The 55,618-nt window shown below is 64.5% G+C and carries 57 protein-coding genes (1 of these 57 cut by a window edge); 15 read left to right on the top strand and 42 right to left on the bottom strand.

The genetic code is table 11. The annotated features are described in order from the left end of the window. The 8 genes from ABU113_RS11720 to ABU113_RS11755 form a co-directional block, all read left to right on the top strand. Positions 1–301: hypothetical protein (locus ABU113_RS11720; RefSeq protein ID WP_454559758.1), on the top strand; the 301-nt coding region annotated here is incomplete at its 5' end. Beyond that, positions 226–618: a restriction endonuclease gene (locus tag ABU113_RS11725; protein WP_454559754.1), complete on the top strand. Its 393-nt coding sequence runs from the start codon at positions 226–228 to the stop codon at positions 616–618. The genes ABU113_RS11720 and ABU113_RS11725, both read left to right, overlap by 76 nt. A gap of 471 nt (positions 619–1,089) precedes the next feature. Then, positions 1,090–1,323 carry a helix-turn-helix transcriptional regulator gene (locus tag ABU113_RS11730; protein WP_454559689.1) on the top strand — a complete coding sequence of 78 codons (234 nt, stop codon included), beginning with the start codon at positions 1,090–1,092 and terminating at the stop codon, positions 1,321–1,323. Positions 1,324–1,568: 245 nt separating this feature from the next. After that, positions 1,569–1,766 carry a hypothetical protein gene (locus ABU113_RS11735; protein ID WP_454559690.1) on the top strand — a complete coding sequence of 66 codons (198 nt, stop codon included), beginning with the start codon at positions 1,569–1,571 and terminating at the stop codon, positions 1,764–1,766. Further along, positions 1,763–4,885: an anti-phage-associated DUF499 domain-containing protein gene (locus ABU113_RS11740; RefSeq protein ID WP_454559691.1), complete on the top strand. Its 3,123-nt coding sequence runs from the start codon at positions 1,763–1,765 to the stop codon at positions 4,883–4,885. Before ABU113_RS11735 ends, ABU113_RS11740 begins: the two co-directional genes overlap by 4 nt. Before the next feature lie 3 nt (positions 4,886–4,888). Next, on the top strand, positions 4,889–5,521 hold the full coding sequence (locus ABU113_RS11745; protein WP_454559692.1) for an anti-phage-associated DUF3780 domain-containing protein: 633 nt from the start codon (positions 4,889–4,891) through the stop codon (positions 5,519–5,521). Further along, positions 5,522–8,548: an anti-phage-associated DUF1156 domain-containing protein gene (locus ABU113_RS11750; protein WP_454559693.1), complete on the top strand. Its 3,027-nt coding sequence runs from the start codon at positions 5,522–5,524 to the stop codon at positions 8,546–8,548. It begins immediately after the preceding gene. A 24-nt stretch (positions 8,549–8,572) separates the two neighbouring features. Next, a complete protein-coding gene (locus ABU113_RS11755; protein WP_454559694.1) occupies positions 8,573–11,305 on the top strand; it encodes a phospholipase D-like domain-containing anti-phage protein in 2,733 nt (910 codons plus the stop codon). A gap of 2 nt (positions 11,306–11,307) precedes the next feature. On the opposite strand, the gene darG is transcribed toward ABU113_RS11755, so the two are convergent. From darG to ABU113_RS11875, 24 genes are all read right to left on the bottom strand, one after another. Further along, on the bottom strand, positions 11,308–12,354 hold the full coding sequence (darG, locus tag ABU113_RS11760) for a type II toxin-antitoxin system antitoxin DNA ADP-ribosyl glycohydrolase DarG (RefSeq protein WP_454559695.1): 1,047 nt from the start codon (positions 12,352–12,354) through the stop codon (positions 11,308–11,310). A gap of 13 nt (positions 12,355–12,367) precedes the next feature. Then, the gene (gene darT / locus ABU113_RS11765; RefSeq protein ID WP_454559696.1) at positions 12,368–13,003 is read right to left on the bottom strand and encodes a type II toxin-antitoxin system toxin DNA ADP-ribosyl transferase DarT; all 636 of its coding nucleotides are present in this window, start codon (positions 13,001–13,003) and stop codon (positions 12,368–12,370) included. A 21-nt stretch (positions 13,004–13,024) separates the two neighbouring features. Further along, complete coding sequence (locus ABU113_RS11770) at positions 13,025–13,357, bottom strand: helix-turn-helix domain-containing protein (protein WP_454559697.1); 333 nt, start codon at positions 13,355–13,357, stop codon at positions 13,025–13,027. Between the two features lie 181 nt (positions 13,358–13,538). Further along, on the bottom strand, positions 13,539–13,796 hold the full coding sequence (locus tag ABU113_RS11775; RefSeq protein ID WP_454559698.1) for a hypothetical protein: 258 nt from the start codon (positions 13,794–13,796) through the stop codon (positions 13,539–13,541). Further along, positions 13,793–14,467 (bottom strand): YcbK family protein, encoded by a 675-nt coding sequence (locus ABU113_RS11780; RefSeq protein WP_454559699.1) that lies wholly within the window; start codon positions 14,465–14,467, stop codon positions 13,793–13,795. The genes ABU113_RS11775 and ABU113_RS11780 overlap by 4 nt, the downstream gene beginning before the upstream one ends. Positions 14,468–14,541: 74 nt before the next feature. Next, complete coding sequence (locus ABU113_RS11785) at positions 14,542–14,832, bottom strand: DUF6127 family protein (RefSeq protein WP_454559700.1); 291 nt, start codon at positions 14,830–14,832, stop codon at positions 14,542–14,544. An 18-nt stretch (positions 14,833–14,850) separates the two neighbouring features. Next, positions 14,851–16,131 carry a hypothetical protein gene (locus ABU113_RS11790; RefSeq protein ID WP_454559701.1) on the bottom strand — a complete coding sequence of 427 codons (1,281 nt, stop codon included), beginning with the start codon at positions 16,129–16,131 and terminating at the stop codon, positions 14,851–14,853. Continuing rightward, on the bottom strand, positions 16,131–19,634 hold the full coding sequence (locus tag ABU113_RS11795) for a phage tail protein (RefSeq protein WP_454559702.1): 3,504 nt from the start codon (positions 19,632–19,634) through the stop codon (positions 16,131–16,133). The genes ABU113_RS11790 and ABU113_RS11795 overlap by 1 nt, the downstream gene beginning before the upstream one ends. A 66-nt stretch (positions 19,635–19,700) precedes the next feature. After that, a complete protein-coding gene (locus tag ABU113_RS11800) occupies positions 19,701–20,165 on the bottom strand; it encodes a C40 family peptidase (protein WP_050475515.1) in 465 nt (154 codons plus the stop codon). Further along, positions 20,155–21,765 carry a baseplate hub domain-containing protein gene (locus ABU113_RS11805; RefSeq protein WP_454559703.1) on the bottom strand — a complete coding sequence of 537 codons (1,611 nt, stop codon included), beginning with the start codon at positions 21,763–21,765 and terminating at the stop codon, positions 20,155–20,157. The genes ABU113_RS11800 and ABU113_RS11805 overlap by 11 nt, the downstream gene beginning before the upstream one ends. Further along, positions 21,762–22,364 carry a DUF2460 domain-containing protein gene (locus tag ABU113_RS11810; RefSeq protein WP_454559704.1) on the bottom strand — a complete coding sequence of 201 codons (603 nt, stop codon included), beginning with the start codon at positions 22,362–22,364 and terminating at the stop codon, positions 21,762–21,764. Before ABU113_RS11810 ends, ABU113_RS11805 begins: the two co-directional genes overlap by 4 nt. Before the next feature lie 11 nt (positions 22,365–22,375). Then, a complete protein-coding gene (locus tag ABU113_RS11815; protein WP_454559705.1) occupies positions 22,376–24,865 on the bottom strand; it encodes a phage tail tape measure C-terminal domain-containing protein in 2,490 nt (829 codons plus the stop codon). Continuing rightward, positions 24,858–25,115, bottom strand: coding sequence for a DUF7697 family protein (locus ABU113_RS11820; RefSeq protein WP_454559755.1), 258 nt, complete (start codon positions 25,113–25,115; stop codon positions 24,858–24,860). The genes ABU113_RS11815 and ABU113_RS11820 overlap by 8 nt, the downstream gene beginning before the upstream one ends. Then, a complete protein-coding gene (locus tag ABU113_RS11825) occupies positions 25,088–25,525 on the bottom strand; it encodes a hypothetical protein (RefSeq protein WP_454559706.1) in 438 nt (145 codons plus the stop codon). Before ABU113_RS11825 ends, ABU113_RS11820 begins: the two co-directional genes overlap by 28 nt. Before the next feature lie 10 nt (positions 25,526–25,535). After that, positions 25,536–26,807: a phage tail tube protein gene (locus tag ABU113_RS11830; protein WP_454559707.1), complete on the bottom strand. Its 1,272-nt coding sequence runs from the start codon at positions 26,805–26,807 to the stop codon at positions 25,536–25,538. A gap of 40 nt (positions 26,808–26,847) precedes the next feature. Continuing rightward, positions 26,848–27,279 carry a hypothetical protein gene (locus ABU113_RS11835; protein WP_454559708.1) on the bottom strand — a complete coding sequence of 144 codons (432 nt, stop codon included), beginning with the start codon at positions 27,277–27,279 and terminating at the stop codon, positions 26,848–26,850. Beyond that, positions 27,279–27,938, bottom strand: coding sequence for a DUF6441 family protein (locus tag ABU113_RS11840; protein WP_454559709.1), 660 nt, complete (start codon positions 27,936–27,938; stop codon positions 27,279–27,281). Before ABU113_RS11840 ends, ABU113_RS11835 begins: the two co-directional genes overlap by 1 nt. Beyond that, positions 27,935–28,246: a head-tail joining protein gene (locus ABU113_RS11845; protein ID WP_454559710.1), complete on the bottom strand. Its 312-nt coding sequence runs from the start codon at positions 28,244–28,246 to the stop codon at positions 27,935–27,937. Before ABU113_RS11845 ends, ABU113_RS11840 begins: the two co-directional genes overlap by 4 nt. Then, positions 28,246–28,581: a DUF2190 family protein gene (locus ABU113_RS11850; RefSeq protein ID WP_454559711.1), complete on the bottom strand. Its 336-nt coding sequence runs from the start codon at positions 28,579–28,581 to the stop codon at positions 28,246–28,248. The genes ABU113_RS11845 and ABU113_RS11850 overlap by 1 nt, the downstream gene beginning before the upstream one ends. Before the next feature lie 85 nt (positions 28,582–28,666). Further along, positions 28,667–30,706 (bottom strand): prohead protease/major capsid protein fusion protein, encoded by a 2,040-nt coding sequence (locus tag ABU113_RS11855; RefSeq protein ID WP_454559712.1) that lies wholly within the window; start codon positions 30,704–30,706, stop codon positions 28,667–28,669. A gap of 4 nt (positions 30,707–30,710) precedes the next feature. Then, the gene (locus tag ABU113_RS11860; RefSeq protein WP_454559713.1) at positions 30,711–32,231 is read right to left on the bottom strand and encodes a phage portal protein; all 1,521 of its coding nucleotides are present in this window, start codon (positions 32,229–32,231) and stop codon (positions 30,711–30,713) included. Further along, positions 32,231–32,440: a phage head-tail joining protein gene (locus tag ABU113_RS11865; protein ID WP_454559714.1), complete on the bottom strand. Its 210-nt coding sequence runs from the start codon at positions 32,438–32,440 to the stop codon at positions 32,231–32,233. Before ABU113_RS11865 ends, ABU113_RS11860 begins: the two co-directional genes overlap by 1 nt. Position 32,441: 1 nt before the next feature. After that, positions 32,442–34,445, bottom strand: a complete 2,004-nt coding sequence (locus ABU113_RS11870) for a phage terminase large subunit family protein (RefSeq protein WP_454559715.1) — start codon at positions 34,443–34,445, stop codon at positions 32,442–32,444. Beyond that, a complete protein-coding gene (locus ABU113_RS11875) occupies positions 34,393–34,953 on the bottom strand; it encodes a hypothetical protein (RefSeq protein ID WP_050474463.1) in 561 nt (186 codons plus the stop codon). Before ABU113_RS11875 ends, ABU113_RS11870 begins: the two co-directional genes overlap by 53 nt. Before the next feature lie 114 nt (positions 34,954–35,067). Between ABU113_RS11875 and ABU113_RS11880 the strand changes: the two genes are divergently transcribed. Both ABU113_RS11880 and ABU113_RS11885 read left to right on the top strand, forming a co-directional pair. Further along, positions 35,068–35,292, top strand: a complete 225-nt coding sequence (locus tag ABU113_RS11880) for a hypothetical protein (protein ID WP_045449885.1) — start codon at positions 35,068–35,070, stop codon at positions 35,290–35,292. Positions 35,293–35,390: 98 nt separating this feature from the next. Beyond that, entirely contained in the window at positions 35,391–35,936 is a 546-nt protein-coding gene (locus ABU113_RS11885) for a DUF3489 domain-containing protein (protein WP_454559716.1), read from the top strand. 58 nt (positions 35,937–35,994) lie between these two features. On the opposite strand, the gene ABU113_RS11890 is transcribed toward ABU113_RS11885, so the two are convergent. The 18 genes from ABU113_RS11890 to ABU113_RS11975 all read right to left on the bottom strand — a co-directional run bounded on the left by ABU113_RS11890 (position 35,995) and on the right by ABU113_RS11975 (position 50,610). Then, the gene (locus ABU113_RS11890) at positions 35,995–36,768 is read right to left on the bottom strand and encodes a hypothetical protein (RefSeq protein WP_454559717.1); all 774 of its coding nucleotides are present in this window, start codon (positions 36,766–36,768) and stop codon (positions 35,995–35,997) included. A 125-nt stretch (positions 36,769–36,893) separates the two neighbouring features. Next, complete coding sequence (locus tag ABU113_RS11895; protein ID WP_454559718.1) at positions 36,894–37,130, bottom strand: DUF7220 family protein; 237 nt, start codon at positions 37,128–37,130, stop codon at positions 36,894–36,896. Next, a complete protein-coding gene (locus ABU113_RS11900) occupies positions 37,127–38,452 on the bottom strand; it encodes a site-specific DNA-methyltransferase (RefSeq protein ID WP_454559719.1) in 1,326 nt (441 codons plus the stop codon). Before ABU113_RS11900 ends, ABU113_RS11895 begins: the two co-directional genes overlap by 4 nt. A gap of 372 nt (positions 38,453–38,824) precedes the next feature. Further along, complete coding sequence (locus ABU113_RS11905; RefSeq protein ID WP_206553499.1) at positions 38,825–39,259, bottom strand: DUF6362 family protein; 435 nt, start codon at positions 39,257–39,259, stop codon at positions 38,825–38,827. Next, the gene (locus ABU113_RS11910) at positions 39,256–39,453 is read right to left on the bottom strand and encodes a hypothetical protein (RefSeq protein WP_045449863.1); all 198 of its coding nucleotides are present in this window, start codon (positions 39,451–39,453) and stop codon (positions 39,256–39,258) included. Before ABU113_RS11910 ends, ABU113_RS11905 begins: the two co-directional genes overlap by 4 nt. Then, the gene (locus tag ABU113_RS11915; RefSeq protein ID WP_454559720.1) at positions 39,450–39,983 is read right to left on the bottom strand and encodes a crossover junction endodeoxyribonuclease RuvC; all 534 of its coding nucleotides are present in this window, start codon (positions 39,981–39,983) and stop codon (positions 39,450–39,452) included. The genes ABU113_RS11910 and ABU113_RS11915 overlap by 4 nt, the downstream gene beginning before the upstream one ends. Positions 39,984–40,417: 434 nt before the next feature. Beyond that, entirely contained in the window at positions 40,418–42,706 is a 2,289-nt protein-coding gene (locus ABU113_RS11920) for an AAA family ATPase (protein WP_454559721.1), read from the bottom strand. Further along, positions 42,703–43,470, bottom strand: a complete 768-nt coding sequence (locus tag ABU113_RS11925; RefSeq protein WP_454559722.1) for a PD-(D/E)XK nuclease family protein — start codon at positions 43,468–43,470, stop codon at positions 42,703–42,705. Before ABU113_RS11925 ends, ABU113_RS11920 begins: the two co-directional genes overlap by 4 nt. Further along, complete coding sequence (locus ABU113_RS11930) at positions 43,470–43,676, bottom strand: DUF6511 domain-containing protein (RefSeq protein WP_454559723.1); 207 nt, start codon at positions 43,674–43,676, stop codon at positions 43,470–43,472. Before ABU113_RS11930 ends, ABU113_RS11925 begins: the two co-directional genes overlap by 1 nt. A gap of 207 nt (positions 43,677–43,883) precedes the next feature. After that, positions 43,884–45,587 carry a DEAD/DEAH box helicase gene (locus ABU113_RS11935; protein WP_454559724.1) on the bottom strand — a complete coding sequence of 568 codons (1,704 nt, stop codon included), beginning with the start codon at positions 45,585–45,587 and terminating at the stop codon, positions 43,884–43,886. A gap of 7 nt (positions 45,588–45,594) precedes the next feature. Then, on the bottom strand, positions 45,595–46,191 hold the full coding sequence (locus ABU113_RS11940; RefSeq protein WP_454559725.1) for a hypothetical protein: 597 nt from the start codon (positions 46,189–46,191) through the stop codon (positions 45,595–45,597). 17 nt (positions 46,192–46,208) lie between these two features. Further along, entirely contained in the window at positions 46,209–47,138 is a 930-nt protein-coding gene (locus ABU113_RS11945; RefSeq protein ID WP_454559726.1) for an ATP-binding protein, read from the bottom strand. Continuing rightward, entirely contained in the window at positions 47,138–47,434 is a 297-nt protein-coding gene (locus ABU113_RS11950; RefSeq protein ID WP_454559727.1) for a hypothetical protein, read from the bottom strand. The genes ABU113_RS11945 and ABU113_RS11950 overlap by 1 nt, the downstream gene beginning before the upstream one ends. Then, positions 47,431–47,919, bottom strand: a complete 489-nt coding sequence (locus ABU113_RS11955; RefSeq protein ID WP_454559728.1) for a hypothetical protein — start codon at positions 47,917–47,919, stop codon at positions 47,431–47,433. Before ABU113_RS11955 ends, ABU113_RS11950 begins: the two co-directional genes overlap by 4 nt. Before the next feature lie 10 nt (positions 47,920–47,929). After that, positions 47,930–48,139, bottom strand: coding sequence for a helix-turn-helix transcriptional regulator (locus tag ABU113_RS11960; RefSeq protein ID WP_050474479.1), 210 nt, complete (start codon positions 48,137–48,139; stop codon positions 47,930–47,932). Positions 48,140–48,240: 101 nt separating this feature from the next. Beyond that, positions 48,241–49,185: a hypothetical protein gene (locus tag ABU113_RS11965; RefSeq protein ID WP_454559729.1), complete on the bottom strand. Its 945-nt coding sequence runs from the start codon at positions 49,183–49,185 to the stop codon at positions 48,241–48,243. Beyond that, positions 49,169–50,356, bottom strand: a complete 1,188-nt coding sequence (locus tag ABU113_RS11970) for a hypothetical protein (protein ID WP_454559730.1) — start codon at positions 50,354–50,356, stop codon at positions 49,169–49,171. The genes ABU113_RS11965 and ABU113_RS11970 overlap by 17 nt, the downstream gene beginning before the upstream one ends. 11 nt (positions 50,357–50,367) lie before the next feature. Further along, a complete protein-coding gene (locus ABU113_RS11975; protein ID WP_045449871.1) occupies positions 50,368–50,610 on the bottom strand; it encodes a DUF2188 domain-containing protein in 243 nt (80 codons plus the stop codon). Positions 50,611–50,705: 95 nt separating this feature from the next. Here ABU113_RS11975 and ABU113_RS11980 point away from each other — a divergent pair, with 95 nt between their 5' ends. From ABU113_RS11980 to ABU113_RS12000, 5 genes are all read left to right on the top strand, one after another. Then, complete coding sequence (locus ABU113_RS11980; RefSeq protein ID WP_089412744.1) at positions 50,706–51,074, top strand: helix-turn-helix domain-containing protein; 369 nt, start codon at positions 50,706–50,708, stop codon at positions 51,072–51,074. Beyond that, positions 51,071–52,003 (top strand): ImmA/IrrE family metallo-endopeptidase, encoded by a 933-nt coding sequence (locus ABU113_RS11985; RefSeq protein WP_454559731.1) that lies wholly within the window; start codon positions 51,071–51,073, stop codon positions 52,001–52,003. The genes ABU113_RS11980 and ABU113_RS11985 overlap by 4 nt, the downstream gene beginning before the upstream one ends. A 145-nt stretch (positions 52,004–52,148) precedes the next feature. Next, a complete protein-coding gene (locus ABU113_RS11990) occupies positions 52,149–53,420 on the top strand; it encodes a hypothetical protein (RefSeq protein ID WP_454559732.1) in 1,272 nt (423 codons plus the stop codon). Between the two features lie 404 nt (positions 53,421–53,824). Further along, a complete protein-coding gene (locus ABU113_RS11995) occupies positions 53,825–54,292 on the top strand; it encodes a DUF2924 domain-containing protein (RefSeq protein ID WP_454559733.1) in 468 nt (155 codons plus the stop codon). Next, a protein-coding gene (locus ABU113_RS12000) for a recombinase family protein (protein ID WP_454559756.1) crosses the window boundary here: on the top strand, positions 54,289–55,618 show its 5' portion. 8 nt of this gene lie beyond the right edge of the window; the window shows 1,330 of its 1,338 coding nt (coding positions 1–1,330); its start codon is at positions 54,289–54,291; the stop codon falls past the right edge of the window. Before ABU113_RS11995 ends, ABU113_RS12000 begins: the two co-directional genes overlap by 4 nt.

Here is a 55,618-nt window from a genome sequence, read left to right on the forward strand (position 1 = left end):
TGCAAACTCCACCATAACGATGAACCCGGTGGCCACCAGCGACGCCGCATTCCGGGGTGGGGCATGCCCCACCCCGGAATACACCATCGCCTACACCGGAAATTACACCACGAGCGCGGACGCTAACAAGCTGTCCACGCTGCACTTCGCGCAGACCTGCTGGACCGCATCCTTCAAAACAGCCCGAGCTTCTTCGAACAGGTCATCGTCGATCTTCTGGTGGCGATGGGCTACGGGGGCTCTCATCGAAATGCGTCCGAGCAACTTGGCAAATCGGGCGACGGGGGCGTTGACGGCGTGATCAACGAGGATGTTCTCGGTCTCGATCGCGTCTACGTCCAAGCGAAACGATACTCCCCGGGAAGCGCGGTCGGGCGGCCCGAGATCCAGGCATTCACCGGAAGTCTGGTCGGCCTCGGCGCGTCAAAGGGCGTCTTCGTGACGACCTCGACGTTCTCTGCCCAGGCCGTCGAGTTCGCATCACGCATTCCGCAGCGTGTGATCCTGATTGACGGACGCCGCCTGACGGAGCTGATGGTCGAGCACGGTGTCGGGGTGCGTTCCAGCCGTGTGCTGGAGTTCAAGCGCCTGGACGAGGATTTCTTCTCGGAGGACTGACGCCGGGCGAAGGGGATATCAATTCGGGTGGCAAGTCGGCAGCAGTTTCTTGTATAATTTGTGAAGCTTAGCATTCCGTACTGGCGCCGGTTCAGTCCAGAGGTCGAGAGAATAAGGGCGGAGAGAGAACGCTCGGAGCCGAGTGTGCCGACGTCGCAGTCCAGAGGTTGGCGCCCGAACCGCGCGGTTCCTTGGCGTTTCAGCCGCGCGTCCGACGCGGAGAACGTTCGAATGGCTAGAAATGGCGGAGGGAGAGGACTCTTCGACAAACTCGCTCGAAGTATGCCCCAAATCGCGCCAGCACGCCCTCGTATTCAAAGGTGAATCTTCGTTTCCGCAGAAATTCGTTCTTAACCGGAGCGCCCGTCGGCAGCCTACATCGCCGCACTGTCCACTATTACCTTGATAGTATCTCTCGCCCACGCCTCCGTAGTGTCGCAGTCAACCGTGCAAGAGCGAAAGGACACGAACATGGAGGCTACCAAAGTATGTGCGTTTTGTATCAATCAGATGGAGCTGGCGGCCCGCTGGCGGATCAGCCATCGGACGCTTGAGCGTTGGCGCTGGATTGGTGAGGGGCCCAAGTTTCTCAAGGTCGGCGGTCGTGTCGTCTATCGCCTGGCCGATATCGAGGAATACGAGACATCATTGGTTCGGACTTGCACCTCGGACAAAGGCCCCCGTGAGGCCATCGACGGGGTGTAGCGAGTCTCGAATGAACCGAACCCGAAGCCATTCGTTCACGGGCACGCCGTCCGAACCGGCATCAGCCCTGATGCAGAGTGCGCCGCAGTTGCCGGCGGTTGCAGCCAGGATCAGGGCGCAGCCGGGTTCGGAAAGCCCGTCGGCCCACCCTGTGCTGCCCATCGCATCATTTTCGATTAGCCAACCGGGACTGCGGTGTGATACTGCAATACGCAGTACATCCGCAGCTTTCTTGGGAGGCCGTGATGGCGGTGAACAAGACCGCAACGCTTACGCTCCGAATCGAGCCAAGCGTGAAAGAGGTGCTTCGCGCCGCCGCACAGGAGGAGCATCGCTCCATCGCCAACATGGTCGAGGTGATGATCCTCGATTACTGCCAGCGACATGGCCTTCCTGTGAAGGGCTCAACCAAGTCCGAGAGTCAGGGGGATCAGGCAGAATGATCAGGACGGTCAAGCAGGCGTGCACATTTAATCCGGTAATCGCGGATTACCGGATGGCCGAGGGCATCGAGAACCTTGCCGACTTGATCGCTGACAATGGCGACGGAAGGGACTTCTTTGCGCGAAATTACGTGACGCACGGGATGGAGCAGCTCTTCAAAGAGGGGATGCTTCGTCTGTCGGGAAAATCTGACCAAGCGGTCTTTGAGCTGACCCAGGCCATGGGTGGTGGTAAGACGCACATGATGGTCGCCCTTGGCCTCCTGGCGCGGCATCCACACCTCCGACCGGAAGTTCTCCCCAGTGATCTCAATGAAAGGATTGGGTTCGGAGAGGCACGTATTGCCGCATTCAACGGTCGAAATAGTCCGGACAATTACATTTGGGGGGAAATAGCCTCTCAACTCGGTGCCGAGGAGGCGATCCGGCCGTATTGGGCGAACGGCCCAAGAGCCGTCGATCAGCGAAAGTGGAAGGAAATTATCGGCGAAACCCCTACGCTGATCCTCCTTGATGAGCTCCCGCCATATCTCCAAAACGCAGCGACTCAAGCCGTAGGGGCCGGCACGTTGGCGGACATGGTCGTCTATAGCCTGAGCTCGTTGATGAGCGCGGCTCTGGAGCTTCCCAATTGTGCAATCGTGATCGCGAACCTGTCGGGAAGCTACAAGTCGCAAACCAAGGCCCTGGCTGAGGCTATTGCAAACCTTCAGCAAGAGGCGCGGCGCCAAGCAATGACTATCACGCCCGTGCAACTCGCCGGGAATGAAATCTACGAGATTCTTAAGAAGAGACTGATCGATAAACTGCCCGACGAAAGGACAATTTCAGAGGTTGCGGAGGAGTACGCGCAACAGGTCAAGAAGGCCGAGGATGGCGGGTACATTGTTGCTTCTAGCATTGAGCAAATTGCGGAACAGGTTAGGGAGACTTACCCCTTCCATCCTTCGTTCAAACACCTTGTCGCGCTATTTAAGGAGAACGAGGGTTTCCGCCAGACGCGCGGACTTATGCAGTTCACCGCGCGGCTTCTGAAGAGCGTCGAGCAGCGGCCACTGGATGATGTCTTCCTGATAGGCACCCAACATCTTGATCTGAATGACGACCAAGTCAGGGATGAGATCGAGCGTATTGCCCCCAAGCTACTGCCTGCCGTTACGCGAGACATAGCAGACAGTGGAAACGCGATCTCGGAGTCCCTCGATGATGAGTTGGGCGCAGACGCTGCTCAGCAGGTAATGACCCTCCTTCTAGCATCATCGCTCTCGCGTGCGGTTGGCGGGAGGATTGGTCTATCTGATAGCGAGATCATTGAGTTTCTCGCGGCTCCCAACCGGAAGCCCGACGAGTTTCTGACCGCGCTCGAACGGTTGCGCGAACAGGCCTGGTACCTGCATCGTGAGGAGCAGCGGTTCTTCATCAAGGAGACCGAGAACCTTTCGCGCCAAATCGAGCGGACCGCCAAGGAAATTCCGCAACCGAAGATCGATCAAGCTTTGATCAATCGGCTGACGGGTATTCTGCAGCCAGCGAGCAAACGCGCCTACCAAGATCTGCAAGTTCTTCCGAAACTGGACGAACTACGCCTTACCGGACCACGAGTGTTGATCGTAATCCGTCCTGATGGTCGTGTGCCTCCGAGCGAGCTTCAAAACTTCTTCGATTACCAGCAAGAGAAAAACAATCTGCTGGTTCTGACCGGTCAGGACAGTCATCTGGCGGACGCAGTGGAAGACCGCCTCCGCGAGCTGTATGCGATCGAGCAGATTTCCAAAAGACTGAAGCCTGGCGACACTCTCTACGAAGAGTCGCGGGATCGTTATGAGGATGCGGTTGACCGTTTCCACAAGGCCCTATCGGCGGGTTACAACCGTCTTTATTACCCCGCGCTTGAGGAGACCGACGGAAGCGAGCGGCTCATGGCCGTGACTATCGATAACGGACTCAAGATCGGCGAAGGGGATCAGTCAGCCGAAACCCAGATCGAAAAGCTGCTTGCCAGTCCACGAGCCAATTACAAGCTTGCGCTCGATATGGCAGAAGATTTCAGCCAATACTTCGCAATGGCTGAAGAATATCTTTGGCCTAACGGGAAAGCTAATCGTCGGACTCCGTGGAAGGATGTGCTTAGTCGCGCGAAAAGTCTCCCTGTATGGCCATGGATGCCAGGCGCCGGTGGGCTAGACGCGCTGAAGGCCGAGGCTCTGAAGCAAGGGCGGTGGCGTCTTGGCGAAGACGGGTACATCGAAAAGGGACCGTTCCCGAAGGAAAAGACGACCGTCAATGTCTCGCTTCAGGGCAGTAGTCCGGACACCGGCGAGTCACTCCTGAGCCTCACCCCTCGCAATGCGGGCGACAGCCCTGTTGTTCATTATTCTCCGAAGGCCGAGGTCACGGAGGCCGATCCGAAAGTCGAGGATCTGGACAACTTCTCGACGAGCGAAGGGTCGCTGTATTTCTGGGTCAAGGATCCGACCGGGAAGTTCGAGAGCGGCCCACCTGTTCGCTGGGTGGCGGAGCTGAAGATACGGCATCAGGTTGATCCCGCGGGGGACAAGCGCCGCGTCACTCTCCAGTCGACACCCAGAGCTGCCATATCGTACTCGCTTGACGGCTCCAACCCCAAGGATGGCATCGAATACACGGAGCCGTTCGAAATCGGGCCTGAGGCGGTCCGCCTGCTGGTCTATGCGCGCGCCGGCGAAGCGAACAAGACGGCGGATTTCCAGATCCCTGCGAGTGGCGATAAGCGGGTTCAAATCGACGATACGAAGCCCGCGAGGCTTCAGGGCAAGCGTGTCTCTCTCGACACGACCGACCGGGTCTACGGCGTCATCAACAAGTTCAAGGACAACGACAACACGCTATTCAGGGGCGTTCGCATCGAGATCGGCGAAGGCGAGAACACCGTTACGGTTCGCTTCCAGGAACGTGCCGTCACCGCCGGCATGATCGAAGGCGTGGTCAACAGCCTCCGCGAAGTCTTGAAGGAAGATCAAGCGCCGGTCGCGATCACGATCAGCGACGGTGTGGAGTTCGAGAATGGGTTCGCCGTGAAGGAGTTCGCCAAGATCGCGGGTCTCGATCTCAAACCGGGCGACTTGGTACAGGAGGCGTAAAGCATGCCAAGAGGGCAGACGGCAGGCAAAAAAGCAAACCAGGACGCCGGGAACAGCCGTGATGGCAAGCCGACGCTCGGGTTTGGTGTGCCTGCGACCTCGGACCCTCATCACTTCAAGGTCAGGATCCCCTCCGCCAACTCCGGCAAGGTCCAGATCAGCGAATACCTCGGACTGCAGGCCAGCAGCGAGGAGTTCGCGGTGATGGATCGGGTTGTGCTGGACCGCCCACGCTGGACTGCGATCCGAAGCGAAGTCCAGCGCGCCTTCAATGCGCGGCTGAAGGCTCATGACCTGAAGACATCCGCCTGGAAGGTCGGGGAAAACCCCGTCGATCGGTTGCTCGGCAAAGAGCTTTGCGTTCTGGCCTGGGCGGTCGAGGAAATGGAGATGGACAAGATTCCCGTCGCGGTCCGCAACTGGCTGGCGCTTCGCCCGGAGGAACGGTGGTGGCTTTTCGGCATGACTGCGATGGCTACTGGAACGGTAAAGGACACCGGCCGCGGCTGGCGGCTCGCCCTTCGACACGCGCTTGGAGATGTCGCACAGAGCGATCTGATGCAGCCCCGCGCCAGAAGACAAATCGGGAAGGCCAGCGACCGGCCAACCCTCGACCTTTTTGACGACGAGAGCTGAATGAACGAAGTTACCCCCGCTTCTCTGAAGGATGCACCCGCCCTGATCCAGGCGGTCTTCCCCGCGCAGAAGGTGTCTTTCGAAGCGCAGTCCGAGCGCAAGGCGGTCGCGGCACAGACGCTGACAGGGCTCGGTTCGTATTGGAAGGGACGCAAGCCACTCATCCTGGTGCGCGCCATCGTCCTTGGCTCGCTACTGCCGCAGACCGGCGACAGCGAGAAGGACCTCGAGATCTTCGAGAAATTGATGGCCTTTGACGACCACAGTCTTGCACGACGTGCATTTGTTCAAAACGACCTTAAGCCGAAGCACATCGCTTCGCGCATCTCGCTTTCGAACCCGTGGGACTACTTCACTTTCACGGGGCGCGAAGAACTCCCTGCGGATGACCACCTTCTAAACCTCGAGTGCCCGTTCGACGCAGACGAGGAAGGCATTTCGCTCCGTTGGGATCGGGACACTTCCGACGAGGCCAAGCTTCAGCTCATAGAGCGGGCGCTTGCAACATTCTCGACCTACGAAGAGAAAGCCAACTTCTGCAAGCGGCCTGAAGAAGTTGATCAGGCTTGGCTATACGCTCCGGTCTGGCCGGCGGTGAACGATCACTACGCCCAATGGGGCATCAAGGCGCGCTCCTTTCCCGAGCTCGTCGAGCAAATGGGCATCTTGCGCTTCGGGCATCGACCGCGCGTTGGCGATACCTTCTCCGGCGGCGGGTCCATCCCGTTCGAGGCTGCGCGCATGGGATGCGACGCATATGCGGCTGACCTCAATCCCATAGCCTGCATGCTGACTTGGGGCGCGATGAACATCATCGGTGCTCCAAAGAAGCGTCGTGCGATGTTCGAAGACGCTCAGAAGGCGGTAACCGAGCAGGTCGACAAGGAGCTGATCAAACTCGGCGTCGAGCACGACGAAAAGGGAAACCGCGGCAAGGCATACCTCTATTGCCTCGAAACCCGATGCCCCGAAACGGGCTGGATGGTGCCGATGCTCCCAAGCCGGGTCATCTCACCGAAACTCGGCGCGATTGCGCGGCTCAAGCCTGATCATGCGAACAAGCGCTTCCAGATCGAGGTGGTGAGCAATGTCTCGGCGAAAGAGCTAAAGGGCGCAGAAAAAGGCACCATCGACGATGGTTCCCTTGTCTATGAGCTCGACGGCAGAACCTACCGGACGCCGGTGAAGACCCTGCGCGGGGATTATCGCGGGCCGGACGGGGCGACCCTCAACAGGCTGCGTCGCTGGGAGAAACTGGACTTCGTTCCGCGCGAAGACGACATCTTTCAGGAGCGGCTCTACGCCATTCAGTGGATCACGAAGAACTCAATCTACAAGCCCCGGCAGATCACGTATTTCCGTGGGGTGACCGATGCAGATCTGGAACGTGAGCGCACGGTTGAGCGGATCGTCGCCGAAAATCTGGAGGCTTGGCAGGCCGAAGGATTGACGCCTGACATGCTGATCGAACCGGGCGCGAAGACCGATGAACCGATCCGGACACGCGGCTGGACGCACTGGCATCATCTTTTCAATCCCCGCCAGCTGTTGCTGCAAGCGCTGGCCTTGAAGACATGGCGAGAGTCGCCGGGCGCTCCGCTTGGATGGTTGAACGTCGCGAAGATGGCGGACTTCAATTCACGCTTGTGTCGTTGGGCGACGTCACAAGGCGGCGGCCTGGGAGGGCCAAAAGGCGTATTCTCCAATCAGGCGCTCAACACGTTCTACAACTACGCCACACGGTCTTGGTCCGGCTATGGTGTTGGATCATTCCGCATGGCCGAAGAAGCGCTTCCGGACGTCGAACGGGAAGTGATATCCGCTCCTGCGGATCAGCCGGCGCGCGTCTGCGACTATTGGGTGACCGACCCTCCCTATGCGGACGCGGTGAACTATCACGAGATCACCGAATTCTTCATCGCCTGGCTACGGCGGAACCCGCCAGAGGAGTTTCGCGACTGGACATGGGACTCGCGGCGAGCGCTCGCGATCAAGGGATCGGGCGACGATTTCAGACGGGGCATGGTCGACGCCTATCGCGCAATGGCGCAGCACATGCCGGACAATGGCATGCAGTGCGTGATGTTCACGCATCAGGACACCGGCGTGTGGTCAGACATGGTCGGGATCTTCTGGGCCGCAGGGCTCCAGGTCGTGGCGGCTTGGTACATCGCCACCGAAACTACCTCTGAGCTGAAGAAGGGCGGCTATGTCCAGGGCACGGTCATCCTGATGCTGCGCAAACGACCGGCCGGCGAACGCTCCGGCTTCAAACAGCGCATTCTCCCCGCCGTCCGCACCGAGGTGGAACGACAGATCGAGAGCATGATGCACCTCAATGAGGAGGTGAAGGACAAGCTCGGTGAGCCGGTCTTCAACGACTCTGACCTGCAGATGGCGGGATATGCCGCCGCGCTGAAAGTGCTCACCGCCTACACCCATATCGGCGGAGACGACGTGACAAGCTTCGCACTGCGCCCACGTCAGCGTGGTGAGGAGACCGTCGTAGACGAAATTGTCCAGCAAGCTGCAGAAGCGGCCAACAGTCTTCTCGTACCCGAAGGGCTCGAGGCTGAGACGTGGTCCCGCCTGACCGGCATCCAGCGGTTCTACTTCCGCATGATGGACATGGAAACGACGGGCGCCAGCAAGCTCGACAACTACCAGAATTTCGCAAAAGCGTTCCGGGTTGCCGACTATGGAAAGGTGATGGGAAACATGGCCGCGAACAGCGCGCGCCTCAAGCGCGTGACCGAATTCGCATCCCGTGACCTGACGGACAGCACCGAGATCGGTCCTACTTGGCTCGGCCGACTGATCATCGGTCTGCAGCAGCTTCTGGCGGAAACGGAACCGGCGGTCGTCGTCGGCCAGATCCAGGAAGACCTGCCGGACTTCCTCGAAATCCGCCGGCAGCTGATCGATATGCTCTCGTTCATTGAGCGGAAAGCCCCCGAACAAGAGGTGCGCGATGCCGCCGAGGTCCTCGGCGGTCGTCTCAAGAACCTCCGCGCGTTCAGCCAGTAACGCGCTCAGGGAGGGACCCGCAACATGACCATACGTCGGTTCTCCTCACGGACCCATCGTCTCGATCAGACAATCCTGCTTGAGCATCTCAAGGGCGCCCGCAGCTACAAGCGGATCGCCGGCTACTTTACCAGTTCGCTCTTCGAGGTGGCAGGTGAGTTGCTGGATCACATCCCCGAGGTGAAAATCGTCTGCAACGTCGACATTCACCCCGACGATCTGAAGGTCGCAAAGCTGCGCGAAGCCAAGATGATCGGGCGCTGGAATGAACGTGCGCTGGAAGCAGAGGCCCTTTTGAACCGCGAGCGGTACCGTCGACTCGACACATTTCTGCAAAAGCACGGCCAAGCGGTTCGGGTCGCCCCCGATAACGTCTGTGGGTTCCTGCATGGCAAGGCCGGCGTGATCGAGTGCGCGGACGGCAGAAAGCTGGGCTTTATAGGGTCCATGAATGAGACCAGCAGCGGCTGGCAGCGTCACTATGAAATCCTGTGGGAGGACTCGTCCCCCGAGGGCGTTGCCTGGATTGAGGAAGAGTTCGACTTCCTCTGGAGAGCGGCAAAGGAATTGCCGCGCGCAGTGATCCGCGAGGTGCATCGGCGCGGCTATCGCCGTGAAGTGTTGTTCGACGAACTTGATGACCCAGAGGATATCGCCCCGGCCGCCCTTATAGAGTCGCCGCTCTATCGAGAGGGCTTTTCGCTCCAGCCGTGGCAGCAAGGCTTTTTGACCGAGTGCCTTCGCCACTACTCCAACCATGGCATCGTACGCCTTCTTCTTGCCGATGAGGTCGGTCTCGGGAAGACGCTCTCGCTCGGCACTGCGGCGCTGGCCCTTTGCCTACTCCAGGACAAGGATAGTGGGGGGCAAAAGCCTGTCGTGATTTTCGCACCGGCCACGCTCTGCGAGCAGTGGCAAACCGAGATGATCGACAAGCTCGGGATACCGTGCGCGAGATGGGAGACGCAAAAGAAAGTCTGGCTCGATCACGATGATCGGGTGATTTCTCCTGCAGGGCGAGAGCAGATTGCGCGCTGCCCACTGCGGATCGGCATCGTGTCCACGGGTCTGATGATGCGCGACAGCCTCGAAAAACAGCATCTTCTGGGTCTGCGCTTCGCGTTGGTTATCCTCGATGAAGCGCACAAAGCGCGAAGCCGACAAGGCTTCGGGCGGGATGCGGGCACTCCTAACGAGCTTCTAGCTTTTGCCAAGGCCGTCGCGGAGCGAAGCGACCATGTGCTTCTCGGAACTGCTACCCCAATCCAGACACGATCGGAGGATCTTTGGGATCTGATGCGCATCCTCCATCAGGGGAAGGGGCGCTTTGTGCTTGGCAACGATTTTGCTAGGTGGCACCAGCCTGACGCGGTTCTTCCCATTATTTCCGGGAAAACTGAAATTGTTGAACCCGATAAAGGGTGGGAGCTTCTTCGATCACCATTGCCCGTCGTCAACTCAACGGATGAGCCGAGAGCGAGAAGGCTTTTCAGCGCTATCCGGCAGGATCTTGGCCTTCCAGAAAGGCAGACCGAGTGCGGCGCAGCACTGATAGATCTGTCGGATGACACTCGGGAGATCTTTGAGGAGGAGCTGGAGCGCGAAATGTCCGGCGCCACGTTTTTCCAGCGCGAGAACCCGTTCATACGCCACATCGTATTGCGAAAGCGAGCCGACCTCGAAGATGCCGGGCTCCTCCCTCGGATTGGCGTCGATCTGCATCCTGACCGGCAATTCATTCGGGACATCCAGCGCTTTGATGCCCTGTTCGAAGGAAAGGCGCTTCGTACAAATGATGATTTCCGGGAAGCCTACCGAGAGGCTAGGGCTTTCGGAAAAGCTCTCTCGCGGAGAGGCAAGGGCAGCGGGTTCATGAAGAACCTCATGGAGCAACGGATTTGCTCCAGTATCGCTGCGGGGCTTAACACAGCTAAAACGCTCCTATCGGGCCGCACAGTCGAGGAGGAGACTGAAGAACAAGTCATTGAGCTCGCAGTCGAAAGCTCGGACGAGAAGATAGCTTTGGAGCGGCTCATCGAACGCTTGGAGCGGATGCAAAGCGATCCAAAGCTTCAAGCCGTAACCCATTTCTTGGACCGCGAGAAATGGCTCGACCATGGAGTGATAATTTTTAGCCAATATTACGACACAGCGAAATGGGTGGCTGACGAGTTGGCGGGTAGATATCCAGACCTAGCAATCGGGCTCTATGCCGGCGCATCGCGCAGTCGCCTGTATCAGAAGGAAGAAAGCGTCAGCATTGAACGCGAGACGTTAAAGAAGATGGTCGCCGAGCATGAGATCAAAATCATGGTCGCAACCGATGCCGCTTGCGAAGGCCTTAATCTTCAAACGTTGGGCACGCTCATCAACATAGACTTGCCCTGGAACCCGACACGCCTTGAACAGCGCATCGGCCGTATCAAGCGTTTTGGCCAAGCCCGCGAGAAAGTCGATATGCTTAATCTCGTGAATGAGCAGACCGTCGACGAAAAGGTTTACGACCGGCTATCAGAACGTATGCGCGACCGTTTCAACCTGTTTGGTTCGTTGCCGGACACGATCAAAGATGAGTGGATCGAAGACATTGAAACATTGGGCGAGAAGATGGACGAGTACATCAACGCACAGCGGGAGGCCACCGGCTTTGATCTTCGATACAAGGCGACCGCAGAACCTACGGATAAGGACTGGCGGGACTGCACAGAAGTCTTATCTCGACGTGATTTCGCCCAATTGATGAGGACCGGCTGGTAGCATTAGTAGCTGGCGGAGGTTTGCGCGAGCCACCCCTTGTTCTGCAAGGTCTGAAGGGCGATACCGATCTGGCGCGGCGAAAACCGCTTCTTCCGCTCGTTCCACGCATAAACCTTGGCCATCGCATCCTCCGCGCTGACAGCGTTCTCGCGAGTCGTCACCCAGTGTACAGTTGCGAGGAGTTCCAGGCCGAACGGCGTCTCGAACCCCTCCACGAGCTCAGCCACACGATCAAAGCGAGCAGCCGTATCTTGCTTGTCCGACAAGAAGGACTCCGCATCCTTCACCGCTCCTGGGACCAGTTCGAGCTGCTTGTCGGGCGCATCACCACCATCGGCGTATCCCGACACAAGGTGTCCTTCGACCGCGCGAAGGACGTGTCGCAGGTTCTCGGCGTAAGGACCATACGGAGCCTTCGCATACTTGAGGCGGAGTGGCTCGCCTGCTTCCTGCATGAAATACATGAGCTTATGCACTTCAAGGAGCGTCACAAACGGGTCCATCAATCCGCCAAGATAGCGGTTCATCAGAACCACCAGTGCGGCTCGTCCGGGACTCATGGTTGGAACTTCCCGCGACTTCGTTGTGACCGGCGCACTATTCGGCTCGAAGACAATGACTTCCAGGTCCGGCAGGTCGCGCAGCGCGGCTTCGATCCGGGGACGAACGTCTTCCCAGTTCAGGCCGCCAAGACCGCTCCCAAGCGGCGGAATGGCGATCGATCGGATGCCACGCTGCCGAAGCTCTTCTGCCAGGGCAACAAGCCCGGCGTCGATATCCTCCATCCGACTTTTCCCGCGCCAATGCCGCTTCGTCGGGAAATTGATGATGTACTTGGGGTTCGTCAGCGTATGGGTCTCGAACACAAACATCTTACCCGGCTGAACTTCGTCGCGCTTGCAGGCCGCTTCATATACTTTGAAGTTTGCTGGAAATGCATTCTTAAACTGGAGGGCGATGCCACGACCCATGATGCCGACACAGTTCACCGTGTTGACGATCGCTTCTGCGTCCGCCCTCAAGATGTCTCCTGTCGTATATCTGATCATGGTCATCCTCCCCTTAATAGTACCATTCTCGTTTTACTTTGACTTGTGGTCTGTGCTGACTCTTGCCGAACGCTGCCATTGCACGAGCACCGACTTGTTCTGAATGTACACCGATCCCCCGAACAAGCTCCCAAGGAAAGCTCTCATGCATGAGAAACTCTGCCATTTTGTGGTCGCGACAAGAAACCCAGTTTCTTGCATTGATCGCGTCCCAATTTACCTGATCGAGTTTTGATAGATCATTGTAGAAATCAGCTGCGCGGTTGGCGGCATTTATGTCAGTGAATGCCCAGCGACGATTATTTGCTGTTGCCCAATCTACAACTTCGCGCATGTCCGCGACGAGGTGAACGACCGGACCCTGCCCATCCCTGTATGCCACGTTCGGATGGTTTCGCCGTGAAATCACATAGAGCATCACGGACCGCGGACACAGATAGAACGGAACATAATCGCCCACGCAAGTCCCGGCATGGCACTCCACTGGTAGAACAAGGCGGTCAGCCTTGATCTCATTGTTCCCGATCACCGCCGCTCCCTGCCGCTTGACCATCACGGCGTCAGGCCACAGGCAACCGTCCGCGACAATCGACGCGAGGTTGTCGACATGGACTATGTGGTAAATCCTTGGCCGGTCAGGTATCGGCATGATTAAGCAGTCAATCTCACATCATTCACCTTCGCTCGTCGATTTCGCGGCAACGGCTGGTGAATCTTCCGCTGCCATCCCGTCCATGACCCAGCGATCAACCTCGCTCAGTTTGAATTTCCAAAGCCGCCCAACACGCTGAGCGGGCAAGCTCTTAGCCTCGATCCAGCGGTACACCGTGTCCTTCGCGACCCCCAGGTGGGCGGCCACTTGATCAACGGAAACCCATGGTTCAGTCATCCCACCGCCATCCTCGCTGACCCGTGTATACAGGCTTGACTCGGCAAAAGTCGATGAAACTCGTATAGCATGACCTCGTGTTCCCCTAAAGTTCTTTCTCGCCAGCCAGCGCATTCGATCTGTCGTCATGCAGAATCACCGGCACGCCCGAGCCTGGTCCCGCATAACGCTGTAGTTGGCGAGCATTTCGGCGATAGCCGACCCCTCTGGCAACAGATCGAGCTCGTCGGCTGCGCGTGCCTGGAACTCGCGGCTATACTCGACAACCGGTGGGCAGACGGTGGCCATGCGAGGTTCAGAAGTGGCCGTTGCGCAGGCGGTCAGCGAAATCGTCGCGATCGCGAGGACGCCGAGCTGCCGCATCGAGCATCTGGCGTTGGACGTCATTGACCTTCTCCGAGGTTTCGAGGCGTTCGGCGAGCCGGCCAGCACGCTCGCCGGAGCGCCGGAGCGTGAGCAGGAACAGGAGCACCGCGAGTGCGATGGCGCCGTAGCGTAGGGCCGCTCGCATCCACGGGGCGGCGGCGATCCCGGTGAACAGAGCGGCGATCATCGACGCCCCCGCTTCCAGTCGTCGATGCGGGCGTAGATCGTCACGGCAAGGCCCGCGAGCGCCACGACGATGAACACCCAGCGCAAGGTGTCGAGATAGGGCACAAGCGGCAGGATCGCGGTCTGGGTCTCCGCCAGGACGTTCTGCGCCACCTCGACGCCAGCGGCGCCAAGCGTCGCCACGCCTGCTGCGCCGCTGCCCTTCATCGTGCGGCTGTCGGCCAAGACCTCCCGCACGGGTGCCGTTTCCGCGGCGAACGCCGTCGCGCGCACCGGGAAACGCTCGCCCCATTGCCGAGCCGGGCCGAGATCGATGTGCATGAAGCCCGAGCGCGGATAGTAGCCAAAGCCAAGGAAGCCGACGGCTCGGGCGGCAGCCTCGAAGGCGACCGGATCGTGGTTGGCCATGGCGATGTCGAAGGCCGTGCCGTCCATGTGCTTCGAGCGCGGCGCGCCGCCGACGGCCCGGTTGTGCGCCGGACTGCGGTAGGCCGAACGGACGATGAGCGGCTTGCCAAGTCGGTCGCGCAGCGCCTGGAGCTTGTCGAGCGCTTCTTCGTTGATCCGCAGGGAGCCGCTGCCCCGGCAGGCGATCTCGGCGGGGGAGAAATTCTTCCAGCGCCATGAGCGCTCGGGCACGTCGCGCCAGTGTTTGTAGGTCATTGTCGTCATCGCAGGTCTCCAGGCACAAAAAAGCCCGCTCCTCGACGAGGGCGGGCGGTGGTCTGACGGGGCGGGCGGATGGGTTAAGGCGTCGGTCCGAAGAGCTTCAGTTTGATGGCGATGCCGGCCATCAAGGCGAGCAGGACGCCGGTGGTGATCAGCCGCACGGCGGTCTGGACCGCCGTCTGTTTGGCGAGGCGGAAACCCGCGAGCAACGAGCGAAGATCGCGGATGTCCTCGGCGGCATCCTCACCATCGAGGCCGACCTCATGCAGGGCGCGCCGCGCACCCGTCTCGGCAGCCCGCTCCAGCAGGGCTTCAAACTCGGCGGCCGGCAACGCGATCAGCGCCCCGCTGTCTGGTTCCTTGTCCATGACTCAATCCGGGAGTGATCAGAGGACCAGCGAGCCGGCCAGCGTGAACCCGATCCCGGCGAGCGTGGCGTCGGGTGCCGATGGCGCGACCACGCTGAGCACCTGGCCGGGCTCCAGCACGGTTTCGCTGGCGGCGATGAAGGTGGCGCTCGTGGCGGCGGCAGCGAAGCGCATGGTGGCGCTGCTCACGCCATCGACCCGGATGTCGAATTCCGTCTGGGCGGTTGCCGCGGCCTCGGCGCTGGCATGGCTGCCGGCAAGATCAATCTTCAGCCGGGTGCGTCGCGCCACCGGGACCCGTGCGATCACCTCGTCCGCTGCCGGCTGCCCGGCCTTGTAGCCGCTGATGTCGGCCGGGGGATCGGCCGCATCCGCGGTCTCGACAACCTCGATCGCAAGCCACGTGCGCTCGAGGCCACGCAGCTCCCCGGCAGTGCCGACATAGACCGCCAGCTCGAACCAATCGCCCGCCGATACCGGAAGAACCGCGCTCGACAGGTTGCGCATCTGGTTGGAGTAGCCGCTGTCGCCGCGCACGATGAAGGACCCGCCGCCCAGCACGCTGTTGCCGTTCTTGCGTACCTCGACCAGCTGACTGGTCGGCGAGGTCTGCCACTCGATGTTGCCGATAATCCGTACCTTCGTCACCCCGGCTGGAATGGTCAGGCGGGAGGGCTGGCCGGCATCCCAGAATGCGTCGCTGTCGTACTCGGCGCTTTGCCAGGGCACGGCGACGTAGACGTTGGTCGTCGCGACGCTGAAATTGGTCGAGCGTCGCAGCAGCGCGCCCCGGAAGGGCAACAGAGCGCGGTTGAAGATGCCGACGCCTGTGGCGCCCCACGCAGCGCCATCGAACTGGAGGACGTCGCCGTTGGCGGCGCCGGCGATGGAGACGTCGATGAGATCGCCCAATGCACCAGCGCCACCGCCGACCCCGAAGAGATCGCTGCCATTGCCCTGAACCAGCACCGTCGCGCTAGGGGCGATGACGACCTCTGCGCCGGAGCCCGCATATTTGGCGCGAACGTCCTGGCCGCCATTGGTGGCGTTTCGGATCGCGAGCCGCCGGTGATTGGCGGGCAGCGTCAGGGTCCGCGATGCCGTCAGCGTACCGGTGAGGATGATGAGGCCGTTACGGTTGGCTTGGGTGCCAGTCAGCGTCAGGTTGGCGTCGGCCATCGCTACCGACAGTGCCTGGTTCATAGCGTTGTCGAGGGCATCGACCGCGTCGTTGATCGTTACCTCTTTCTGGTTCTGGGCGGCCGCGACATGGGTCACGGCCAGATTGGGGCTGGGCATCAGTTGAACTCCAATGTGACGGTGCGCGGGAAGCCGCGGCCGGCGACGGCGCTGATCTGGAAGACGGTGACGGTCAGGGACGACGGGACCGCACCGAAGTCGGCGAGGATGTCGGCATTGGCGTAGACGACGTTTGGGCTCGTCGCGGTGAGCGTCCGCTTCACCGCGCCGCCAGGGGCGGAGAGGATGTCGATCTCGTAGGTTTCGGAGGTCTCGCCGAGCGGCACGAGGCCGGTGCCGTCCTTCAACTCGCCGCCGATCCGGGTCCGCCGGACCCAGGAGAGACTGATGTTGACCGGATTGCCGGTCAGAGCCGCCTGCACGTTCCAGGGTGCATAGGGCTTGAGGTCCCGGCCGGTATGGCTGGAGACCAACGTTTCCGCATCCTCGAAGATCGTGCCGAACCCAACAGCCCTCCAGGACCGGGGGAGCTCGAGATCGCCGAGCGAGGTGACCATGGTCTCGACGTCGTCGGGGTCGAGGAGGACAAACAACTCGCCGGCCTCGTGCCCGTCCACGAAGACATCGGTGCCACGTCGACCACGCAAAAGCCCGGACAGGGTGTAGGAGCCGTCCGGGTTCAGCGCCACGTCGCGGAACTGGATGATCTCGGGCTCGCCGTTGGCCTTGAGGACGAGGGCCGCGTTGGCGCCGCTGAGCATCGAGTCCTGTGTGACGCTCTCCAGCCGTTCACCGCCGGTGGTCATGAACACCGTGAGGCTGTTCGTCTGATCGGTCGCGAACGGGGATGTCGGCGTGCCGAGGGCATTCGCCGTGGCGCCCCAGGCCGTCTCGCTCAGGGATCGACCGACCTGCGCCCACGCCGTGCCGTCGACGCTGCGGTAGAGAGAGGCACCGGGCCAGCCCGGGCCTCCAAAGCCGCCCATGAGGTAATAGATCCGCGACCCCGACCCTCCGGTGTCATCGGTGTCGCGCAGCAGCGGAAGGTCCGGCAGGATCAGCCGCGTCGCGGCCTGACTGCCGACGAGCTGTACCGGTTTTCCGGAGCCGCCATCGGCAGCCACGTTGGAGACGTAGGTGGCGGCAGCCTCCGAAACCCCTTTCACCGCGAGCGAGAAATCGGCCCCGACATCGAGACGGGTGATGCGGGTCCGGAAGGTCGAGCCCGACTCGAAGACTACGTCCACGACATCGGTCGGATCGAGGCGCAGCCAGTCGGCCGGTAGTTCTGCTTCGTACGCGCTGCGTTCGATCCATGCGCTGTAGAGCGTCTTGGCGGCGATCTGCTTGGCCGTCGTCGCGTCCAGCGCAAGGGCTAGCTCTACGCTGGACTGGTTGCGCGAATGCATGGTCGGCAGCGGCAGGGATGTGCGTTTTTCGCTCTGCGTGCCCTGCTGGTAGTCGGCGCCGCGATCCATGTAGACGACGCTGACGCGTTCCGGCAGCTCGACCTCTTGCGTGCGACGCTCACGCCAGCTTTCGCCGGTCCGCTCATCCAGCGGCAGCAGAAGATCCGCGTCGATGGTCGCGGCGGGCGGTCGTCCCCGCGTCCGGAACCGCAGCGCATCGTCGCTTTCCGCAGCGTCGAAGAAATAGGCCTGTGCCAGCGGCTCGATGGCGCCCCGCACGGTGGTCTGCCGCCCGATGACATAGCCGGGAACCGTCGCCCCGAGATCGGCGACGTCTATGTCGGACAGACCAAGGCCGGCACGGGCGCAAAGGTCGGAGACGATGCCGGAGAGCGTCTCTCCACCACCGCCGCCGCGATTGAGGAAGAGCTTCGCCCAGCCCTGGCTGCCGCGGACCAGATGCGTGTCGGTGACGGCATCGTAAACCTGAGCACCGCCTTCGCTGACCGCACCCGGCCAGATCTCATTGAGAACGAGAGCGCCTGTGGCGGTGTCCAGCTGGATGACGCGCGTGCCCCGCATCAGCGTCCAACGCTGCCCGCGCAGGCGGCACTGACCGTAGTAGGGCCCTTCGTAGTTGATCTGGATCGGAACGACCGTCTTCCAGACGATACCGGTGTCGCTGCGCCATTTCAGCGTATAGATGGCGCCGGGCGATCCCCCGTTCGAGATGCGCGCCTGAAAGATGACGCTGTCGTCGGTCGCGTCATAGGTGAGCCCGCCCGCGCTGCCGTAGAAGCCGGTGGCGCCGCTCTCGACATCCGACGGCGAGAAGGTGGCAACCTTCTCGAAGGTGACGCCGAGGGATTGGCCGGTGAGGCCGTCGTACTCTGCCAGCGCGGAGACCCGCAAGCGATAGAGGCCGAGGCTTCCATGGTTCGTGCTCGTTCCGCTGCCGAGGATCCAGCCATCCCCGAAGCCTTCGCCGACCGCACCACCAATGACGCCCCGAACGCGAGGCTCGGTGACGCTCTGCCCGGCGCCCCAGACATAGCCCATGGTGTCGGCGCGGATGAGTCCGACATCGTCGAAGAGCGATCCGGTGAGAACGAAGTCGACCCGGCCAGAGGGGCCGTAAGCGGAGACCATCCCCATCCACGTCGTGGCGACGAACCGCAGGGTCGAATTGGTCAGGCCGTTGCTGGTGGAGCCGAAGCGACCGACCTCCTTGAGAGCGTTCGGTTCGATGCGCAGGATCGGGCGTGAGTTGCTCGATCCGGTCACGACATAGAGGTGGCCGTCTTCACCGCAGAACAACGTGCTCGGGAAGTTGTTCGGCGCGACGGCCGTGATGTCCGTCATCCGCGCCTGGCGGTCCTCCTTCATGGTCCGGAGGCTGAAGCGGCGGATCCCGGCCTCGGCGGCGTTGACGTCGCTGTCCAGGAAGTAGCCGTATCCGCGCCGCCAATCGACTGCCAGGTCGTCGATCTGGTAGGTCCCGAAATATCCGGCTTCGCCCGTCGTGATGAAATCGAGCAGCTGGTAAGGCTGCTGCGCCGCCCGCTGGTAGGTGATCTCGGCCGTGATGTTGGGGATGCGGTTGCCAAAGTCCGCGAGCGCCAGATCTTCGAAGACGATGGTGGCAAGACCCCGATGGGCGGGTGCACGGCCCGCGCCGACGTGCGTTTCGATCAGCGGATCGGCCAGCTGATCCTCCGCCCCGGAATGGAAACGGAACTTGAGATCCGGTTTGGCAACGTCGGGGCTCGCGCCGGTCTTGTCGTAGATGAGTTTGCCGTCCGCCCAGACCCGAAGCACGTCCTCGGCCGGCCCTTCGCCGAAGCTGAGGGCGAAGGACGCGAAGTAGGAATACGTGACCGAGGTCTGGGTGGCTCCGCCGCCGCCCTTGCCGCCCGAGCGGGTCCGGGTGACGTTCTGCTGCTCACGGATGCCGGAGGACCAGATCATGTTGCCGGCCATGCGCAAGGTGCCGTAGCCGATGGCGATCGATGCGCCATAGGCGGACGAGGAAACGGTCAGGTCTCCGAGTCGGGGGCCTTCGGTGGTGACGTTCTGCCCCTTGGCGGGAAACAAGAGGCTGCCGACCACCGAGCCGACGAGCCAGCCGGCTTGCCAGCCGAGGCCGACCGCGGAGCCGAGCGCGGCTCCGCCCACTGCGACGAGGATGGCCATTGAGCGTTCTCAGCAAAAGTGGGGACCGGTTTCGCGTCCGAGAACGCGACACACAAAGTCCCGAGGTCAGGATCCGGGAGAGCGAAAGCGAAATGCGAACTTGATCTTGGCCGGCCATTCGCCGGCATAGGGTTCCTCGATCACCTGCCTGCGCGTGGCGTGCGCGTGCAGGAGATGCGGCCGTCCGAGCCGTTCCGTCAGAAAGCCGCAATGGCAGGGATAAGCCTGATCAGCGAAGACGAGGACGTCACCGGGCTTCGTTTGTGTGACGGCAATGCCGTCCAGGTGCCCGCGAAAGTGCTCGACGAAGCCCTGTCCCTGCGCGCGGCGCCCATAGGCCGTGCTGTCGTGGTCGGCGAGTTCGAGCGCCCGCGCGACAAGGACCACGAGCCCCGCGCAGTCGACACCGGCGCGGCTGCGCCCCTGGTGGCGCCAGGGAACGCCCAGCCAGGTCCGGGCCTCGGCGACGATCGCATCGGCCAGATCCCCGATCGCGGTGGCGGTCGCTGATGGTGGGCGGTCAGCGTGCATCGGGATAGCTCATCATGGCATCCTGGCCCGGCACGTAGGGTTCGCCGCGAAAGTTCAGGACGTTGGCGAAGCGGTCGATGCAGGTGTCGAGCCGCTTGTCGCAGCCGGGATGAACGCGGAAGGCGTCGCCGGATGAGATCGCGTATCCCATCGGCAGGAACAGCTCGATCCGCCCGCTGCCTTGGGTCCAGCTCTTGACCTCGGTGGAGCGACCGGCATTGGCGCCGGTCTCCCAGGTCAGCACACCGCCAGCAAACCAGCCATCAACCGCTCGCGGTTCATCGAGTGTGGCATTGAAGACCGCCCGGTCGATGACTGCCGTCACGACGCCCGACCGGCTCCATGCTTCTTCGGCCTCGAACACCGCGCCGCCATCGGCGGTTTGCGCGCCGACAATGGTGTCGAAGGTCGGTTGCTCGGATGCGGTCGTTCCGGCGGTCACGCAGCGATAGACGCGGTTCTCGAAATCAGCGGAAGTCGGCACCGATACCGTCGTGTCGGTGATCGTCGCCACAACGGCGTCGAAGGCCGCGTTCGACTGGCTGCCGGCCGCGAGCTGGTGCAGGAGCCGGAAGCGGATAAACCTGGTCCCTACCGGCAACTGGGCCTGCGAAACGCCCCGCTGAACCCAGCTGTCCTCGGGCAGGATCACCTCGAAGCCCGTGTCGAGAAGCGCTGAGAGCAGGTTCGACGAGCCGTCCAGCGCTTCGATGACGACCCGCCCCAGATCGTCCGGGAACGAATTCGCCCGGCTCACCGATGCGTCCAGCCGGTAGGCGTCGCCGTCGATCTGCAGCGGATCCAGCCCCGCGACGAGGAGGTCGAGCGACTGGGTCAGTTCCCCCGATGCTGAGCTTCCGCCTTCCAAGTAGAAGCTGCCAACCGCAGGCGACAGACCGCCGTTGCTAGCGTCGTGCACGTCCCAGTCGCCGGACACCTTCGTCCATCCGGTGGGCGTGAAGCTGGAGCCGTCGCCGGCGCCATCCGCCTCGAAGCTGCCGTTGACGATCGGCAGCGCGAAACTGACCGGCGTTCCGGTCGTGCGCACGCGCACCACGTTACCGAGGATGTACGTCGTCGATCGGCCGATTTCTGGCGGATTGACCGGCACCTTGCAGCGGAGATCTCCGAGATCGGCGCGGCATTCGGGGCTGTAAAGCTCGCCGATGCGTTGCTGCAGCGCTTGCGTCATGCCGCGCAGTTCGGTCCGGAAAATGCCCTGCTCGGTCAGCACGACCTCGCCGAACCAGCCGCGGCGCATCCGAAGAGCGCCCATGGCGGGGTCCGCCCAGTTGACGAGGAAAATCCGCACCTCGGCCTGATCGAAGAGCCCCGCGCGCAGCTCCTCCTCGGTGATTGACGCGCTGTCGAAGACGCCCTCGACGTCGAGATTGTCGACGCTCAGGCTCGCATCGTTGGCGATGGCCGTGCGCGAATAGCCGGAACTCGCCTTGTAGACCTTGCCTTCGAACGACAGATCGCGGTCGTGGTCGGTGAAGAAGAACTCCTTGCCGTCAACGCGCGAGATGCGCCAGCAGGTGGCGAGCGTTGTCACCGGTCCGGCGAGATGCGCCGCGAGGGCTGCCGAAGTCGATTTCATGGTCTGATCTCCAGCACTGGGATCTGGCCCCAACTGCCGAGCTGATAGGTTTCGATCGTGAGGTCCATCTGATCGCTGTCGAAGCGGACGGGCACGTCGAACTCGAAGTCCGCCGTCACCTGGACGCCGGATGCGGGGGCGACGGTGAAGGTCACGAGCCCGGTCGCCGTGTTGACGCTCCAGCCCGAGACCGCCTCGACGCCGTCGCGGTAGATCTTCACCGTTCCGGGAACGGGCTTGGTGATGACCCGTGTCTCGACCTCGCCGCCGCTCGCGTAGGTCTTCACGAGCTGGAACGTCTTGGTCACGCCGTCGCCTTGCCCGATCAGCTGGGCCAGCGCCTGATAGTCGGTCCAGTCCTTGAAGCGGAAACCGTAGGCACGCCCGCGCCGCGCGCGAAAGAAGGCGATGAGTGCGGCCACCTGATCGCGTTTCTTCAGGCCGTGCGCCACGTTCCATTTGCCCCGCGCGGCGGCCCAGTTGGCGTTGCGCCGCTCGTGTCCCGAAACCGTTGTCACCACGGTGGTCGAGTAGCCAGGGCCGCCGGACGCCCCGTAGGAGATGTCCGGCGGGAACTGAACTTCGTGAAAGCCGCTCATCTGTCGATCCATCAGAGATTACGCCGCGCCCGCTCCATGGCGCGGGCGGCGTCGGCGGCGATCTGCCCTTGGGCGTAGCGAAAGCTACCCGCGTCCGGGGTGGAGATGTTCATCACCACGTTGACCGGTGGCCGGGTTTCGCGTGCGGCGCCGATCGCGGCGAGCTGAGCCCGTGACAGCACCATCTCACCGCGCTGCAGGATCGCGGGCACCTCGTCGGCACGAAGCCCCGCGAGACCGCCGTCGTGGAAGCGCGGCGCACCCACAAAAGCGAATGCCGGGACGAGCCGCTGCTGAGCGGGCCCCCCGGCGACGCCGCCTTGATGGAAGATGCCGGCAAACAGCCCGCCTCCGCCGCCGAACAAGCCGCCGAGCAGTCCGCCGCCGCCTCCGCCGAGCGCATTGGCAAGCGGCCCGAGGATCGCGGAACGAACAGCGATGCGGGTGATGTCGGCGAGGATGCTGTCGGCGAGTGCCTTGAAGTCGATTCTGCCGCCGGTCACGAAGCTGGCGATGGCGTCCTCGGCGCTGCGAAAGGCGCTGGTGAGAGCGCTGCCGAGACCCTTGCCCCAGTCCATCGCCTCGCTGGCATAGCGGGACAACTCCTCGCGAACCGCCGCCCAGCCGGTTGCCGCCTGTGTGGCCGCCGAAGCCGCTGCCTCCCCGGCGGCGCGGCTTGCTTCCGCAGCGCGTGCGGCGGAACCGGCCGAGCCTTCGCCATCTCCTGCGGCATCGCCTCCGGCGCCGCCGATGGCTGCGAAGGCTTCATCAAGACGCTCCGTCGCGCCGGCTGCGGTTTCGATTTCAGTGTTTGCGCCCGCCATGGCCTCCCGGAGCGCCGCGATGGACGCGAGGGGCGCGCCTGCCAGCTCTCCCAGCGCCGTCGCCGTCACTCGTGCACTGTCGGCGGCAGCGCGCGCATCCTCGGCGAAAGCCGACAGGCCGAAATCCGGCGTCGCGAAGGTATCGGTCTCAAACGCGGCGGCGAAGGCATCACGCGCTGCATTGCCAGCCCGGCTCGCGGCGCCCGCAAACTCGTTCTCGATCCGGCCGAGATCGACGTCCGGCACCAGCTCGATGGCCCGCTCGATGCCGATCGCAGCCAGACCCGCATTGACGCCTTCGAGGAGCGCATTGATGCCGTCGACCGCGCCGTTCAGCATCGACTCCAACCCGGCGATCAGCGCGTTCGCCGCCTGGATCGTCAGATCGCCGATGGCCCGAGGCAGGTTGCTCCAGATGACAACCATCGCATCGAAAGCGCCCTGAAACGTCCCGATTGTGCGATTGCCGAAGGTGACGACGGCCTCGAGCGACGCCTGCAGCGCGTCGGCGATGCTCGCTTGAATGCCGCTCCAGGCGGCGTCGATGCGCGCTTTCAGGACGCCGGCCAGCAATCCGATCCTGTCCCAGACCTCGGCTGCCACGTCGCCAAGAAGGCCGAGCGCGGCGCCGAAGCCGCCGGTCGCCTGCACCAGCCGACCGAACTGGTAGATCAGCTCACCCGCCGCCACGATGAGCGCGCCGATGCCGGTTCGGATCAATGCGCCGCGCAGGAAGACCAGCGCGGTGGCAAGACCGCGAACCGAGGCGGCGGCCACAACCATGCCGGCGACCCAGCGTCCGGCGATGAAGGCGGCGAAGGCAGCAGCAATCGATGCCAGACGGCCGATGTTGTCGAACAGGAGCCGAATGCCCTGGCCAAGCGGACCCGTCGTGCGGGAGATCGCCGCCAGCGCGTCGGCGACGGCTTCGAGGGCCGGGGCGGCGGCAACGGCGAGTTGATTCGACAGCCCGCGCCAGATCAGACCGAGGCGGGAGATCGCATCGTTCGTCCGCTCGATCTGATCGGCGTCCTGCTCGGAGACGACCACCCCGAAGTCGCGAACGTCCCGTGTCGCCTGCCGAAGGGTCGTCGTGTCGATCCGGGAGATGGCGATGCTGCCTTCCTCCCCGAACAGCTGCCCAGCGACCGCTGCACGCTCGGCCGCGGGCACGAAGTCTTCGATCGCCTGGTTGATGCGACCGACACGCTCATCTAGCGGCAGGGCAAGCAAGGCCGAGGCCGAGAGCCCGAGCCGTTCGAGCGCCGCGACGGCAGGACCGGTCCCGGCGGCCGCCTGGCTAAGGCGGCGGGTGAGGTCCTTGGTCGCCTGTTCGATGCCGGACATCGAGACGCCGGCCAATTCGCCGGCGCGTTCCAGAACCTGAATGCTCTCGACGGTCGTCCCGAGCGACTGGGCGAGCTTGGCCTGTGCGTCCACAACCTGAAGGCCGGAGCGGATCATGGCCGCAGCGCCCGCGGCGAAGGCGGTCGCTGCGGCGGCAGCCGCGATCTGCACGCGCCGATAGAATGCCGCGACACGGCTGTTCGCGGCGTCCATCTCCCGCGATAGCCGACGGAAGCCTTGCTCCCCTGCGTCGCCGATGCCCTGCAGCTCGGCACGGACCTCGCGCCCTCCGACGACGGCAAGGCGAACGGAGACGCGTTTCTCAGCCATCTTGATCAGTCCTGATTTGCGCGTTCAGTCCGCGCACCATCATGCCCTCCACCTCGGGCAGCAGTTCCGCGCAGACGAGCGTGTCCACTCCAAGCGCGTGCGCACAGGCGAGAGCGGACGTCATGTCGAGGCCGAGGACCGCACCGGGGACGGCGCGCAGCTGCCCCGTGAGCTTTTTGGCCAGATCCCAGACCTGCCAGCCTTCGACCGTCTGCGGACGGTTCAGGACGGCGGGACATTCACCGCAAATGCCGCGGCAGGATCGGCAATACTGGTCGCCCCCGCTGAAGTGCCATTCGGCGAGGGCGCGGAGCCGTTTTTTTCCGCTTCCAGCAACAGGCCCTTGGACACGTAGCGGAGCTGGAAGGCCTCGAAGATCGGCAGGATGTCCAGCAGCGCGTCGATGCCTTCCGGTGTGACGGGCACAGGATTGCCTTCTGCGTCGCCCACCCCTTCCCATTCCAAGACGACCAGCCGTGCCAGGGCCTTGGCCATGGTGACCGCGATGGTCTCGTTCGACGCGCCTTCGGGCAAGGCAGCCACCGCCGGATCACTGCGGGCGGCGGCCATGAGCGAGGTGGTCAGGGGAGCGACGCGCACGCGCACGTCATGTCCGAGGTCGAGCCAGCTCGGCTCGCGCGACAGGTTCAGGCGGATCATGGGAATGGCCTCAGGTATAGCTTGTGACGTCGTTCAGGAGGTGGGCGCGCAGCATCGTGCCTTCGCTGTCATCGTAGGAGGCGCGCCAGTCGAAGCTCGCCTCGACCCCGCCGGGGCCGGAGACGGCATATTTGGGTTTGGGCAGGAAGACCCGCGGCAACTCGAAGCGGAGCGCGTAGCCTTCCGGGAAGGTGAACCCGTATTCGAGTCCGACAGGATCGCCATTGGCGGCCTCGGCCACGAGCGTCGCGCCATCGAAGCGTACCGACATCGATCCTTCCGCCGAGGCGAACGTGGGATCGGCCGCCTCGATCTTGCCGTCCTCGCGAATGACCCGGACGCGTTCGAGATTGTTGGAGAAGGTCAGACTGCCGCCAGTGACGCCGGCGAGCGCCGCACCGCCGCGTCGGATGAAGCCGCGCCCCTGGCTGAAGCGCCGGAGCGCGTAGGCCGTCGGATTGGCGTCGACCGTCGCAGAGAAGCGTTCCTCGCCTTGGGCCACGAGCTGGAGGCGGGCATTTGCCGGTCCCTCCTGGCCCATCTCGAAGTTTAGGCTCTCCATCACCGTGCCGAGGTGACGGAAGAACACCGGCGTCGCGAGCTTCGGATGGCCGACCTCGATCGTGTAGCTCGGGATGTCGTCGGCGCCGCTCTCCCAGACATGGGCGTAGCCACCGCTGGTCAGCGTGGGACCCGAGACGGCGCCAGCGGATGCAGCAAGGGTGTAGCTGTTGCCGGTCGGGCCTGCCGCGTCGAACACGATCACGAGCGTCTGCGTGCTCGTCGGCCGCGAATAGGTGCACTTGGCGATTTCGGGGTCGGGCGATGCGTTGAGATCGCCGACAAGTTCATCGACGGTCTGCGTGACCGTTCCCTGGATTTGCGTCTCCTGCGCGCCCGCCGTACCGGAGACGAACGTCCAGACCGTACCGTTCAAGGTGATCGTGTCGCCCGCTATGGGATTGACGGCGAAGACGATCGAGCCGCTGGCGTTCGTGGGCGTGGTCACCGGGTCTCCGAACAGGCCCGTCAGCCAGAAGCCCGTTCCACGCAGGTCGAGCGGGATGTCGAGCTGGCCCTCGTCGGTGATGAGGCCGCGATAGGGATCCTGCGCGTTGCGCCCGCGTCCCAGCAGCGGGTCGTCCCCGAGCGGCTGGGCCGAAGACAGATCGGTCGATTTGAAATCGAGGCTCTGATAGCCGGTGAGCGGCGCGACCCCGTAGCTTGCCTCCCGGCACGCCTTGAGGGTGGCGTCCGCGCCATATGCGCGCGCCTTGGGCATGGATGACTCCCGTCTTGTCCGTGATTGGGTCGTGGTTGGGTCAGGCGGTGAGTGGATCGCTCACCAGGTATTCGATCGTGACGATGATCCGCGCGGTCAGCATCGGCGGCGCTCCTTCGAGAGCGAGCGCGCCTGTCTCCGGGGCTGACGGCGTCAGGTTCTCCGCAAAGCCGCCGAGCGTCTCATCGACACGCAGGGCGGCCCCGATTGCACCCAGCAGCTGATCGAGCGCCGCTTCGCCGCCGCCGCTTGGGTCTCGCGGCACATAGACTTCGAGCTCGACCCGGTGCGCATAGAATTCGGTGCGGGGATTGAGGGTGATGTCGGGTTCGCCGGGCTCGCCATCGCGCAGGATGACGAGACCGGCGGCGGGCACCTTCTCGGGCAGCACCTCGTTGCGCCGCACCGGCGCCGCCAACTGCCCCGCGAGAACAACCGAAAGCGCGGCGAGGATCTGTTCACGTCGAGACATCAGCGGCTCCCGTCCCCATCAGAAATCCAGTTGCGCACGACCAGGCTGGGTAGTCGGCTCACCCAGCGCTCGGCGGCGCCGGCCACCTCGAGGCGCTTGGCGAGGGTGACCTGCGGAACCAGGATGAACATCGGCACGGTCACCAGTCCTCGGCCCGTCCGGAGTGCGGAAGCGCTCGCGCGAGAGAAGCCACCACGCTTGCCTGTCCGGGCACGCATCCCGTCGGCCACGAGGAGAGAGGGACCGCGGCGTCGATAGACGAAGCGCAGCCGTTGCCCGGTCCGTCGCTCCCATCCGCCCGGCGTGATCTTCCGGCCGCCATCCCCGTACCGGCCAGCAGCCGCCGTCGGGATCGCGAGGAAGAAGCCGTTCTTCGAGCGAATGGTCGCGCCTTCCTCATAGATGCGGATGATGCCTGGCGCCTTGGACCAGACGAGACCCGCCGCCCGGATGCTGTCTTCGCCCTTGGGGTAGACTTGTCCGCGCCAGGTGCGCGCCAGTCTCGGACCCAGCCCCGCCGAGGTGACCTGCGTCCGGAGCTCGGTCTTCAAGCCTTCGGTGGCCTGTGAGATCCCGGCCGTGACGGCCTTCTCGGCGGCCTTGATCTCGTCGCTCATCAGCTTGCCGAGGTCGCCGATCGTGCTGACCGAGAACCTCATGCCTCGCGCAACTCCGCCGTCCAGATCAGTCGCTCCGCGTCGCGGCTCGGCTCTCCCTGGACGACATAGGAAACGCCGTCGAACTGGAACCCGTCGCCTTCGGCGAGGCTGGGCGCATCGGCGACGCGAATGTCGAGCAGCGTCGTAACGGCATGCAACCGTGTCTCGCCGAATTCGAAGACACTGTCGGGCCGGCGCAAGACGACCCGAACGGAGACGGCGCTGCCGCCCTTTGGCGTAAAGGTCGCGTCCCGCGCCATGTTCGGGTCGGCGAACAGTGACTGGAACGCAGCGGCGATGGCCGACATCAGAAGCTGCCATTCAGGCGAACCCGCCCGATGACGTCACCGGCGCCACCGGCGACGGCTTCGGTCGCAACGCCGATTAGCGTGTTGGCGGTGGCGGCCTTCGTCGCCTCTTTGTTGGTGTTGTCCCAGTAGACCTTGTCGCCCGCGGCCCACGCCTGCGAGGCGACCTTCTTCAGGTCGAAGACGCCGACGAGCGACGCCTCGACGGTCTCGCCGAGGGCAGCGCTGCCCGCCGCCACGCCAAAGATGGAGCCGACGAGCAGGCCGTCACCGGAAACGACCGCATAGGGCGCGGTCAGGGTGATGGTGTTGCCGGGCTGGACGTAGTTCTTCATGAGCTTGATCCTCTTGGAAAGACGAAGGGCGGCCCGTCAGGACCGCCCATGTCGTCGGGGTTCAGGTGTCAGGGAAGGGGCCGGATCAGGCGCCCGGGTTCTTGTAGAGGCCGCGCCAGTCGATGGCCTTGGCGCCGAAGTCGAGGCGGCACTTGATCTCGACCCCGTCGACGTCGAAGCCATTGCGCGTCTCGATGTAGGCGCCCTGTTGGCCTTCGAGATAGGCGTACTCGATCGTGTCGATCTGGTTGGGGCTGGCGGCCAGATACCAGGCGGTCTCGCTGGCGGCATCGAGACGCGGCTCGGCGATGGGGCTAAGCGTGCGGATCGACTGGGGCACCACGTTGCCGCTCGACGGAGGCACGAGGTTCTGAGCGACCAGCTGCTCTGCCTTCAGTTCCAGAGATGCCGGCACGATCAGGAAGGCGGGTCGGATGTTGAGCACCGTCTTCTTGTCGAGCCCGGTCTGCTTCGCCATCGCCGCCCGAGCCGCGCCGACGGTGGTGACGTCGAGCGCCGCACCGGTGCCCGCGAGGTTCTTATGAGTGGTGTGGAACAGCGCATTGCCATCGGCCATGGCCGGGTTCGAGGTGATGATGCCCCAGACCACGTCCGACTCCAGCTGGGCGATGGAGTTGCCGTACATTGCCGGGATCCGGGTGAAGGCGTCCAGATCGTCGTTGATCAGCACCTGCCGGGTGATGGCGACAACCCGGCCGTAGGTCTTCACGCGGTAGCTTTCCTTGCTCTCGCCGAGCGTTCCGCGCTTGAACTCGCCGCTCTCGCCCACTTCCAGGAGCTGCGGCGCCTCGCCGAGCTGCACCCGGTGCATCGCCTTGAAGTCGGTCGCCAGAACCTGACGGCAGAAGAGTGCGAAGGTCCGCGGATAGGCCTCGTAGGCCTGGCGCAGGGTCTTGTTGGTGACGGCCGCGAGGATTTCGGGGAAGTCCGAGGTCGAATGCAGCGCGCGCGTCGCCACCTCGTCACGCGAGAGGCCGCGCGTGTTCACCCCGGCATTGCCGAGGCTTTCGCGGGCGAGTTCCAGCAGCGTCATGCCTCGATACTGACGGGCAGCATCTTCAAGCGGGAACAGCGTCGGGCTGTACCGGTGCAGCAGCGCATTGGCCACGGCATCGCGGCGGGTGATGCGCTCATCCCGGCCACCGAGCGGGACGGAGACTTGGCCGAAGGTCCGCGTCTCCTCCGACTTCGCTGCGACCTGATCGAGGATCAGGCGACGCGCCTCGTCGAGACCGGTGCCGCGCTTGACCAGATCCTCGGCGAGGCCGCGCTCGAGGTTCAGCCGACCGGCCAGATCGTAGATGGTCGAGACACGCTCCCGTTCGGCTTCGCGGGCGCGGTTCGCCACAGCCTCGGGATCCGTGGCTTCGGGCTTGGCAGTCTTCGGACGCGCGCGGGTCTGCGTGTCGGCCGCGCTCGCGGGCGTGTCGGTCATGGTGGTCTCCTCGGTCGCTGCCGTTTCGCTCGTCTGGTCGGCCACGACCTCGTCAGTCTGGGCCGGGGTCTGGGTCTTCTCCGTCATCGGGGATGCTCCTTGCGGGTTTGAGGGCGCGTCCCGGCGGTGAAGGACGCAGGTTTCAAGCGGGCTCTGGCTGCGGAAGCCCGCGGCGGGGTCGGCCCCGACCGGGACCGCTGAGATTTCGAAGGGGGTCCAGTCCACCGCCCGCCAGAGCTCCCGCCCGCCGTCGGGCTTGGAGATGTCGAAGCGATGGACCTGGTAGCCGATGGAGACCGCGCGGATGTGCCCGGCCTGGATGTCGCGCCAGATCGGCTCGACATCGGCGCGCTCGCTGATGCGGACCTGCGCGATGCCGCGGCCGTTCTCGATCCGCGCCGAGCCGGGCACCACCGAGCCGATGACGGCGTCGAGTGTGTCGATCTCATGCACCTTCAGGAACGGCGCGCCCGCGTTCAGCCGGTCGAGGCGCACATGAGCAGGGTCGAGGCTGAGTTCCTCGTCGTAGGGCTCGCCGAAGAAGCTCGCCCGCCGGACGCGTGCGCCCGCCGACCAGATCACCTCGACGGTGCGTGCGTCGGCATCGACGGTGTTCGGCGCAAGCTCCGCCGACCGGCGAAGCGCCGGCAGTTCGATCATCGTGTCCATGAAGTCAGTCCTGTTGGGCGGTGTCCGGCTGCCCCGGGTCGGGTTCCGGATCGGTTGCCGGGTCGCTCGATTGCGCGCTGCCGGTCTTGGTGACGCGGCGGGGGTCGCTGTCGAGCACAAGCCCGAGGGCGTCGAGCTTGGCGTTGGTCGCGGCGATCTCCGCCAGCACGGCGTCGGGATTGCGGCCCTGGCGAGCGATCACCTCGGCCAGTGTCATCGTTCCCGAACGGATCGCCAGAAGGTTCGCCATCGCGTCCTTCTGCGGATCGACTGCCTCGAACTTGGGCGGTGACCATTCGACCGGCACGTCCGGCGTCGGGATCTGTCCCGAGGCCCATGCGGCCTCGGTGAACCAGCGCCAGACCGGGGTGCAGAGCATCGGAATGAAGAGCTGCCACTGGACAGCGTCGATCATCCGGCGGAACTCGACGAGCCCCGCCCGGATGGAGGAGTAGTTCACCTGGCTGAGATCGCCGGTGAGTAGCTCGTAGGGCACCCGGAACCCGGCCGAAATCGTATGCAGGCTGGCGCGCTTGTATTCGCCATAGCCGCCGGTGGCGGCCGGCTGGTTGAAGCGGATGTCCTTTCCGCCGCGGGCATAGGCGATCAGTCCTGGTTCGAACTGCTCGACCCGGTTGCCATCGGCGTCGACCACCGCCGGGGCGATGCCCTGCTGCGCCTCGTCGTCCCCGAAGACGATGGCGGTGACGCAAGCCTCGGTCTTCTTGCGAACGATCTCGGCCACCTCGTAATCGTCGAGATCACGAAGGGCGCGGATAACCGGCGCGCCCCAGGGAACGCCGCGCGCCTGCGTGCGCTGCTTCTCATAGACATGCGCGATCTCGCTCGCCGGGACCGGCCGGCTCTGCAGGCCGTTTTGCAGGGCGCCATAGGCGTCGCCGGGATGCTCGGCGTGGAGCCAGTAGGCCCGGCGCCTGCCGAGCGGATCGAACTCGATCCCCTGCATGAGGCGGCCCGCACCGAGCGCGCCGGATTTGGTGGCGTCGAGGAAGTCGGCCTCCAGCACCTGCAATTGCAGCGGCACCGGCAGGCCGTCCGCAGCGCGGCGCAGGCGACGGCGCACCAGCACTTCGCCGGCCTCGACCATCTCACGGCAGATCAGCGTCTGAAGCCCGTAGAAGTCGAGCTGGCCGTCGGCGTCACAGGCCTCGGCCCATCGTTCGAACAGATCGTCGACGCGGCGGTCCAGCGTGTCGTCGCCGCTCGCGGCGCGCGGCATGATGCCCGCGCCAATGATGTTGTTCACCAGCACGGCCACGGCCTTGGCCGCGTGCGGGTTGTTGCGGACGAGGTCGCGCATGCGGTCGCGCAAGAGCGCCCCGGCCACGCCGATCTCGGTGTCAGCTGAGAATCCCGGGGCACGCCAGCCCTCCGTGCGGCGTCCTCGCGCGGCGCCTTCGTAGCCGCGCGCGAGCGTCTCGAACGCCTGTCGCGCCAGGACCCGCCGCGCGGCGGCCCGAGGGGCGACCGAAGCGATGGCGCGGTCGAACCAATTCGCCGCCATCAGCGATCCCCGCGCGAGAAGCCCGCGAGCCCGGCGACCGGAAGCGGCCGCCCCACACTGGCAATCGCGCGCTCGATGGTCCGGATGCGGGCGAGCAGATCCTCCGCCGAGCCGTACTCCACCGACTTGCCGTCATAGCTGACGCGGGTCGTGCCGCTGGCATAGGCCCGGCGCAGTGCCGAGAGCTCGGTTTCGGTCCAGTCGGTCATCTCAGAACCATCCTTCCCGCCGCCCGATCCAGTCGGAACGGCGCTTGCCTTGGGGTACCTGTCCCGGCCTGTGGATCTGCCCGGCGGGATCGCTGTCGGTCGGGGCCGCCCCGAGCTGGTCTTCGAGGTCGCGCCATTTCTCTTCGGGCCAGCGGTCGGCGCCCGCGATCCAGGCGGCCGCGCGGGCGTAGACTCGGCAATCGAGCGCCTCGTTGCGCTCACGCAGCTTCTGCCATTCGAGCTTCGCGAAGCCGCGCTTCGTGCGCACCGTGACCAGCTGTTCGGCCACGACCTGCTTCAGCCACTCGCTCTCGACCCATGTCGGCAGGTGGATCGTGCCGGGCGGGAACGCCGCGCCCTCGGCACGTTCCTCGGCCGTCGGGCGCTCCAGCCGCAGGAAGCGGTAGGTTTCGGCCTTGAAGGTCGAGACCGCCACCGTCCAGAGCCGGGCGCCGCGACGCAGGCGCTTCCCGCCCTCGGTCGCATCCACGAAAGTGGGGCCGGAGACCGGACTGGAGCGATTGAAGCCTTCGAGCCCCTTGACTGGCGCGACCTGTGCAAAGCCGACTTTGCGCGACCAGGCGTAGACAGCCGGGGCTTCGTAGCCCGTGTCGATCGCGAGCCGCGCGATCCGAAGGTGCGCTCCGTTTTCATGCGGCCACGACCGGTCGAGGAGTGCCGTCAACTGGTCCCAAGCATCATGCCGGTCCGGCCCGCCCTCTACACGCACGTGATCGACGAGCCAGCTCTCAAGCCCTCGGCCCCAGGCCCAGACATCGACCTCGATGCGGTCCTTCTGGACATCCGCGCCCGCCGTCAGGAACAGCCCGCCCGCTGGCACCGTGCCTGGCTGCCACGCCTCGCGGCGATCGTAGAGCCGCTGCCAGTCCGGCGCCTCGCCGGTTTCGACCCATGTCTCGCCGAGAATGGTATTGCGGAACGCCTTGATCGCCTCGTCGGAGCCCTGGGCCGCCTCCCAGCTGCGCGCGATCCGGGGCCAGCTGAGCCAGCCGACCGGCGAGTAGAGCGCCGAGAGGTGGTAGCCGACAGTGGTGGGATCAGCGGCCGTGGCGGTCGCCCGCCATTCGCCGCGCTCCAGCATCGCGGTCTTGTGGTGCTCCGCGACGGCTCTGTCGCAGCCTTCGCAGATATATTCTGCAGTCTCCGGCTTGCCCTTCTGCCAGCGCAGCCGTTCGAACTTCAGCCACTGCATCGCCCCGCAATGCGGACACGGCACGAAATAGCGCCGCTGGTCGGACGCCTCGAACTCGCGCTCGATGCGGCTGTGCCCCCGGATCGTCGGCGTCGAGACCAGGAATACCTTGCGCCGGTGAGCGAAGGTCAGCGACCGCGCCTCGGCCAGGGTCACCGGATCGCCTTCCTCGTCGGCCGAAGCCGGATAGGCATCGACCTCGTCGAGGAAGATGTAACGCGCCGGGGTCGAGCGCAGCCCGACCGCCGAGTTCGCGCCCGTCATGATCAGGATGCCGCCCGCGAATTCCTTGGACAGCATCGTGTTCCCGGCGTCGCGGGATCGGGCCGGTTTGACCCGCTCCCGGAGCTCCGGGCTCTCGTCGATCAGCGGGTCAATCCGCTGGCGCGAGTTGCGCTTGGCCAGTTCCACGGTCGGCTGGACCGCGAGCATCGGGCCCGGGGCCTGATGGATGGCGAAGCCGATCCAGTTGTTGCCGGCTTCCGTCGCCCCGACCTGCGCGGCCTTCATGAACACGATCCGTTGCGCCGCGTCGCCGGGCGACAGCCGGTCCATGATCTCCCGCATGTAGGGCGTTCGCATTGTGCGGTAGCGCCCCGGTTCGGCCGAAGCGCGGGACGCCAACATCCGGTGCCGGTCCGCCCATTCCGAGACGGTGAGGTCGGGATCCGGTCGGATCCCGTTGCCCCAGGCGCGCAGGATCTCAGCAGCGCCTTCGAAATCCCTCAGGCCATATTCGTCACCGGAATTCGGGCCGGACCTCGGCGAGTTCGTCGAGGTGGGCGCGTACATGTTTCTCCAAGGCCTTCTGCATGGCGGCCGCCTCCACGCCGAGTTCGGCCGCCATCAGCGCCGCCGCGCGCGCCGGCCAGTTCACCCAGGCATCGCGCTCCTCGCGTGCCAACCGGAACACGACCGCAACCGCCCGGGCGCGGTCGACGAGTTCTCCCTTGAGCTTCTGAAGCCGGATGCGCCGCTCCTGGGCCTTCAGCACCTCATTCGCGGTCTTGGCCTGCAGGAAGGTCGTGCCGCTGCCGACGGGCGGCGCGGCAAGCCCTTGTTCCCGCAGAGTGTCGCCAACGGCGGACACGGCCGCGTCGGGTACCGGCTTGAGCTTGGATGCCGTGGTGCGCCGGGACTTCGACGGGTCCGTCATCGCCGCCCGGCGGGCATCGCTCGCCTCTGCGTCGATGCTGCCATCCTCATGGAGGACCAGCCGTCCCGCAGCCTTCGCCTTCTGGATCGCGCCCCGCGAGAGACCGACGCGCGCGGCGTATTGGCGCTCGCTCAGCCCCTGCATGGCGTTCTCCGATTATTGTTCAGATTCAAGTGCTTATCGAGTTGATAAGCGGTTCGGACAGAGCGAACGTGGCTTTCAAGACCACGCTGCAACTCGCCACGAGGAGCCACAGAGATGACCCGACGCGCCACCGACAACTCGAAGGCACTCGACGCCTTCATCGCCGCCAAGCTGGAGATCGACAGCATGCTGGAACGCCTCAAGGCGCTCAGCGACGACCACTTCGAAACCAATCCCGACGAGATCAACTGGGGCCATGTCGGCTCCCTGAGCCACTACCGCGACAAGCTGCGCGAGATCACCGACATGGCGTTCCGCGAGGGCGAGCACGCCGGGTGAAATCCTGCACCTGCCTGAACTCCGGCCGCGTCGTGCCGCGCGGCTTGGGGTCGTAGAAGGGCCGCGACGGTTGCGGTTCAATCCAAGGAGACGACCCCATGACCAAGCTCACCGACACGCAAGCCGTAATTCTCAGCGCCGCCGCTCAGCGCGACAACCACAATATCCTGCCGCTTCCCGGTTCCCTGCGCGGAGGCGCCGCCACCAAGGTGGTGGAGACGATGATCGCCAAAGGCTTCATCGAGGAAGTCGATGCCGACATCCGCAAGGGGGAGCTTGTCTGGCGCGAGACCGGGGACGGTCACGGCACCACGCTGGTGGCGACCGACGCAGGCCTCGCTGCCATCGGCATCGAGCCCGAGGGCAGGAGCGCCGCGCCTGCGAGCGCGCCAGACATCCCCGCCGAGCAGCAGGCGGCGCCCACGACGCGGATACCGCGCGAAGGCACCAAGCAGGCCGCGCTGATCGCCATGCTTCGCGCGCCGGGTGGTGCCACCATCGCCGAGATCGTCACGGCCACCGGCTGGCAGCCACACACGGTGCGCGGCGCGATGGCGGGCGCGCTTAAGAAAAAGCTTGGTCTCGAAGTGGTCTCGGAGAAGGTTGATGGCCGCGGGCGGGTCTACTGTCTGCCGCGCGCCTGAGAAAACGCTTCCGAGAACTGATTATGCCGCCGTCCCGCAGGACGGCGGCGCTCGCCGGTCACAACGAAACATTCCAGTAAGCAAGAACCTTCCGGACGTCCTCGCGAGGATAGTGCGGACCGGCGGATGCAAGGTCCCTTTGGATTGCGGCCTTCCTGCGGTCGGCGGCTTCTTTGATCCTTTGTGAAAACGGAGCTGTTCCAAGCGGCAGCGAGGACCTGCCGGGCATAGGCCAGCTTTGCGGGTAGGCATCCCACTTCGTCCATTTCCCGACCTCGGTGGCGATTGGCGACACCTCTTCATGATCGCATGACCAACCATAGAGATGCAGTGCACACACCCGCAGCATCATCTTCACCTCGGTCATGACGTCGGTAAATGCCTTTAATGGCGTGGGGAGAAGTACCATGTTCGCCACACACGAGAAAAAGCGGCGATCTTGCACGACCGCGTTGCTGACCTGATAGAACGCGTCATCTACGCCCCAGATATGGCAGCACGACCAGTTCGGCCGTTCGCCCGCCCGAAGCCCAAGCGCTAATGTCAGCGCCTTGTTGGCATGCACGTTTCCCTCAGACTTATGTACAATCACGCCGGTCTGGCGATTGCGGTTCATCTGCGGCTCAGACCAGTTCGCCTTGTAGAACAGGCCGCGCCGCGCATGTTCCGGATACCAGACCGGGAGATACTCGAAGGTCTTTGGGTCGACCCATCTTGCTGTGCGTTCGATGAGGCCCATCACGTCAGCGAGACTGAGTTCGCGCCTCAAAGCCTCAAGACCGTCTGGGAGGAGGTCGTCGGCGGTCTCTTCGGCGTCCAATGGTTCAAGCACTTTGCACTCAATCGGTTTGCAGCATAACAGTAGAACAACCTGATGGCTCACTGCCAAGTTAGGCAAAGCATAAGAACTAAGTGAAGTGACGGCAACGGCTTAGCCCGCGGTGACAGAGCCCCAGCTTAACGGCGTAACGGCAATTTGGACGAATCTCGAACTGTCTCGAACAGCCGCCGCAGCGCGTAGGAACGTCCAATGCTGACCACCGTGAAAATGGCACCCATCATGAGATTCTGCGCCAGCGTCGTGTGCAGACCGAAGATCGGGAAGATCAGGATCTGGGTCACCACGGCCACGCCGTAGCCGACGGCGACATTGGCAAGGGACTCGAAGAGAGACATGGCGCGGCTCTGTTTCATGCTGCATCCGTTTCGGAAGGAACAGGGCTGAGCCGCTCGGCCTTCACTTTCGCGAAGGTCCGGCCGTCGCCGTCGAGGACCGCCTCGCGGCCCGTGTCCGCCTGCCAGCGCTCCACGGCGACATCGACATAGGCCGGGCTGATCTCCATCGCGAAGACACGGCGGCCGTTGGTCTCGCCCGCCATGATCTGTGAGCCGGATCCGGAAAACGGCTCGTAGCAGAGCCCGCCACGGGCCACGTGCTGGCGCATCGGGATCCCGAAGGCGTCGAGCGGTTTCGGCGTCGGATGGTCGGGGCGCTCGTCCTTGGCGAAGGACGGCATCTCCCAGGTCGAGGACAGCGTCTCCTCGGCCACCTTCGGCGGGCGGTTCGGACGGCGCCATCCCATGAAGCAGGGCTCGTGCTTCCAGAGGTAATGGGACCGGGTCAGGACGCCGCGGTCCTTCACCCAGATGATCTGCTGATGGACGAAGGCGCCGGCCTTCTCCCAGCACGCTTCCAGCATCGCCTGGCGGCGAGAGGCATGCCAGCAGTACCAGGCGGCGTCCTCGGTGATCGCTTCGGCCACGGCCGCGGCGATGAAGCCGTCGTAAAGCTCCGCGCCCTGCGAGCTGTCGTCCCAGGTGACGCCGTAGGATTGGCTCCAGTCCTTGTTCCGCGTCGGGTGGTTGGAGCCGTCGTAGTCGACCAGATAGGGCGGGTCGGTGGCGAACAGGACCGCGCGCTCGCCGTTCATCAGACGGCGTACATCCTGATGGTTCGTGCTGTCGCCGCAGAGCAGCCGGTGATCGCCGAGGATCCATAGATCACCCTTGCGCGAGGCCGGATTGCGCGGCGGCTCGGGGATGGTCACGGGCGGAACCGAGCCGCCAGCCCCGCTGTCTTCACCGTCTGCGTCCGGGGCGAGCGCGAGGAGCTTGTCGAGTTCGCCGTCGGAGAATCCGACCAGCGACAGATCGAAGTCCTCGGCCAGCAGTCCCTGCAGCTCGGCGGACAGCAATGCCTCGTCCCAGCTTCCGAGTTCCGTCAGCTTATTGTCCGCGATGCGGTAGGCCCGGCGCTGCGCCTCGGTCAGATGACCGAGCACGATCACCGGTGCCTCAGTCAGCCCGAGCTGCGTGGCAGCCAGAACGCGGCCGTGGCCCGCGATCAGCTCCCCGTCCTCGGCCACGAGGCAGGGCACGGTCCAGCCGAACTCGGCCATGCTGGCGGCGATCTTGGCGACCTGGTCCGCGCCGTGCACCTTCGCATTGTTGGCGTAGGGCTGGAGGCGCGAAAGCGGCCAGGTCTCGATCCGCTCGGGGGCGAAGCTCAGCGTCATGGGTCGGATGGGTCCGTCGATCGAAGTGGACACCTGTGGTCCTGGCCTCCGGTTGCCGCGCTGGACTCCGTGCGGGGTCCAGCGGGCGCGACGGGCGTCCGGCCATCAGGCGCGTGTTCGTTGGTGGTTTCTCGGGATATGCATGGATCCGGATGCCGGGTGGCTTCCCAAAAATCCGGCCCTGTCGCTGGCGATCCATCGCGCCTCGCCCGCCAGCATACGATTTCCGCCAGGAAGGACCCGCGAACTCGTCTGGAAGCGGGACCAAGGCCGCGACGCGCGCGCCTCTCCCGAGGATAGTCAAAAACCTAGCCCGATCCGCCGTTTATGTCCGTTCGAAAACTGTCCGCCGGACACCTTCCTCGCCACCGCTCACCGCTGCGACGCGCCAGCCAGCTCGATCACTTTCCGCTTCGACAGGGTGCGGTTGAGCCGCCGACCGTTAAGCCGGAATGCGATCACGCAGAGCGCATAGAGCCAGTGCTCGTGCGCCGCCGACCGCTGCAATCCGACGGTCCAGCAGATGGTTTTCCATCGCTCGCCGTAGGCGCGCAGCCAGACGATCTTGCCGTCGATCGGATCGAGCCCCACCGTCCAGCTGAGCGTCTCCTCCATCCGGCTGATCGCGGCGGGTGACGGGATGACGCGCATCGGCTTCGGCTCCTGTCCGACCTTGTCCGCGAAGCTATGGATGACCTCCGGCCAGACGCTGAAATATCCCTGCCGCCGGGGTTCGGGCAGGCGCTTGAGCACGAAGGCCGCTTCCGCGAGACGTTCCTCGACGAGGCTCGGTGTCCACTGGGTCATCGACGCGCCTCCTTCGCCTGATCGCGGTCGCCATAGAGCTTCTCGCCGAGTTGCCGGACGAGCTCACGCTCGGGCCAGGTCAGCCGGTCGTCATCGAGAGAGACCGCCAGGACACGCTGCTCGCGCCAGCCATCGCGCTTGACTTCATCGGGGGTGCGGCGCTGGCCGCCATATCCGCGTGGCGTCCACCTCACAGCACACCTCCCCGGGTCTCCATCGCCCAGAGCAGGATCGCGATCGCGTCGGCCTCGTTGTCGTCGGCGGGTTGGAACCCGCGCTGGCGCATCGCGGCGAGCACGGCATCCTTGCCGGCGTTGCCCTTGCCCGTGGCGAAGCGTTTGATGGTGCCGACAGGAACGCCCTGATAGGCGACGCCCTCACGCTCGCACCAAGCGGTCAACGTCGCCAGGAAACCGCCGTAGAGGTGGGCGGCGTCAGTGCCGATATGGCGCCGGACCTCCTCGAAATAGATCGCGGCCAACCCACCGCTGTCGTCGGCCAGTTGTTCGAGCCAGCGCTGGAAACGCAGGTACCGCATGCCGCCGCCATCGAAGCGTCCGGAGCGGAAGGTGGCGGTTCCGCTGTGCACGATCCCGCCCGCCAGGCTCGCCCAGCCCGTGGTGGTGCCGAGATCCAGGGCGAGAATGGCGCTGCCCGCGGATGTCGAGATGACCGGGGCCGGATGGGGCGCGCTCTTGGGGAGGGGTGACGGGCACTGGCTCATGGTGGTGGGTCCTTCTCGTCTGATGTCGGTGAGGGGATGGACGACACGGCGACCGCGCGCGCGAAGCCCCTGGGGGTGGGAGTGGGAGAACCCGCTCGGCGCGGTTCTCCCCCACCCCCGAAGGGGGTGGCTTTCACCCCCACAACTTCCAGAGCGCATCAACACGTTGAATTTTTTGGAGAAATCGAAGTTGGGGCGGCCCATTGCGTGGGTCGCGTTCCCAACTTGAATCTGCGAAAGGCCGCGCAGCGGGGCGCGCTGGAGCCAAGGTAGTTGGGACGAGCTTTCCCAACTTGAATGTGCGCGGGACGGCCGGGCGGTGCGCGGCGGCGCGAAAAGCAACGAAAGTAGTTGGGAAGCTGGCCGCCCAGCTCGCCGCAACTTGCCACAACTTGATCCTGCGTAAGTCCGCGTAGTCGGGATGAGCTGCCGCATCACGAGGTCTCCTCCGTCTGATAGACCCAGACCAGAGGGTTCTCGACCGGCAGCGCCGCGCCGCTCTGCGGGCATTTGTAGGTGCTGGGAAGGACCTGGACCCGGACGGGCATGACCTCGCCGGTGTCGGGGTCTTCCGTCTCTTCTCCGGTCGGGAACGTCATGCCCTCGACGCAGAGATAGCCGAACTTCGAGCGCGAGGTTGGCAGACCGAACGGCGCGCCATCGCGAACGAACTTGATGAAACCCTTTGTGGCCAGCACGCTGATCCGTTCGCGGATTGTGTCCTTGCCGCCGAGCCCGGCCTGATTCTCGAAGCTCTCGGCGAACTGCAGCGCGGTGTAGAGCCGGCCGGCCTCGGCCTCATCGAAGAGCAGTTGAAGGATCACGTCGTGTTTGCGCGCGCGCTCGGCGTCGAGCTTCTCGCCGAACTCGCGACGCACGAGCCTTGTCTCCGAGCGATCCATCGCGATCCAGCGTCCGTCCGCCTTGTCGACGATCATCGGCTCGATGCCGGGGCCGTTGCGGAGCTCGAAATGCAGCATCCGCTCCGGTCGGTCCTCGTCGGGCCGGTGCATGATCACGCCGGAGGTGTAGAAGCTGCGGAGGCTGCCCGCGCCCGAGAGCGCCATGAACGGGTCCTCGACGAGCTGCTTCTTCGTGATCTTGCGGGTGTGATGGCAGAGGATCAGGCCGGCATCCGGGGCTACGGCGTCCCGCAGGGCCTCGACCCGCTCCTGCAGGAAGAAGAGCATCGCGGTGTTGTCGTTCTCCCCGCCGCCGTCCGGACCCCCATCGAAGAGATTGCGGATCGGGTCGATGCAGAGGATGTCGGGCGCGCCATGGCCGTAGTGGGCGCGGACCGCGGCGATGGTCAGGCCCACGCCGCCGGCGTCGAGCAACATGCGGACCTTCGGCGTGGCGACGAGATTATCGCGCGCTGCGGCCAGGAGCGTCGGCTCGATCCGGATGGCCTGGAGGCGCTCCCGCAGATAATGGTACTGGATCTCCGCCTGCAGATAGAAGATCCGCAAGGGCCGGCTCGGCGCAAAGCCGAGGAACGGCACACCCGCCGCCATGTGGACCAGCAGACTGATCAGGAAGTCGCTCTTGCCGACCTTGGGGGCGCCGCCGAGCACCAGCATCCCGCCGGGCGTCAGCAATCGCGGCGCGATGATGTCGTCGGGCATCGGGCTCTTGTCGTCGAGCAGCGCGCCGAGCGTGAAAACCGGCAGCGCGGACATCGGCGGAACGGCGATCCGTTCGAGGGCCGGTCCGTGGCGCTCTTCGTGCAGCCGCCAGAGGCGCTGGGCTTCCGAGGCGAGGCGTTCGAGCGGCCAGCTGGGACGGAGTTGGGCGGCGTTGTACTGGCAGATCGCCTCCCACGCGTCGTCGCGGCTCATGCGGCCCTCATGCGCCATGCGGACGTAGTGGCCGATGGCGGCGCTCGCCCCCTGGAAGCGGGTCCAATCGTCTGATCCGCCTTCGCGGACTGGCGTCGTCAGGACATCGGTGATCGACGGTTTGTCCGTAGAGGGGCCTGGCTCGGATCCGACCCCGGCAAGCGGCGGCATGTCGGCGACTGCTTCCGCGAAGTCGCGCAGATGGACCTCGACCCGCGGGCTGTGGCGGCGGATGTTGACCAGGCGCTTGAACCCGCCCTTGTGATAGACCGAACCAGCCAGGCGGATCGGCTGGTGGGCCGAGCGGAAATGCGTATCGCCGCCGACCTTGACCGCAATGTCGCCGCGCAGCCGACAGAGAAGCGCGATGTCCTCGCCCTCGGCCGGTTCGCTCAAGCGCCACCAGACATGCAGCTTGTCGAGACCGTCCGGCGTCCGGCCGCCACTTTCGACGAGCAGTGTCGGGTCGCCGAGATGACGGACGAGGTGGTCAAGCTTGGCCGCAATGTCTCCGGCGTCGAGGTCGACCAGGACCGTCTGCATCTGCTGGACATCGGCGGCCTTGGCCTTGCCGGTCTCGGCGACCGTTCCCGGCACCACATAGAAGGCCGCCCCTTCGCGTGCTGCCCAACCGGCGAAGGAAACCGCCTTCTCCAGCAAACTGTCGTCGATCTCGATCCAGGCGTTGTGGGGTCGGCCGTCGATGCCTTGGCCCTTGTCCACGAACCCGCGCAGGGGCACCCAGCCCTCGCAGTAACCGAAGACGACGTCGAGAAAGACGGCGATCTGCTCTGGATCCGGCTCGATGTCGAACGGATCGGCCTGCGGCGCGGCGTCGTTGAAGTCGCGCCACGCATCGAGGGAGACGACATTGTTCCCGCTCATGCCGGCAGCCCCCAGCAGCGTTCCGCCCACGGGCACATCCGGCACTCGTGGAAGTCACGGCTCGTAGCGATGCGCGGCAGCAGATCCCCTGCATCCGTCGCCTGGAGGATCCGCACGGCGCGGTCGCTCATGCGTTGGGCGAGCCCCGCGTCGAACGGCACGAGTTCGTGGTGCAGTTCGGCGGTGTCCTTGTTGATGGCGGTGAAGAGCGCGGGATTGTCGGAGATGCCAGGGACCTGCGCCTCCATGTAGGCTTGGTAGATGGCGAGCTGGGCCGCGTAGACGGGCTTCGCCACGACCACGCCCTTGGCCACGGTCTCGCGCCAGTTCCTGGCGTTCATCGTCTTGCATTCCCAGAGCGCGGGAACGCCGATGCCCAGCAGCTGGGGTGCGGCGGCGATGATCCCATCGACATGACCGCGGATGCGGCCACCAGCGACCGAGAAGCCGAATTGCTCGCCGTCCGGACGGTTGCCCTTGCGGGTATAGAGATCGAACCCGGCACCGCGCAGCCAGCGGATGGCAAGATCTTCGAGCGCGTGTCCGATCTCGAAGATCCGCAGAGTCTGGCCGGAGAACTCCTGGCCCTCATCCTTCGGCGCGCCCGCGAACTCGAATTGCAGAGCGCGCTCACAGCCGTGTCCAAGGCGGGAGCCGCCGAGGTAGGTCCTGGGCGCAACCGCCGCGCGTTCAGCGGCGATCGCCTCGTCGATGACCGCGTTGATGCGTTCGGCCCAAGTGGGGCGGTGGTTGTAGTCGAGCATCAGAGCGGCACCTCCGCGTCGGCGTCGGCTGCCATGGCGTGCATGGCGTCCTGGAAGCCGCCGACGGCGACCTCGATGAGCGTGAGCACCTGCGCCTCCGTGAGGTCGGAGAAGCGCGTCTGCCAGCCGATCTCCTCCATGATCTCGGCGACCGGCTTCATGGCGGCGCGGATCGCCGCCTTCTCCTGTTCGGTGAGATCAACCATGGCCCAGCGCTCCCGCGCCAAGCGCGTCCAGAAGCCTTGGCAGGCCATCGAGCAGAACCAGACCGAGGGGCGCGGTTGCTTCGACCGCACCGGGTCGAACCAGCCAAAGCCACGGGTGGGTCGCCGGCAGACAGCACAGAGCGTTCCACGCGGATGCCAGAGCCGCCGCCGGTCCTCGGCCGTGGTGGGGGTAGGACAGGCCATGGCTCATGCCGCCCTCCCGATGGCTGCTTCGGGCGCGACATCGGCCGCGCCGAAGACGAGGGAGCGGATGGCGTCGCGGTTGAAGCGAAAGGCCAGCAGCGCTGATGCCTGATAGCGGGTGAGCCCGAAATCCTGCCGGTACTCCGGCGGCAGGAAGGCAAGCTGCCGGTCGGTGGGCGGCTGGTTCAACCAGCGGCGCGTCTTGTGGGCGCTCTCGTCGCTCTCATGCTCGTTGAGCCAATCGTCGGCCGCCGCGAGGCAAACGGTGCGTTCGCCCACGGCCAACAGATGAGGGCGCTGCTTCTGGAGGCCTCCGATGCCGTACCACCGGCCGTTCAGGAAGAAGACACCGCCCCAGGCATTGAAGCCGTTGGCGATGAGCGCGGCATCGTCGCCGAAGAGATCGCACCAACGGAAACTCGACCGCTTCAGCAGGTCGATCTCGGACATCACGAAGTCGCCGAGCGGCGCTGCTTCGCCGCCTTCGGGACGCTCCCAGACATGACCGCACAGCGGGCATTCGGTGGTGGCGAGCGGCACGATGGCGCCGCAGTCGGGGCAATCCTTGGTCGGCGCCTCGCCAGAGGGCTCGCGACCGTCCAGGTCGACATCCTGCTCCAGCGAACCGTGCAGCAGGGTCGAGGTGCCGAAGTCGAGCACGATGCAGTCGGTCTTGATGACGCCTGGATGTTCCTCGGGCGAGACCGTGCGCAGGCCGCGACCGACCATCTGAATCATGGTCGACTTGTAGGAGCTCGGCCGCAGCAGCACGACGCAGCCCGTCGGTGGATGATCCCAGCCCTCGGTCAGGACGGCGACATTGACGACGACCCGCAGCTCTCCGGCGGCGTAGGCGTCGAGGGTCGTCTTGCGGTCGGTATCGGCCATGTCGCCGTGGATCAGCCCAGCGGCGACACCGGCCGCGTTGAAGGCGGCTGTCACGTTGCGCGCGTGGTCCACGGTCGAGCAGAACACCACCGTCTGGCGCTCGCCCGCCTTTTCCCGCCAGTGGCGGATGACGGCGTCCGTGACCGGCGACCGGTTCATGATCGCGTCGACCTCGGCCATGTCGAAATCGTCGGCCGTGCGGCGCACCCTGGTGAGCTGGTCCTGGACGCCGACATCGATGACGAAGGTACGCGGCGGCACGAGATGCCCCGACGCGATCAGTTCGCCGATCCGGATCTGATCGGCGACGTTGGAGAACACCGGACGCAGACCGCGCTTGTCGCCCCGGTTGGGCGTCGCCGTGACGCCGTAGACCCGGCACTCGGGATTGCGCTGGAGCGCGGCGTCGATGATGCGGCGATAGCTGTCGGCGGCCGCGTGGTGCGCCTCGTCGATCACCAGGAGGTCGAGCGCGGGCAGCTGGTCGAGATTGCCCGCGCGCGCCAGCGTCGGCACCATCGCGAAGGTGACCTGTCCAGCCCACGACTTCTCCTTCGCGTCGACGACCGAGGTCGTGATGCGGGGATTCACCCGGCCGAACTTGCTGCGGTTCTGAGCGGTCAGCTCGTCGCGATGCGCGAGCACGCAGGCCTTGGCGCCTGTGCTCTTCGGGGTTTCGCCGACCATGCGCCCGACGACGCCTGAGAGCATGATCGTCTTGCCGGCTCCGGTCGGGGCGACGCCGAGGGTGTTTCCGTGTTCGTCGAGCGCGCGGACGCTGCGCTCGACGAACTGCTTCTGGCGGGGACGCAGCAGCATGGCCGCCTCACTGCGCCCAGGACGGGCGCGTGCCCGCCGCCGGTGCTGAAGATTGGGGCATGGAGGGCTGGGAAGGCTGAGCCTGCGGCTGCGGTGCCGCACCGGGCACGCCCATGAGGGCGGCATAATCCTTGTGATCCGGCGTCACCGCCGCGCGGATCTCGTTCTTCTCCTCGCCGTTGGTGTCGGTGCCGATGTCGATCCGCGCCACGAACTCGAGCCCGTCGAGATCGGCAAAGCCGCTGATACGACGCGCGGCCTGGGCCTGAGCGGACGTGTCCTTGTCCGAAATGCCGCGCGCGGAGTTGAGCATGCCGCGGATCAGGCTGCGGCCCATGTTCGCCCAGTCCGGTCCCTTGGGGCTGTAGAGCCCGATCAGGGTGAAGATCTTGCGCCGGGCGAAGGGCCCTTCGAGAACCGTGAACTCGCCCGAGAGATAGACCGAGCCGGTGGTCCCCCGCGTGGCGTATCCGCCGGTCCAGCCCTGCGCCGGATCGTCGAATCCGCCCGGACGGATCGTCAGGCGCACCTTGGCCAGCGTGCCCTTGGGGATGATGTTGCTGTTCTGCTTGGCGTCGTTGAAGTCGTTCCAGGATCCAGACATGACTGGGGGCTCCTCGTTCAGGCGTTTTCGGAATGGGTGGGGGCGTCGGAGGTCAGCGCCGTCGCGGCCGGGGGCGGGCTGCGATAGGCCAGCCGCTCGGAGGCGGGCTTCACGGGGCCGCGGATCTTGGCCATCAAGCGGCCGAGATGCGGCTCCTCGATCAGGTCGAGACGGCCGGATCGATCCTTCGCCGGGAAGTTCCAGGGGTTGATCGTCTGGCAGACGAAGGCACGGTACGGCGCGCCGGACTCGTCCCTGATCTCGGCCATCGTCAGGACTTCATCGACAATGCCCGGCAGCTCGAGGCCGGTCTTCGAGCCGTCGATCTGCGGCTGGAAGATGCGCCGATTGAAGTCGTCGAGCTTCTCGTCGAGGATCCCGACGAACCAGACGTTCTTCGCCCGCGTGTGCTGGAGATGCGTGAGCCACGCGATCATCTCGCGGCCGTGCAGGCCATAGGCACCGCGGACATCGGGCTTGCCGGTCTTCTCCGAGAACGCCTCGGGCTGCCCCTTGCACCATTGGAAGCAGAGCCGCCCGGCGACGGTGATCGAGTCGATGAACACCGTGTGGTAGCGGTCGAGCGCCGCCGGATCGCCGAAGCGCTCGCACACCGCCGCGAAGTGGGCCTCGCTGTAGACCTGGTCGTCCCGCAGCGCCGGATTGGGGCCGCCGATGAAGACCGCGAAGTCGCGGCACTCGACCCATGTGCGCGGCCGGACGCTGTCGCCGGACCATCCCTCGATGGCGAGGTCGCCCGCCTCCAAGTCGATGAACAGCGTGGTGGCGGGGTCGAGCGTCCAGAGAAGGCTGGTCTTGCCGATCCCGGACTTGCCGAAGATCGTGCCCTTGACGCCGCGCGGCTCGGCGAGCCGCTGATCGGCGGAGATGATCGGCAAGAGGCGAGAAAGGCCGGAGGCCTGACAGGGAGAGGCAGGAAGCGCCATCACTTGCCTCCCTTCGCCGCGATCAAGGCGTCGACCGCGATGTCCGCTCCCAGCGCGCCGGCCTTGCGGGCCTCGTCGTGGAGGGTGCGCACCGCGTCGATCTCGCGGTAGAGCGCCGATGCCCGCTCGTTCAGCCCGATGAGGGCGAAGGCCAGGTCGTCGATCGAGGCCGCCCCGACCGGCTTGACGGCCTCGTCGCGACGCTCGCCAAGGGCCGGCACCCGGATAGTCTCGGGCAGCTTGTCCAGCCCGTAATGGTGCTCGCGGAGCAGCGCGAGCTTCTTCGTGATGCTCATGACGTCACCTCGGTGTTCAGGGAAAGACGGAAGCTGGGCTTGCCGGTGCGGACGGTGCGCGCGTCCTCGAAGGCGGAGCGGATGTGGCTCGGCCAGGCCGCGAACTTGCGCTCGGGCACCTTGATCGCGACATCGATGTATTCGGTGGGGTCGTCGCCCTCGGCCCGGATGCGTTCGACGAGGGCGGCGAGCTTGTCCTGGTCCCAGTCGACGCGTTTCGGCAGATCGGCGATCACGGTGACCGCGCCGTCATCGAAGCGGACCGTGCCGGTGTCCTTGCCGGCAGTCTGGCGCGCTGCGTGGGCACGATCGCCATACTTGAGCGCGACGGCCCCATCGAGCCAGTCGCAGACGGTCTTGGCGCGACGCAGAGCGTCGGCGGCCTCTTCCTGCAGGAGGGCGAGCTGTTCGGCGGGCAGAGCGGCGATGTCGCCGACGGCCATGCGCCGGAGTTCGTCGAGGGAGATGCGATTGGAGATCGTCATCACCACCCCCTCACGCCGCAGGCTTGCTGGGGTGGTCGGCGGTGCTCGCCCGGATCTGCTCGCGCTCGTACTCTTCGACGTCTTCGAGGCGATACACGACGCGACCGCCGAGCTTGACGAAGCGCGGGCCTTCGCCCGTCCAGCGCCAGCGCTCAAGCGTGCGGTGGCTGATGTTCCAGCGCGCAGCTAGGTCGATCTGGTTGAGGTGTTTCGTAGCCATCTGTTTCTCCTTCGGTTTTGGTCGAAAACCTGCGGAGACGATGGCTGGCCGGGAGGAAGAAAACCGACCCGGTCAGAGGGAGAAGAACAGAGAGAATTTCGTCAGAGCGCGAAGCCCCAGAGACCGTTCTTGGACTTCAGATAAGGTTCGAGGTCTGCCCATCGCTGCGCGCCAAATGCTTGACGCAGCGTCTTCGCGCTGGAGCGGGCATGATCAAGGAGTTCCCGAGCGCTGAAGCGTCGGCCGTCCTGGTGTCCCTCAACCAGCTTGCGAATGATGGCGATATGGATGTCCGACTTGAGATCGATCGTGACGTTGCCATGGATGGTGAGTCGCTGCCCGCTCGGTGAGAGGGACAGGGGCGTATGAGGGCTGACGGCGGGTGTGCCATTGAGAAGTGCCGATAGGATTTCAGGGCTGACCGCCATTCCGTCGTCGAAATCGATGGCATCGCCGATGGACACGACGAGGTGCCCCGGCAGCCCCGGTTCATGGAGCCGACCACTGGGCGTGCTGGTCAAGAGAATGCGGACATGGGGTGTTGGTCGCCTTCGGGCCGCATCAGCCACATCTGCCCAAATCCTCCGGTCCGAAAGGCGGCGCGCGAACCAGATCGGGACCCGCTGCGGGCGACGGCCGATGCGCGCGTCGCCAAGCTCCCACAAAGCTCGTGGAACGAGCGCTCTGGCGCCGCCACGGGACGCAATGTCCAGCCCGACCAGCAAGCGGGCGAAAAGGACCGGGAAGTCCACCCCGTAGACTCCCATCCGCTCTTTCGGGACATCAACCCAGCCAGCAGACGGGCTGAAGTATCCGTAGCCGTTCCGTTCCGAGGACCAGATCAGGGAGACCGGCTCGTCTTCGAAATCAGCCAGCGAGGCGGCCGCCGCGTTATGGCCATCGGGACGCAGCACATTCGCCGCCAGCAATTTCCCCGCGCTGTTGGCGTGATAGTCGGAGAGCACGGCGCCGGCGACTTTGGCATCCGCGCTCTCCACGATTGAGAGGAGCAGATCAACCGCCCTCCGATCAATCGACGACGACACCGCCGTCTCCGGAAAGGATGCCCCAGCGCCGGAGATACTTCTCGCCGATCAGCTGCTCCTCTTCGGTCTGGTCCTTGAGATTGCAGCCATGCGGCATCGTGATCGTCAACGGCATCGTCCGACCGCGTTTGGCATCGCCCTTGGGATGGAATTTGATGGAGAGTTTGGCCTGTGTCGCCACCCAACCGCCAGTCAGCGGATCGTTGGTGCCGAACCGCTCCGCCGACATGCTCCAGATGGTGCGGTCGGCCTTCCGAAGACATTCCAGCGTGACGCGCTCGCCCACATTGTCGATGGGCATCAGACGCAGCTGCTTGACCTCGACGGACTCGATCCCATCCTCCGGGTCGGTCGGAAAATCGAAAGGGTGAAGCAGAACTGCGAGGTCGTAGGTGCGGAAGGGCACCTTCTCGCTCTGGAACTCGATCCCCAGCAGGTCGCGCGCCATGAAGCGGACCATCTCCTCGCGGCTCTCGCGGTCGTTGGCGACGACTTCGATGACGCCGGTCGCCGGTTCATACGTCATGGCCGCCTCGAACACGGGACGGCGGGCGCGGCGGACGAGCGTACCCGCGTCATCGAACGCCAGGAAATCATCCAGCAAGCCCTCGCGGTAGATCGCGATCTGGACAAGCTCGCAATCCTCGCCGTCGAAGGTCGGCCGGTAGCGCCCGAAGATATCGATGTGGACGTTGTTGGAAGCAAACCGTTCGCGCAGCGCCGCCTTGAAGGCATTGATGGATGCCTCGTCCCGCCGCAGATCGAGGTTCGGCTCGCCGATGAACCCGTCCCAGCTCCGACCACGGCGCCGCTCATCGGTGTAACGGACCTCCTCGGCATGGCGGAACCGAACCGGTTCGTTCAGGAACATCCAGAGCGAACGCGCATGGCCATTTGCCAGATCATCGAGTACCGTGCGGTCGTCGATCACGCTGTAGAGTGCGGTCTGCCCCGCATCATCGGCCAGGGCGCTCACACGCTCGGCGTCATTGACGATGCGGGCGCGGGCTTCGTCGTCCAATTCGTCGACGGCCCGCAAGGTGACGCGGGCGACTTCCGGCTCGGGCGCCTCCCAATCGACTTCGGTGGGAAGCTCGATGCCAGTGTGGTGGAAATAGGCCTGCAGCGACGAGGCAGGCACGTTGCGGATGAAACTCGTCACTGAGGCCATGGCCGATCTCCTTAACCCTTGATGTTGCGGGGGTCGTTCCCGTGGGAATCGGACTGGCCGATCCGACCATCCTGGTTGTGGATCTTGAACTCCGTCCCAGCGTTGCGGCTGATCTCCCGCCCACGGTCGATCGCCTCCCGCTTCGTGTCGAAGTGCCCGCTGGCGCGCTCGGCGCCGCCGCGGCGGACATCCCATCCGCCATTGGGATTGGGGACCACGTGATGGGTGCCCGAACCGTTACCTGCTTTAGCCATGAAGGCCTCCTGTCTCGTGAAAGCGCGAAAGTGGGTTCGTTACTACGAACTTGTGCGCAAGATAGGTATTGCAGGTGCGGCGTGTCAAGGACTAGATGTATCGCGATAACGAACCCGACGGACAAACAGGAGAACACCCGGTGCCAACACCCTTGGGAGAGCGCGTTCGCGAGCTCAGACTGAAGCGAGGATTGACCCTGGAGGCGCTGGCCGAAAGGGTCGGATCCAGCAAGAGCTACATGTGGGAGATCGAGAACAAGGACGTCGCGCGCCCTTCGGCTGAGAAGCTTCACCAGATCGCGGCCGCCCTGGAGACTACGACCGATTACCTGATTTCTGCCGACGAAGTCACCGAAGCCGACGCGACAGACACTGCCTTCTTTCGCAAGTATCAGAAGATGAAGCCGAAGAGCAAAGAGAAGCTTCGCGAGATGCTCAAGATCCTGGACGATGAGGATGAATGAGCAATAGCGGCAGAAAATCGCCCAAAAGGGCCGCGAACGATCTGACTGTGCTTCTCCGCACCGTGCTGGGAGAAGACCGGTTCCCCGTGGACGTGGAGGCGCTGGCGCTCGAAGTCTCCCGAAACCACGAGGACCCGATTACGGCAGTGAAGGGCGTCGACATCGACGGCTTCGAGGGCATGCTCCGGGCACGGCGCAAGAAGCCCGGTTGGCAGATCCTCTACAACACTCAGCCCCGCTACCGCGGACGCGAGCGCTTCACACTCGCTCATGAGTTCGGGCACTACTTGCTGCACCGGCGCCCGCTGACCGCAGCGCACTACCGTAACGGCGAGCTCTCGGACGATTTCGACTTCGAGTGCCTTCCGCTGCAAGCCAACGGCTGGAAGGATGCGGAGAAGCAGCGTGAAGAAGAGGCCGATACCTTCGCCTCCTTCCTGTTGATGCCGATCGACGACTATCGGAACCAGGTCGGCAGTCAGGAGGTAACTCGCGACCTCCTTGGCCATGTGACTGACCGATACGGAGTTTCTCTTCTTGCGGCGGCGCGCAAGTGGATCGAATTCACCGACACCCGAGCGGCCATGGTGGTTGCGCGAGACGGATTCGCGTTGTGGGGCAGAGCGAGCACGCGCGCCTACAGAAGCGGCGTGTTCATTCAATCGGGCATGCCGATTCCCGACGGCTCCGTCATGGCCATGGGGTCGGCGTCGCAGCACACCAGTTCTCAGCGCCCGGTGGCTTTGCCCGCCGGCATCTGGACATTTAGTCGGGGCTCCGAACCCGTCCGAGAACTGACCTTCTTCTCTGACCGCCTCGGCTTGGCCGTGTCGCTCCTGCAGTTCGATCCCGCCGACTACCGGGCTGAGATTGAGGATGAGGAGCCTTGGGACAGCTACAACCAGTTCATGAAAAGTGATCGGGACTGATATTTTGGAAAGACCGGTCCGCCTATCGATAAACTTCGAGCAAATCGTCAGCTGACGGCTGTGACACAGCGCTTGGCAAAAAGGGAACCTTGAGGGAGCCGTGGTTTCTAGAGAAGAGCTTTACGATTTGGTCTGGTCGAAACCCATGACCAAGGTCGCAGAGCAGTTTGGGGTCTCCGGCAGCTATATGGCCCGAGTCTGCGCCATCCTGAACGTCCCTCGACCCGAGCGAGGCTATTGGGCGAAGCTGGCCGTCGGCAAGGCGCCGCCGGCCGAGCCCTTGCCGGAAGCCCGGCCCGGCGACCAGCTGTACTGGTCAAAGGAAGGGGAGCTTCGGCCGCCCCTGAAGCCGCGGCCGCTGCCTCAGCGCCGATCCGAGGCCCAGGTTCGCATCCCTAGGACTCGCATTCACGGCCTGGTCCGGGGCGCCAAGGAGCATTTTGAGAACAGCAGACCCGTGGACGATGGCGCCTATCTCAAGCCCTACAAGAAGCTGCTCCTCGACATAACCACATCAAAGGCCTGCCTCGACAAGGCGCTCGACTTCACCAACGACCTCTTCAACGCCTTCGAGTCAGTGGGGCACCGAGTGGTGATTGCGCCACCAGATGAGTCGCTCAGACGCGCCAACATCGATGAGCGCGAGGTGCGCACCAGTTCACGCAACTCCTACTACCACAGTGGGCCTTGGTCCCCTTACCGCCCGACCGTCGTCTATGTCGGCAGCGTGGCGATCGGCCTCGCGATTATCGAGATGTCGGAAGAGGTGCTGCTCCGGTACGTCCGCGGCCAGTACATCCGGGAGGCCGACTACATCCCGCCCAGGCCGGCTCGCCACTATGCCGATCACACATGGACGACCACCCGGGAGCTCCCCTCTGGTCGCCTGCGCCTCGTGGCCTATTCGCCCTATCATCGCGTCAACTGGTCGACCGACTGGCAGGAGACCAAGAAGACCTCACTTCGCTCCTCGGTCAGATCTATCGTCAAGTCCGTCGAGGATGCCGCCATCGACCTTGTCGCCAAGCTCGAAGAAGCCGATCGGAAGGCTGAGATCGCGCGGCAGGAGTGGCTGGCAGCGGAAGAGAAGCGACGGAGAGAGGAAGACAGACGCCGCGTCGAACAATCGATCCAGGACAGCCGCGAGCATCTTGCTCAGGTCATTCAGCAGTGGTCAAACGTCATGAACATCGAGCGTTTCCTCGTGGGCGTGGAGCAGCGCGCCGCGGAGCTGCCGGAGGCCGAAAGAGCCGCAGTCCTGGAACGGCTGACGCTCGCCCGTGAGTTTCTTGGTACCCAAGACCCATTGGACTACTTGGTGTCTTGGAAGACGCCAAGCGAGCGCTATCAACCATTGTACGCCGAGTCAAAGGCAGACCTGGGGATCGTGGCCGGAGGCGAACCTAAAAAAGAATAGGGAGTGAGTGCGCCGCATCTGCTTGGTTCGCTGCCATTCGAATGATTGCGCAAGAACCAGATAAGCTATTGAATGTGCTTGATTATTGCCGTTTTGCGCCTACCGTTTCGCCAGCCATCTTCTGTTGCGAACGGTCTCATGCAAGACGCCCGATCTGGCCCGAACCCGCTGCTGCCCGTCCGTCTGTCGACGGGTGAACGCCTCGATGAACTCGCGTGCATTCTTGCCGCGGGGCTGAGGCGTATCCTGCCGGAACAGTCCAGTCCTTTATCTGCACCTGGCGAAGACAGTTCATTCGACATTCTCGCCCTCAAACGCCGTGTTGGTCGTCGCAAACCGAGCAACCGAGTTGGAGGGCAATGATGCCAGGAACAAAGAGAAAGACTGACGCCGCGCCATGGCGGGTGGGCGAACGCGAGGCGGCGGACGCGAGCGTGGTCACGCAGCTTGCAGCGCTGAAACGAATGACGGTGGTCGAGCTGAAGGCGAAGTGGGAAAGCCTCTTCGGCACGCCCGCTCCGAACAACAGCCGCAGTTACCTCGAGCTGAGGCTCGGCTACCGGATCCAGGAACTGACCCTCGGCGGCCTGTCCCGCGAGACGCGGCGGACGCTTGACTTGCTGGCCGACGAAATCGAGGGCCGGGTCGGGCGCAAGACGATCATCGCGGATTCCCGCAACCCGGTGGTCGGCACCCGCTTCGTGCGTGAATGGGACGGGGTGGAGCACACCGTCACTGTGATGAAGGACGGCTTCGACTGGCAGGGGCGCAAGTTCAAGTCGCTGTCGGCGGTGGCGCGGGCGATCACCGGCACGCAGTGGAACGGCTACCGCTTCTTCGGCCTCCGCGAGGCACGGAGGGACGACCGATGAGCCGTCATCAGGAAGCCATCGCGGTCGTTCCGCGCCGTCAGCGCTGCGCCATCTATACCCGCAAGTCGAGCGAGGAAGGGCTCGACATGGAGTTCAACAGCCTCGACGCCCAGCGCGAGGCTTGCGAGGCCTTCGTGACGAGCCAGAAGGCGGAAGGCTGGGCCACCATTCGCGAACGCTACGACGATGGCGGCTTCTCCGGTGGCACGCTGGAACGGCCCGGCCTGAAGCGTCTCATTCAGGACGTCGAAGCCGGTCTGATCGATGTGATCGTGGTCTACAAGATCGACCGGCTGTCGCGCTCGCTGATGGACTTCGCCAAGCTGGTCGAGATCTTCGACCGCAATCAGGTGACCTTCGTTTCGGTCACGCAGTCGTTCAACACCACGACCTCGATGGGCCGCCTGACCCTGAACATCCTCCTCAGCTTCGCACAATTCGAGCGGGAGGTGATCGGCGAGCGCATCCGCGACAAGGTCGCGGCATCCCGCAAGCGCGGCATGTGGATGGGCGGTCACGTCCCGCTGGGCTACGACGTGCGTGACCGAAAGCTGGTGGTCAACGAGGCCGAGGCCGCGACGGTCCGGATGATCTTCGAGCGATTCGTCGCCATCGGCTCCGCCACGACGCTGGCCAAAGCGCTCGCGGCTGAAGGCGTGCTGAACAAGCGCGGCAAGCCGATCGACAAGGGCTTCCTCTACAAGCTGATCAACAACCGGGTCTATCTCGGCGAAGCCGTCCATAAGGGCACGGCCTATCCGGGCGAGCACGAGGCCATCATTGATCAGGTCCTGTGGGACAAGGTGCATAGCATCCTACGCGAGAGCCCGCGCCTGCGGGCGAAGAACACGCGTCGCCAGACTCCGGCTCTGCTGAAGGGGATCATCTTCACCGAGACAGGCACGGCGATGACGCCGACCGCGACGAAGAAGGGCACGCGCCTCTACCGCTACTACGCGTCGATGGACCTGATACGAAACCGCCCGACCGGCGCCGCCTCGGGCCCGCTGCGCTTGCCCGCCGGCATGGTCGAGGACGCCGTGGTCGGCGAAATCCGCCGCATGATCCGCGCACCCGAAGTCGCGGCGCGGACCATAAAGGCTCTTCGCGACGAGAACTCGACCGTCGATGAGAAGGCGGTCGTCCAGGCGCTCGGCGAGTTCGATCAGCTCTGGGCGGCGCTTTATCCGGCGGAGCAGACCCGCATCGTCCAGCTCCTGGTCGAGCGGGTGACCGTCGGCGAAGACGGCATTGCCGTCGATCTGCGCTATGAGGGATTGGGCTCGGTCCTGCGGGACATGATGGCCCCCCGCCAGACGGAGGCCC

Origin of the sequence: Parapedomonas caeni (assembly GCF_041060555.1) — a bacterium.
Classification (GTDB): Bacteria; Pseudomonadota; Alphaproteobacteria; order Sphingomonadales; family Sphingomonadaceae; genus CAUJIW01.

Bases quoted from the DNA above. Each gene is read 5' to 3' on its own strand.
- ABU113_RS11725 (WP_454559754.1), top strand. From the start codon at position 226: ATGGGCTACGGGGGCTCTCATCGAAATGCGTCCGAGCAACTTGGCAAA.
- ABU113_RS11730 (WP_454559689.1), top strand. From the start codon at position 1,090: ATGGAGGCTACCAAAGTATGTGCGTTTTGTATCAATCAGATGGAGCTG.
- ABU113_RS11735 (WP_454559690.1), top strand. From the start codon at position 1,569: ATGGCGGTGAACAAGACCGCAACGCTTACGCTCCGAATCGAGCCAAGC.
- ABU113_RS11740 (WP_454559691.1), top strand. From the start codon at position 1,763: ATGATCAGGACGGTCAAGCAGGCGTGCACATTTAATCCGGTAATCGCG.
- ABU113_RS11745 (WP_454559692.1), top strand. From the start codon at position 4,889: ATGCCAAGAGGGCAGACGGCAGGCAAAAAAGCAAACCAGGACGCCGGG.
- ABU113_RS11750 (WP_454559693.1), top strand. From the start codon at position 5,522: ATGAACGAAGTTACCCCCGCTTCTCTGAAGGATGCACCCGCCCTGATC.
- ABU113_RS11755 (WP_454559694.1), top strand. From the start codon at position 8,573: ATGACCATACGTCGGTTCTCCTCACGGACCCATCGTCTCGATCAGACA.
- darG (WP_454559695.1), bottom strand. From the start codon at position 12,354: ATGATCAGATATACGACAGGAGACATCTTGAGGGCGGACGCAGAAGCG.
- darT (WP_454559696.1), bottom strand. From the start codon at position 13,003: ATGCCGATACCTGACCGGCCAAGGATTTACCACATAGTCCATGTCGAC.
- ABU113_RS11770 (WP_454559697.1), bottom strand. From the start codon at position 13,357: ATGCGCTGGCTGGCGAGAAAGAACTTTAGGGGAACACGAGGTCATGCT.
- ABU113_RS11775 (WP_454559698.1), bottom strand. From the start codon at position 13,796: ATGATCGCCGCTCTGTTCACCGGGATCGCCGCCGCCCCGTGGATGCGA.
- ABU113_RS11780 (WP_454559699.1), bottom strand. From the start codon at position 14,467: ATGACGACAATGACCTACAAACACTGGCGCGACGTGCCCGAGCGCTCA.
- ABU113_RS11785 (WP_454559700.1), bottom strand. From the start codon at position 14,832: ATGGACAAGGAACCAGACAGCGGGGCGCTGATCGCGTTGCCGGCCGCC.
- ABU113_RS11790 (WP_454559701.1), bottom strand. From the start codon at position 16,131: ATGCCCAGCCCCAATCTGGCCGTGACCCATGTCGCGGCCGCCCAGAAC.
- ABU113_RS11795 (WP_454559702.1), bottom strand. From the start codon at position 19,634: ATGGCCATCCTCGTCGCAGTGGGCGGAGCCGCGCTCGGCTCCGCGGTC.
- ABU113_RS11800 (WP_050475515.1), bottom strand. From the start codon at position 20,165: ATGCACGCTGACCGCCCACCATCAGCGACCGCCACCGCGATCGGGGAT.
- ABU113_RS11805 (WP_454559703.1), bottom strand. From the start codon at position 21,765: ATGAAATCGACTTCGGCAGCCCTCGCGGCGCATCTCGCCGGACCGGTG.
- ABU113_RS11810 (WP_454559704.1), bottom strand. From the start codon at position 22,364: ATGAGCGGCTTTCACGAAGTTCAGTTCCCGCCGGACATCTCCTACGGG.
- ABU113_RS11815 (WP_454559705.1), bottom strand. From the start codon at position 24,865: ATGGCTGAGAAACGCGTCTCCGTTCGCCTTGCCGTCGTCGGAGGGCGC.
- ABU113_RS11825 (WP_454559706.1), bottom strand. From the start codon at position 25,525: ATGATCCGCCTGAACCTGTCGCGCGAGCCGAGCTGGCTCGACCTCGGA.
- ABU113_RS11830 (WP_454559707.1), bottom strand. From the start codon at position 26,807: ATGCCCAAGGCGCGCGCATATGGCGCGGACGCCACCCTCAAGGCGTGC.
- ABU113_RS11835 (WP_454559708.1), bottom strand. From the start codon at position 27,279: ATGTCTCGACGTGAACAGATCCTCGCCGCGCTTTCGGTTGTTCTCGCG.
- ABU113_RS11840 (WP_454559709.1), bottom strand. From the start codon at position 27,938: ATGAGGTTCTCGGTCAGCACGATCGGCGACCTCGGCAAGCTGATGAGC.
- ABU113_RS11845 (WP_454559710.1), bottom strand. From the start codon at position 28,246: ATGTCGGCCATCGCCGCTGCGTTCCAGTCACTGTTCGCCGACCCGAAC.
- ABU113_RS11850 (WP_454559711.1), bottom strand. From the start codon at position 28,581: ATGAAGAACTACGTCCAGCCCGGCAACACCATCACCCTGACCGCGCCC.
- ABU113_RS11855 (WP_454559712.1), bottom strand. From the start codon at position 30,706: ATGGACACGATGATCGAACTGCCGGCGCTTCGCCGGTCGGCGGAGCTT.
- ABU113_RS11860 (WP_454559713.1), bottom strand. From the start codon at position 32,231: ATGGCGGCGAATTGGTTCGACCGCGCCATCGCTTCGGTCGCCCCTCGG.
- ABU113_RS11865 (WP_454559714.1), bottom strand. From the start codon at position 32,440: ATGACCGACTGGACCGAAACCGAGCTCTCGGCACTGCGCCGGGCCTAT.
- ABU113_RS11870 (WP_454559715.1), bottom strand. From the start codon at position 34,445: ATGTACGCGCCCACCTCGACGAACTCGCCGAGGTCCGGCCCGAATTCC.
- ABU113_RS11875 (WP_050474463.1), bottom strand. From the start codon at position 34,953: ATGCAGGGGCTGAGCGAGCGCCAATACGCCGCGCGCGTCGGTCTCTCG.
- ABU113_RS11880 (WP_045449885.1), top strand. From the start codon at position 35,068: ATGACCCGACGCGCCACCGACAACTCGAAGGCACTCGACGCCTTCATC.
- ABU113_RS11885 (WP_454559716.1), top strand. From the start codon at position 35,391: ATGACCAAGCTCACCGACACGCAAGCCGTAATTCTCAGCGCCGCCGCT.
- ABU113_RS11895 (WP_454559718.1), bottom strand. From the start codon at position 37,130: ATGAAACAGAGCCGCGCCATGTCTCTCTTCGAGTCCCTTGCCAATGTC.
- ABU113_RS11900 (WP_454559719.1), bottom strand. From the start codon at position 38,452: ATGACGCTGAGCTTCGCCCCCGAGCGGATCGAGACCTGGCCGCTTTCG.
- ABU113_RS11905 (WP_206553499.1), bottom strand. From the start codon at position 39,259: ATGACCCAGTGGACACCGAGCCTCGTCGAGGAACGTCTCGCGGAAGCG.
- ABU113_RS11915 (WP_454559720.1), bottom strand. From the start codon at position 39,983: ATGAGCCAGTGCCCGTCACCCCTCCCCAAGAGCGCGCCCCATCCGGCC.
- ABU113_RS11920 (WP_454559721.1), bottom strand. From the start codon at position 42,706: ATGAGCGGGAACAATGTCGTCTCCCTCGATGCGTGGCGCGACTTCAAC.
- ABU113_RS11925 (WP_454559722.1), bottom strand. From the start codon at position 43,470: ATGCTCGACTACAACCACCGCCCCACTTGGGCCGAACGCATCAACGCG.
- ABU113_RS11930 (WP_454559723.1), bottom strand. From the start codon at position 43,676: ATGGTTGATCTCACCGAACAGGAGAAGGCGGCGATCCGCGCCGCCATG.
- ABU113_RS11935 (WP_454559724.1), bottom strand. From the start codon at position 45,587: ATGCTGCTGCGTCCCCGCCAGAAGCAGTTCGTCGAGCGCAGCGTCCGC.
- ABU113_RS11940 (WP_454559725.1), bottom strand. From the start codon at position 46,191: ATGTCTGGATCCTGGAACGACTTCAACGACGCCAAGCAGAACAGCAAC.
- ABU113_RS11945 (WP_454559726.1), bottom strand. From the start codon at position 47,138: ATGGCGCTTCCTGCCTCTCCCTGTCAGGCCTCCGGCCTTTCTCGCCTC.
- ABU113_RS11950 (WP_454559727.1), bottom strand. From the start codon at position 47,434: ATGAGCATCACGAAGAAGCTCGCGCTGCTCCGCGAGCACCATTACGGG.
- ABU113_RS11955 (WP_454559728.1), bottom strand. From the start codon at position 47,919: ATGACGATCTCCAATCGCATCTCCCTCGACGAACTCCGGCGCATGGCC.
- ABU113_RS11960 (WP_050474479.1), bottom strand. From the start codon at position 48,139: ATGGCTACGAAACACCTCAACCAGATCGACCTAGCTGCGCGCTGGAAC.
- ABU113_RS11970 (WP_454559730.1), bottom strand. From the start codon at position 50,356: ATGGCCTCAGTGACGAGTTTCATCCGCAACGTGCCTGCCTCGTCGCTG.
- ABU113_RS11975 (WP_045449871.1), bottom strand. From the start codon at position 50,610: ATGGCTAAAGCAGGTAACGGTTCGGGCACCCATCACGTGGTCCCCAAT.
- ABU113_RS11980 (WP_089412744.1), top strand. From the start codon at position 50,706: ATGTATCGCGATAACGAACCCGACGGACAAACAGGAGAACACCCGGTG.
- ABU113_RS11985 (WP_454559731.1), top strand. From the start codon at position 51,071: ATGAGCAATAGCGGCAGAAAATCGCCCAAAAGGGCCGCGAACGATCTG.
- ABU113_RS11990 (WP_454559732.1), top strand. From the start codon at position 52,149: ATGACCAAGGTCGCAGAGCAGTTTGGGGTCTCCGGCAGCTATATGGCC.